At 54.9% G+C, this 44,474-nt stretch carries 45 protein-coding genes and 1 pseudogene; 33 read left to right on the top strand and 13 right to left on the bottom strand.

The genetic code is table 11. The annotated features are described in order from the left end of the window. A partial coding sequence (locus CMO10_RS09330; RefSeq protein WP_297021085.1) for an NYN domain-containing protein occupies positions 1-191 on the bottom strand: 191 nt, incomplete at its 3' end. Between the two features lie 186 nt (positions 192-377). Here CMO10_RS09330 and folK point away from each other — a divergent pair. From folK to CMO10_RS09255, 15 genes are all read left to right on the top strand, one after another. Continuing rightward, entirely contained in the window at positions 378-926 is a 549-nt protein-coding gene (gene folK / locus CMO10_RS09325; RefSeq protein WP_297021083.1) for a 2-amino-4-hydroxy-6-hydroxymethyldihydropteridine diphosphokinase, read from the top strand. A gap of 112 nt (positions 927-1,038) precedes the next feature. Then, complete coding sequence (rpoZ, locus tag CMO10_RS09320; protein WP_297021080.1) at positions 1,039-1,371, top strand: DNA-directed RNA polymerase subunit omega; 333 nt, start codon at positions 1,039-1,041, stop codon at positions 1,369-1,371. Between the two features lie 143 nt (positions 1,372-1,514). Continuing rightward, positions 1,515-3,659 (top strand): RelA/SpoT family protein, encoded by a 2,145-nt coding sequence (locus CMO10_RS09315; protein ID WP_297021076.1) that lies wholly within the window; start codon positions 1,515-1,517, stop codon positions 3,657-3,659. Positions 3,660-3,790: 131 nt separating this feature from the next. Next, a complete protein-coding gene (locus CMO10_RS09310) occupies positions 3,791-4,501 on the top strand; it encodes a DUF2062 domain-containing protein (RefSeq protein ID WP_297021073.1) in 711 nt (236 codons plus the stop codon). Next, positions 4,498-5,247 (top strand): pyridoxine 5'-phosphate synthase, encoded by a 750-nt coding sequence (locus tag CMO10_RS09305; RefSeq protein ID WP_297021070.1) that lies wholly within the window; start codon positions 4,498-4,500, stop codon positions 5,245-5,247. Before CMO10_RS09310 ends, CMO10_RS09305 begins: the two co-directional genes overlap by 4 nt. Continuing rightward, entirely contained in the window at positions 5,248-5,643 is a 396-nt protein-coding gene (gene acpS / locus CMO10_RS09300; RefSeq protein WP_044826722.1) for a holo-ACP synthase, read from the top strand. Between the two features lie 27 nt (positions 5,644-5,670). Further along, the gene (lepB, locus tag CMO10_RS09295) at positions 5,671-6,417 is read left to right on the top strand and encodes a signal peptidase I (RefSeq protein ID WP_044826721.1); all 747 of its coding nucleotides are present in this window, start codon (positions 5,671-5,673) and stop codon (positions 6,415-6,417) included. Continuing rightward, on the top strand, positions 6,417-7,100 hold the full coding sequence (gene rnc, locus CMO10_RS09290; RefSeq protein ID WP_044826720.1) for a ribonuclease III: 684 nt from the start codon (positions 6,417-6,419) through the stop codon (positions 7,098-7,100). The genes lepB and rnc overlap by 1 nt, the downstream gene beginning before the upstream one ends. Then, the gene (gene era / locus CMO10_RS09285; protein WP_297021063.1) at positions 7,093-8,031 is read left to right on the top strand and encodes a GTPase Era; all 939 of its coding nucleotides are present in this window, start codon (positions 7,093-7,095) and stop codon (positions 8,029-8,031) included. Before rnc ends, era begins: the two co-directional genes overlap by 8 nt. A 48-nt stretch (positions 8,032-8,079) precedes the next feature. Then, complete coding sequence (locus CMO10_RS09280) at positions 8,080-8,310, top strand: hypothetical protein (RefSeq protein WP_044826718.1); 231 nt, start codon at positions 8,080-8,082, stop codon at positions 8,308-8,310. Then, positions 8,310-8,477 carry a hypothetical protein gene (locus CMO10_RS09275; protein ID WP_161794587.1) on the top strand — a complete coding sequence of 56 codons (168 nt, stop codon included), beginning with the start codon at positions 8,310-8,312 and terminating at the stop codon, positions 8,475-8,477. Before CMO10_RS09280 ends, CMO10_RS09275 begins: the two co-directional genes overlap by 1 nt. Positions 8,478-8,486: 9 nt before the next feature. Further along, entirely contained in the window at positions 8,487-9,236 is a 750-nt protein-coding gene (gene recO, locus CMO10_RS09270) for a DNA repair protein RecO (RefSeq protein ID WP_297021058.1), read from the top strand. A gap of 136 nt (positions 9,237-9,372) precedes the next feature. Further along, positions 9,373-11,616, top strand: a complete 2,244-nt coding sequence (gene parC, locus CMO10_RS09265; RefSeq protein WP_297021056.1) for a DNA topoisomerase IV subunit A — start codon at positions 9,373-9,375, stop codon at positions 11,614-11,616. A 236-nt stretch (positions 11,617-11,852) separates the two neighbouring features. Beyond that, entirely contained in the window at positions 11,853-12,398 is a 546-nt protein-coding gene (locus CMO10_RS09260; protein WP_044826715.1) for a TRAP transporter small permease subunit, read from the top strand. Next, complete coding sequence (locus CMO10_RS09255) at positions 12,398-13,771, top strand: TRAP transporter large permease (protein ID WP_297021053.1); 1,374 nt, start codon at positions 12,398-12,400, stop codon at positions 13,769-13,771. Before CMO10_RS09260 ends, CMO10_RS09255 begins: the two co-directional genes overlap by 1 nt. Positions 13,772-13,915: 144 nt before the next feature. Here CMO10_RS09255 and CMO10_RS09250 read toward each other — a convergent pair whose 3' ends face one another. The 4 genes from CMO10_RS09250 to motA form a co-directional block, all read right to left on the bottom strand. Then, positions 13,916-15,010, bottom strand: a complete 1,095-nt coding sequence (locus CMO10_RS09250; RefSeq protein ID WP_297021050.1) for a TRAP transporter substrate-binding protein — start codon at positions 15,008-15,010, stop codon at positions 13,916-13,918. Between the two features lie 178 nt (positions 15,011-15,188). Beyond that, on the bottom strand, positions 15,189-15,935 hold the full coding sequence (locus CMO10_RS09245; RefSeq protein ID WP_297021047.1) for an arginyltransferase: 747 nt from the start codon (positions 15,933-15,935) through the stop codon (positions 15,189-15,191). Positions 15,936-16,054: 119 nt separating this feature from the next. Beyond that, positions 16,055-17,011 (bottom strand): flagellar motor protein MotB, encoded by a 957-nt coding sequence (locus tag CMO10_RS09240; RefSeq protein WP_297021045.1) that lies wholly within the window; start codon positions 17,009-17,011, stop codon positions 16,055-16,057. 39 nt (positions 17,012-17,050) lie between these two features. Further along, complete coding sequence (gene motA / locus CMO10_RS09235; protein ID WP_297021042.1) at positions 17,051-17,905, bottom strand: flagellar motor stator protein MotA; 855 nt, start codon at positions 17,903-17,905, stop codon at positions 17,051-17,053. A 257-nt stretch (positions 17,906-18,162) separates the two neighbouring features. Here motA and CMO10_RS09230 point away from each other — a divergent pair, with 257 nt between their 5' ends. After that, a complete protein-coding gene (locus CMO10_RS09230; RefSeq protein WP_297021039.1) occupies positions 18,163-18,645 on the top strand; it encodes a flavin reductase family protein in 483 nt (160 codons plus the stop codon). 76 nt (positions 18,646-18,721) lie between these two features. Here the strand turns inward: CMO10_RS09230 and CMO10_RS09225 are convergent, their stop codons facing one another. Continuing rightward, positions 18,722-19,942, bottom strand: a complete 1,221-nt coding sequence (locus CMO10_RS09225; RefSeq protein WP_297021037.1) for a threonine ammonia-lyase — start codon at positions 19,940-19,942, stop codon at positions 18,722-18,724. A 354-nt stretch (positions 19,943-20,296) separates the two neighbouring features. Next, positions 20,297-21,784: an aldehyde dehydrogenase family protein gene (locus CMO10_RS09220; protein WP_297021034.1), complete on the bottom strand. Its 1,488-nt coding sequence runs from the start codon at positions 21,782-21,784 to the stop codon at positions 20,297-20,299. 254 nt (positions 21,785-22,038) lie between these two features. Here CMO10_RS09220 and CMO10_RS09215 point away from each other — a divergent pair, with 254 nt between their 5' ends. Both CMO10_RS09215 and CMO10_RS09210 read left to right on the top strand, forming a co-directional pair. Beyond that, positions 22,039-23,211, top strand: coding sequence for a type III PLP-dependent enzyme (locus CMO10_RS09215; protein WP_044829221.1), 1,173 nt, complete (start codon positions 22,039-22,041; stop codon positions 23,209-23,211). A gap of 158 nt (positions 23,212-23,369) precedes the next feature. Continuing rightward, the gene (locus CMO10_RS09210; protein WP_297021030.1) at positions 23,370-24,887 is read left to right on the top strand and encodes a malonate--CoA ligase; all 1,518 of its coding nucleotides are present in this window, start codon (positions 23,370-23,372) and stop codon (positions 24,885-24,887) included. Between the two features lie 98 nt (positions 24,888-24,985). Here CMO10_RS09210 and CMO10_RS09205 read toward each other — a convergent pair whose 3' ends face one another. Next, positions 24,986-25,144: a DUF1127 domain-containing protein gene (locus tag CMO10_RS09205; protein WP_081579314.1), complete on the bottom strand. Its 159-nt coding sequence runs from the start codon at positions 25,142-25,144 to the stop codon at positions 24,986-24,988. A 479-nt stretch (positions 25,145-25,623) separates the two neighbouring features. On the opposite strand from CMO10_RS09205, the gene CMO10_RS09200 reads away from it, so the two are divergent. Then, positions 25,624-26,586: an HAD-IIA family hydrolase gene (locus CMO10_RS09200; protein WP_297021027.1), complete on the top strand. Its 963-nt coding sequence runs from the start codon at positions 25,624-25,626 to the stop codon at positions 26,584-26,586. 93 nt (positions 26,587-26,679) lie between these two features. Here the strand turns inward: CMO10_RS09200 and hemB are convergent, their stop codons facing one another. The 4 genes from hemB to CMO10_RS09180 all read right to left on the bottom strand — a co-directional run bounded on the left by hemB (position 26,680) and on the right by CMO10_RS09180 (position 31,153). Beyond that, complete coding sequence (gene hemB, locus CMO10_RS09195; RefSeq protein ID WP_044829188.1) at positions 26,680-27,687, bottom strand: porphobilinogen synthase; 1,008 nt, start codon at positions 27,685-27,687, stop codon at positions 26,680-26,682. A 56-nt stretch (positions 27,688-27,743) separates the two neighbouring features. Continuing rightward, a complete protein-coding gene (locus tag CMO10_RS09190; RefSeq protein ID WP_297021024.1) occupies positions 27,744-28,937 on the bottom strand; it encodes an MFS transporter in 1,194 nt (397 codons plus the stop codon). Positions 28,938-28,971: 34 nt separating this feature from the next. Further along, entirely contained in the window at positions 28,972-29,733 is a 762-nt protein-coding gene (locus CMO10_RS09185) for a DeoR/GlpR family DNA-binding transcription regulator (protein WP_297021021.1), read from the bottom strand. Between the two features lie 133 nt (positions 29,734-29,866). Then, positions 29,867-31,153, bottom strand: a complete 1,287-nt coding sequence (locus tag CMO10_RS09180) for an O-acetylhomoserine aminocarboxypropyltransferase/cysteine synthase family protein (RefSeq protein ID WP_297021019.1) — start codon at positions 31,151-31,153, stop codon at positions 29,867-29,869. 227 nt (positions 31,154-31,380) lie between these two features. Between CMO10_RS09180 and CMO10_RS09175 the strand changes: the two genes are divergently transcribed. The 10 genes from CMO10_RS09175 (at position 31,381) to CMO10_RS09135 (ending at position 40,982) form a co-directional block, all read left to right on the top strand. Further along, positions 31,381-32,520, top strand: a complete 1,140-nt coding sequence (locus tag CMO10_RS09175) for an isobutyryl-CoA dehydrogenase (RefSeq protein WP_297021016.1) — start codon at positions 31,381-31,383, stop codon at positions 32,518-32,520. A gap of 3 nt (positions 32,521-32,523) precedes the next feature. Next, a complete protein-coding gene (locus CMO10_RS09170) occupies positions 32,524-33,615 on the top strand; it encodes an enoyl-CoA hydratase/isomerase family protein (protein ID WP_297021013.1) in 1,092 nt (363 codons plus the stop codon). Positions 33,616-33,699: 84 nt separating this feature from the next. Then, positions 33,700-34,590, top strand: coding sequence for a 3-hydroxyisobutyrate dehydrogenase (gene mmsB, locus CMO10_RS09165; protein WP_297021011.1), 891 nt, complete (start codon positions 33,700-33,702; stop codon positions 34,588-34,590). A gap of 133 nt (positions 34,591-34,723) precedes the next feature. Further along, positions 34,724-34,915: a DUF6898 family protein gene (locus CMO10_RS19815; protein ID WP_044829182.1), complete on the top strand. Its 192-nt coding sequence runs from the start codon at positions 34,724-34,726 to the stop codon at positions 34,913-34,915. 351 nt (positions 34,916-35,266) lie between these two features. After that, a complete protein-coding gene (locus CMO10_RS09160) occupies positions 35,267-36,190 on the top strand; it encodes an ABC transporter permease subunit (RefSeq protein ID WP_044829181.1) in 924 nt (307 codons plus the stop codon). After that, positions 36,190-37,710 carry a high-affinity branched-chain amino acid ABC transporter permease LivM gene (livM, locus tag CMO10_RS09155; RefSeq protein WP_297021006.1) on the top strand — a complete coding sequence of 507 codons (1,521 nt, stop codon included), beginning with the start codon at positions 36,190-36,192 and terminating at the stop codon, positions 37,708-37,710. Before CMO10_RS09160 ends, livM begins: the two co-directional genes overlap by 1 nt. After that, complete coding sequence (locus CMO10_RS09150) at positions 37,707-38,561, top strand: ABC transporter ATP-binding protein (protein WP_044829179.1); 855 nt, start codon at positions 37,707-37,709, stop codon at positions 38,559-38,561. The genes livM and CMO10_RS09150 overlap by 4 nt, the downstream gene beginning before the upstream one ends. 20 nt (positions 38,562-38,581) lie before the next feature. Beyond that, positions 38,582-39,292 carry an ABC transporter ATP-binding protein gene (locus tag CMO10_RS09145; RefSeq protein ID WP_044829218.1) on the top strand — a complete coding sequence of 237 codons (711 nt, stop codon included), beginning with the start codon at positions 38,582-38,584 and terminating at the stop codon, positions 39,290-39,292. A gap of 11 nt (positions 39,293-39,303) precedes the next feature. Continuing rightward, complete coding sequence (locus CMO10_RS09140; RefSeq protein WP_044829178.1) at positions 39,304-39,660, top strand: DUF6867 family protein; 357 nt, start codon at positions 39,304-39,306, stop codon at positions 39,658-39,660. A 206-nt stretch (positions 39,661-39,866) separates the two neighbouring features. Then, entirely contained in the window at positions 39,867-40,982 is a 1,116-nt protein-coding gene (locus tag CMO10_RS09135) for a branched-chain amino acid ABC transporter substrate-binding protein (protein WP_044829177.1), read from the top strand. Between the two features lie 121 nt (positions 40,983-41,103). Here the strand turns inward: CMO10_RS09135 and CMO10_RS09130 are convergent, their stop codons facing one another. Continuing rightward, complete coding sequence (locus CMO10_RS09130) at positions 41,104-41,523, bottom strand: Ros/MucR family transcriptional regulator (RefSeq protein ID WP_044829176.1); 420 nt, start codon at positions 41,521-41,523, stop codon at positions 41,104-41,106. Positions 41,524-41,987: 464 nt separating this feature from the next. On the opposite strand from CMO10_RS09130, the gene rpiB reads away from it, so the two are divergent. From rpiB to CMO10_RS09110, 4 genes and pseudogenes are all read left to right on the top strand, one after another. Beyond that, positions 41,988-42,431 (top strand): ribose 5-phosphate isomerase B, encoded by a 444-nt coding sequence (gene rpiB, locus CMO10_RS09125; protein WP_297020998.1) that lies wholly within the window; start codon positions 41,988-41,990, stop codon positions 42,429-42,431. Positions 42,432-42,517: 86 nt separating this feature from the next. After that, positions 42,518-43,792 (top strand): serine hydroxymethyltransferase, encoded by a 1,275-nt coding sequence (glyA, locus tag CMO10_RS09120; RefSeq protein WP_044829216.1) that lies wholly within the window; start codon positions 42,518-42,520, stop codon positions 43,790-43,792. Positions 43,793-43,816: 24 nt separating this feature from the next. Then, positions 43,817-44,290 carry a transcriptional regulator NrdR gene (gene nrdR, locus CMO10_RS09115; RefSeq protein ID WP_008891109.1) on the top strand — a complete coding sequence of 158 codons (474 nt, stop codon included), beginning with the start codon at positions 43,817-43,819 and terminating at the stop codon, positions 44,288-44,290. Further along, positions 44,290-44,474, top strand: a pseudogene (locus tag CMO10_RS09110) (bifunctional diaminohydroxyphosphoribosylaminopyrimidine deaminase/5-amino-6-(5-phosphoribosylamino)uracil reductase RibD); the annotation flags it as partial. The gene nrdR and the pseudogene CMO10_RS09110, both read left to right, overlap by 1 nt.

Raw genomic sequence — 44,474 nt, 5'->3', positions numbered from 1 at the left:
GGGCGGATCGGGGAATATTCCTGATCCTCGATCAGGGCGGTATAGTAGAAGGCTCGGATAAGCTGACCTTTTTGGGAAAAAAGTTCTAAAAGGCGTTTGTAATCAATATCAAAGCCAAGAGCCCGGGCTGCGGCGTACAGGTTGGAGCCGTCAATAAACAACCCGATGCGTTCCTGCGGGTAAAAAATCATCGTAAAATTCCTCAAACATCAAATTTAATTATGCAGTTCCCAAAAAAACGGAACACTTAATATCTACCGTGGCACAGGATACAAAGAAAGGCGAAAATATCGTGGACAGAGTATGATGGCTCCCTTAGATATGCCGTCTTTCCGAACTTGTTTCGCCGTCCAGACATCGAACCGAAGGTCTTCTTTGTGCGCAATTCTTCACCGTCAGACACCAGCATGATCGCGGATGACGCTATCCTGATTGCTTTCGGTGCAAATTTGCCTACCGAAGAATATGGTGCGCCTGCGCAGACATTGAAAGCCGCCCTGCGTCGTTTGGCCGAGAATGGCGATATTTCGATTGATCTGGTGTCATCCTTTTATGAAACCGCACCGGTGCCGATTTCTGATCAGCCCTGGTACGTGAACGGCGTTGCACGGATTTCGACCGATCTTTCAGCACATGATCTTCTGGAGCGGTTGCATGAAGTCGAGGCCGAATTTGGCCGTGTGCGCCGTGAACGCAACGCAGCCCGCGTCATTGACCTTGATCTGATTGCCTATGGCAGGGAGCTGGTGCGTGAAGAGGGCGGCATTCAGGTGCCTCATCCGCGCATGGCCGAGCGTGCATTTGTGCTATTGCCGCTACGCGATGTGGTGGCCGACTGGGTGCATCCGGTGCTGGCGCGCGATGTGGAAGATCTGATTTCCGATCTGCCGGCGGATCAACAGATTCGCAAGCAGGCGGAAAGCTGAAGAATAAGCACAAGAAAACCTGATCGAAAGAGTGGTTTCGCTGTTGCAACACAAGTGATCCGGCGCTATAAAGCTCGGTCTGGACACCCCAAAAGTATTTCTGGAGACATTTATGGCGCGCGTTACCGTCGAAGATTGCGTTGACAAGATTCCGAACCGCTTTGAGCTTGTAATGCTTGCTGCTCAGCGTGCACGCAACATCTCGGCCGGTGCAGAACTGACCATTGATCGTGACAACGACAAGAACCCGGTTGTTGCGCTGCGCGAAATCGCCGAAGTAAAGGTTGATTTCGACGATCTGCGCAATGGCATGGTGCAGGGTCTGCAGCGGCATGTTGAAAGCGACGAGCCGGAAGAATCAGAAGACGATTTCGGTCCGAAACTGGTTGCCGAAGCCGTTGAAGACGCTTCTGCTGGTGTAGTTGCTCCGTCGGAAGAAGAATAAGGTCAGACCGGTTTTGATCTGAACCTTTTCAAAAGAAGAGCCACGGTGTTTATCTTCCGTGGCTTTTTTTTGTCCAGATCGTACTATCTTAAGAAATGGGAACCCAGACTGTTCCCATTGGATAATTGCGGAGACGCCCCTGAATGATGCGCCAATACGAACTTGTTGAACGGGTTAAGGCATATGACCCCGACGCGTGTGAAACCACGCTGAACCGGGCCTATGTCTATGCAACCCAGAAACATGGTTCGCAAAAGCGCGCATCCGGTGACCCGTATTTTTCCCATCCGATCGAAGTCGCAGGCATTCTGACGAATTACAAGCTTGATTGCGACACGATCATCACAGCCCTTTTGCACGACACCATCGAAGATACTGATGCAACCCCCGAAGAGATCACCAAGCTTTTCGGGTCGAACATCATGAAGCTGGTCGATGGTGTGACCAAGCTGACCCAGATCGAACTTAAATCAGCAGATTCCAAGCAGGCGGAAAACTTCCGCAAGCTGCTTTTGGCGATGTCCGAAGACATTCGCGTTCTGCTGGTCAAGCTGGCCGACCGTCTGCATAACATGCGCACCCTGCATTATATCTCCAAGCCCGAAAAGCGCGTGCGGATCGCGGCCGAAACGCTTGAGATTTATGCTCCGCTTGCCGAGCGCATCGGTATGCATGACATCAAGGAAGAGCTTGAAGACCTTGCCTTCCAGCATATCAATCCCGAAGCAAGGGATTCGATCCTGGCGCGTCTGGAGTTCCTGCGCCAGAAGGACGACAACGTTGTCAGCCGGATTGTTTCGGAACTGACCGATGTCGTGTCGCGACAGGGGCTCAAGGTCGATATTTACGGGCGTGAAAAGCGGCCTTATTCGATCTGGCAGAAGATGCAGCGCAAGAATATCACCTTTGGTGAGCTTTCGGACATCATGGCGTTTCGCGTTCTCGTCGAAGACATGCCGCAATGTTACGAGGTGCTGGGCTATCTGCACGCCAATTACAAAGTCGTGCCGGGCCGGTTCAAGGATTATATCTCGACGCCGAAACCGAACGGCTACCGGTCGATCCATACCACGGTGCTGGGCCCGGAAAACCACAGGATCGAGGTCCAGATCCGAACCCGGCAGATGCACGAGGTCAACGAAAACGGTGTGGCGGCCCACTGGGCCTATAAACAGGAAACACCGACCGGCGAGCAGAAAGAAGGCGTTCAGTATCGCTGGCTGCGCGACCTTTTGGATATTCTTGAACATGCATCCGAGCCGGAAGAATTCCTTGAACATACCAAGCTTGCGATGTTCCAGGATCAGGTGTTCTGCTTTAGCCCGAAAGGCGATGTGATCGCGCTTCCGGCGCGCGCGACCCCGGTCGATTTCGCCTATATGATCCATACCCACATTGGCGATACCTGTGTGGGCGCCAAGGTCAATGGTGCGATGGTGCCGCTTCGGACCGTTTTGAATAACGGTGATCAGGTCGAGATCGTTACATCGAAGGCGCAAACGCCGAATCCGACCTGGGAGCGGTTCGTTGTTAGCGGCAAAGCGCGTGCACGAATTCGCCGCTTCATCCGCCAGCAGCAGGAAGACCAGTACAAGGACCTTGGCAAGGCGATCTTGCAAAAGGCGTTCCGTCAGGAAGGCTATGACTATTCCGACAAGGCGCTTGAAGGGGTTCTCAAGATCTTCAAGCAGCCCTCGGTCGATGCCCTTTTGACCCTTGTGGGTGCTGGCCATCATACCGGGCGCGAAGTTGTTCACGCGGTCTTCCCGGGCACCAAGGACAAGGAAACCGCGCGGAAGGTCGTGCCGCTTGATAAAGTACGGGCGCGCAAGCACGAGCATGCCATTCCGATCAAGGGCCTTATTCCGGGGATGGCTGTGCATTATGCCGGCTGCTGTCACCCGCTGCCGGGGGACCGGATTGTCGGGATTGTTACAACCGGCAAGGGCGTGACAATCCATACGATTGACTGCGATACGCTGGAAACTTTCACCGAGCAGCCCGAACGCTGGCTTGATGTCGGGTGGGATAATGAGGGCGAACCGGAGCACTTCATTGGCCGACTTGGATTGACCGTGGGGCATGAGCAGGGGGCGCTTAGTTCGATCACCAGCGTGATTGCCAAGAACCATGGCAATATCACCAATCTGCGCTTTACCAATCGCACGACAGATTTCTTTGAAATGCTGATCGATATCGATGTGGTCGATGTCAAACATCTGACCAACATCATCGCCGCCTTGCGTGCGACGCCTGTGGTCAATGCGGTTGAACGTGCGCGCGGGTAAGCGCGGACTGTAAACGCCTTCACCTTTTAGGTTAATTTGGTGCAAAAGCCTTGCCAAGCGCGCAGTCAGCACTTACGCATATGCCTCTAGTTTTTATTGCGTTACCTGATTTGTTCCAGAACTGACCCCGCATGTTTCGGCGCCGTATCAAACCATCATCTTTCCAGCGTGTACGCAACGTGGTCTGGCCACGGGGTGGCTGGCGCCGTTCGTCGCAATATTTTGCCCATCGGGTCGCCCGTCTGCCCGGATCGCCCTATAGCATCGCATCGGGCTTTGCCATCGGGGCGGCGGTGTCGTTCTCGCCGTTTATCGGTTTCCATTTTGTCATTTCGGCCTTGCTGAGCCTTTTGACGCGCAGCAACGTAGTGGCATCGATCCTTGGAACCGTGGTTGGCAATCCTTGGACATTTCCGTTTATCTGGCTGTGGCTTTATACCTGCGGCAACTGGATCCTTGGCGCGCATTCAGCAAGCTCTGCGGTGCATTTCGATATGGCCGTGCTGTGGGAATTTGTCGTTCTTGGCCTGAATTATGTTGGCGGCGGGCTGATTTTCGGGAACTGGGATCCGGCTGATCATGAATCGCTTGCTGTTCTGTGGGCCAGTATTGTTGATATCATCTGGCCGATGGTGGTCGGGTGTATTCCGACAACCATTATCGTCTGGATGCTGTTTTACTTCCCGATCCGCCGCGCGGTTGTGATCTATCGCCATAACCGCATCTTGCGCCGTATGAAAAAGACCGATCGCCATGGCCTGGGCCCCATGCTTGAAAGTGCCAAGGAAAAGATCGGAACGGCTGCAAAACACGCCACCAAAAAGCAGGATGAAAGATCATGAGTGCGAAGCTCCGCCTCGGGGTCAATATTGACCATGTTGCGACCATTCGAAATGCCCGTGGCGGCGATTTGCCCGACCCGGTGCGTGCGGCTGCCCTTGCCAAGGCCGCGGGGGCAAATGGTATCACCGCACACCTGCGCGAAGATCGCCGCCATATCCGCGATGCGGACATGAAAAGACTGCGCGAAGAGGTTGATCTGCCATTGAATTTCGAGATGGCGGCAACTGATGAGATGCTTGCCATCGCGCTTGAAACCAAGCCGCATGCGGTGTGCCTTGTTCCGGAAAAGCGTGAAGAACGCACGACCGAGGGTGGGCTTGATGTTGCGGGTGGACACAATCACCTGAAACATTATGTCTCCGAGCTTGGCAATGCGGGCATTCGTGTCTCGCTGTTTATTGAGGCATCCGAAGCGCAGCTTGATGCGGCCAAAAGCCTTGGCGCGCCGGTGGTGGAAATCCATACCGGGGCTTATTGCGATGCTGAAACGCCGGAAGAACGCGCGCGCGAACTGGACCGTATCCGCCATGCTGTGCAATATGGGGCAGGGATCGGGCTTGAAGTTCATGCCGGACATGGTTTGAACTTTGAAACGGTCAAGCCGATTGCGGCCATGCCGGAGATTGCCGAGCTTAATATCGGCCACTTCCTGATTGGTGAGGCGGTGTTTGTCGGGCTTGAAGCGGCGATTGCCGAAATGCGCCGTTTAATGGATGAAGCACGCACGCAAGCAGGTTATGCGTAAATGATCATTGGGATTGGCACGGATTTATGCGATATCCGTCGGATAGAGGCTGCTCTTGAACGCCATGGTGAGCGTTTCATGAAGCGCGTCTATACCGATATCGAGATTGCGCGTGCCACACGCAAGCCACATCGGACGGCTTCTTCGCTGGCGATGGCGTTTGCCGCCAAGGAAGCCTGTTCAAAGGCGCTGGGCACGGGGTTCCGCCGCGGTGTTTATCACAACACCATGGGTGTGGTACATCAACCCAGCGGCAAGCCCGATATGGTTCTGATTGAAGGTGCGAAAGCACGCCTGGAAGAATTGACCCCGGATGGGAAAACTGCCTCTGTGTACGTGACCCTGACGGACGAATATCCGCTGGCCAATGCGGTCGTGGTGATTTCGGCAGATTGACAAAAAAATTGATTGGTTGAACACGGAATGGAAAAGCTTGTGCATAAGAAGAAAACGGGTGGTTTGCTCGACACCTTGAAGACCGTTTTCTGGGCCATTGTTATTGCACTTATGGTTCGGACCTTTGCTTTTGAGCCGTTCAATATTCCGTCTGGCTCCATGATCCCGACCTTGCTGGTGGGCGATTATCTGTTTGTTTCGAAATTCTCGTACGGATATTCGAAGCACAGCATGCCGTTCAGCCTGCCGATCATTCCGGGCCGCGTGTTCGAAAGCGAGCCGGAGCGTGGTGATGTCGTGGTGTTCAAACTGCCGTCTGATACCTCGCAGGATTACATCAAGCGCGTGATTGGCCTGCCGGGCGATACGGTTCAGGTCAAGGAAGGCCGCCTTTACATCAATAACAAGATGATCGAGCGCGAGCGCATCGAGGATTACATCCTGACCGATGGCGGCGGGCGTTCTGCTGCCGTGCCGCAATATATTGAAACGCTGCCCAATGGTCGGGTGCATCGCATCCTTGAGATGTTTGGTGATCAGGGGCCGAGCGACAACACCGAAGCCTTCACCGTTCCTGAAGGGCATTTCTTCATGATGGGTGATAACCGCGACAATTCGGCCGATAGCCGTGCCTTCCCGTCGCGCTTCCGGTTTGTGCCGATTGAGAATCTGGTCGGCCGTGCGGAATTCCTGTTCTATTCCAAGGACAGCTCCCAGCCGGTCTATGATCTTGGCAGCATCCGCTATGATCGCCTGTTTCAGGGGGTTAACTGATGAGCGACGGCTCGCCGGTGATCGCCGAGATTGATCACGGTTTTTCCGACCCGGACCTTCTGCGGATCGCACTGACCCATCGTAGTGCGGCCAAAGGCAAGGATATGCTGAGCGGCGGCAACGAGCGCCTGGAGTTCCTTGGCGACCGCGTGCTGGGCCTTGTTGTGGCGGAAATGCTTTATACCCGCTTTGGTCGCGAGCGCGAGGGCGCGATGGCCAAGCGGTTTGTCGCGCTTGTGCGCCGTGAAACCCTTGCCCGCGTGGCCGAGCAGATCAAACTGGGTGAACACATCCAGATGGCCAAGGGTGAACGGGCAGCCGGGGCTGATACAAACCCGGCGATTTTATCTGATTGCATGGAGGCGGTGATTGCCGCACTCTATCTTGATGGTGGTCTTGAACCGGCACGGCGTTTTATTGAAAAGCTGTGGACGCCGCTTCTGGATGAAGCCAACAAGCCGCCGCAGGATGCCAAGACGCAATTGCAGGAATGGCTGCAGGGGCGTGGCAAGCCGTTACCGAAATACGAGATGGTCGGGCGTGAAGGCCCGGCGCACGCGCCGTTATTTACCATCGAACTGACCACCGGCGACGGTGACAGCGTCAGTGCCGAGGGCAAATCGAAACGCGAGGCGGAACAGCTCGCCGCCAAATTGATGTTGGAAAAACTTAGTGATGAATGAGGTTCCCGAACCGGTGGCCGAAGACAGATTACCTTATCAGCAACGTTGTGGCTTTGTGGCCCTCGTTGGTGCACCGAATGCTGGCAAATCAACGCTTTTGAACCAGCTGGTTGGCACGAAAGTGTCCATCGTCTCGCCGAAGGTCCAAACGACGCGTACCCGTGTGCGCGGCATCGTCATGACCGAAGACGCGCAGATTGTTTTCATTGATACCCCGGGTATCTTCGCGCCCAAACGCCGTCTTGACCGCGCGATGGTCAAGGCCGCCTGGAATGGTGCGGATGATGCGGACCTTGTTGTTCTTGTGATTGATGCCGGCACTGGCATCACGGATGAGGACCTTGCGATTATCAATACGCTGAAGGATCAGAACCGCAAGGCGATCCTGGCGCTGAATAAGGTCGACAAGGTTTCCGACAAGGAAAAGCTTCTGCGTCTGTCACAGGACCTGTTTGCCCATGATGTCTTTACCGATGTCTTCATGATTTCGGCCAAGAAGGGGGCAGGTACGCAGGATCTGGTGAACTTCCTTGCGGCCAAAATGCCGGACGGGCCGTGGATGTTCCCGGAAGATGATGTTTCGGACATGCCGTTGCGACTGCTTGCGGCCGAAATCACCCGTGAAAAGCTTTATTACCAGCTTCAGCAGGAACTTCCCTATTCCGCAACGGTCGAGACCGAGCTTTGGGAAGAGCGCAAGGATGGGTCGGTCAAGCTTGAGCAGACGATCTATGTCGAACGTGAAGGCCAGAAGGCGATCATTCTTGGCAAGGGTGGCAAACGTATCAAGGCCTTGGGCAGCGATGCGCGCAAGGAACTTGAAGCCATTTTCGAGCGCCGTGTACACCTGTTCCTGTTTGTGAAGGTTCGCGAAAACTGGGGCGATGATCCCAATCGCTTTGCCATGTGGGGACTTGATCACAACGCCTGAGGGTGTTCTGGTTCGCAAATCGATCGATCACAAATTGCCGGGTAGTTAATGGAAATCGGATCAGTCTGGGGAATTGTCATGATTGTTGTCGGCGCTGCTGCCGCAATGATCGTTGCGCGTGTCGCCAGACGCCCGTTTCGGAACCGCAATTCAAATGTGTCGGTCGAACGTGAAAAGTCCTTTTTGCACAAACCGCTTAACCTGATTGCGCTTTTGATCGCAGTTGCCGTCTTTGTGCTGGGCCTGTTCTGGCGCATGACGGGTGGAGGCCCCGGCTGATGACGAATAATTCCAATGACCCACTGACCGATGCCATCGACGAAATCCCGAACCGTCCGATCCTGCGCAAGGTGGTTTTCGGGATTGCCTTGTTCAGTCTGGCGTCCTGCCTGCTCGGGTTTTTCTTCTTGGTAACCCGCCTGATCGTACCCAGCGGCTTTTTCTAAGGTACGCGGATGGATTGGCGGGATGACGGTATCGTTCTTTCGACACGCAAGCTGGGCGAAAACTCGGTCCGTCTTTCCGTTCTGACCCGTGATTATGGCCGCCATGCCGGTCTGGTGCGCGGCGCAACCAGCAAATCAATGCGTGGCACCCTTGAACCCGGAAACGAGGTCAGGGTGGGGTGGTCGGCCCGGTTGGCCGAACATCTGGGGCAATTTCGCTGTGAGCTGACCGGGGCACATGCCGCTGATTTGTTGCTCCATGCCGGGCCGCTGATGGCGATGAGTTCGGCCTGTGCGATGCTTGATGCAACCTTGCCAGAACGCGAAGCCCATCCCGACCTTTATCATGGCACTGTCGCACTGATGAGTGCGCTTAAGAGCGAGCAGTGGTTGCCTGCCTATATCCGGTGGGAAGTCGGGTTGCTGGAAGAGCTTGGCTATGGGCTTGCGCTGGATCGGTGTGCCGCGACCGATGAAACCGAAAACCTTGCCTATGTGTCCCCCAAAAGCGGGCGTGCCGTGGGCGAGGCATCCGGGAATGCCTATCGCGATCGGATGTTACCGTTGCCGGCCTTTCTGGCGTCTGGACGGGCGGCACCATCGCGTAAGGAAATGCCGTTAAGCGAGCAGTTTCGTGATGGGTTGAAGCTGACCGGGTTTTTCATTCATCGCGATATTTTCGAGGCCAAGGGGGTTAAACCCGTGGCCGCACGCGACCGGCTTGTCAGTCATGTCTGGCGGGCCGATATCGGCGAATAAAAATAAATTCGGCAATTTGTGCGCCATATGTTGACCAAGACCATGCCCGGCGTAGTATGTTGCCAATAACGTAAGGTGTTCGGTTCCGAACGCACTTGCACATGTCCATTTTGACAAGCAACAAGAAAAATCGTTCATGAGCACCAAGACTTCCGATCCGGCAGGTGCCGGACAAATCAGGGAAACCCGCCTTGCCGACGCGCTAAGCGAGCGATATCTCGCCTATGCGATGTCGACGATCATGTCGCGTTCCCTGCCTGATGTGCGTGATGGCCTCAAGCCTGTGCACCGTCGTCTTCTTTACGCCATGCGTCAGCTTAAACTGAACCCGGAGCAGGGGTTCAAGAAGTGCGCACGTGTGGTCGGTGACGTGATCGGTAAGTATCACCCGCATGGTGATCAGTCGGTTTACGATGCCCTTGTGCGTCTGGCACAGGACTTTGCGGTTCGTTATCCGCTGGTCGATGGTCAGGGCAACTTCGGCAACATTGACGGCGATAACGCGGCAGCGATGCGTTATACCGAGGCCCGCATGACGGCAATTGCCGCAGCGCTTATGGATGGCCTTGACGAGGATGCCGTTGATTTCCGCCCGACCTATGATGGCGAGGAAAAGGAACCGGTTGTCATGCCGGCGGCCTTCCCGAACCTTCTGGCCAATGGTGCGGCCGGTATTGCCGTGGGTATGGCGACCAACATTCCGCCGCATAACGCAGGCGAGTTGTGTGCTGGCCTGATCAAGCTGATTGATGATCCGGAAACCTCGATCGCGCAGCTTGTACGTTGCGTTCCGGGCCCGGATTTCCCGACCGGTGGTGTTCTGGTCGAGCCGCGCGAAAACATTCTTGAAGCCTATGCCACGGGGCGTGGTTCATTCCGCCTGCGCGCGAAATGGGAAGTCGAGAAGCTGAGCCATGGCCTTTATCAGGTCGTGATCACTGAAATTCCCTATCAGGTTCAGAAAGCCAAGCTGGTTGAGCGCATCGCCGATCTTATGGTGGCAAAGAAATTGCCGCTTCTGAATGATGTGCGCGATGAATCGACCGATATCATCCGTCTTGTGCTTGAGCCGCGTACCCGCGCGGTCGAGCCGGAACATCTGATGGAAATGCTGTTCAAGAATACCGAACTGGAAATCCGGTTCGGCTTGAACATGAACGTTCTGGATGCCGATAACACCCCGCGGGTGATGAACCTGCGCGAAGTGTTGCGCGCGTTCCTTGCGCACCGTCAGGACGTTCTGATCCGTCGTTCCAACCATCGACTGGCGAAGATCAATCATCGTCTTGAAGTGTTGGAAGGCTATCTTGTTGCCTATCTCAACCTTGATGAAGTGATCCGCATCATCCGCTTTGAGGATGAGCCAAAGAACGCGTTGATGAAGGCGTTCGACCTGACGGAAGTGCAGGCCGATGCGATCCTGAACATGCGTTTGCGGTCTTTGCGCAAGCTCGAAGAGATGGAAATCAAGAACGAGCACGCCAAACTGACCGAAGAAAAAGAAGGCCTTGAGGCGCTTCTGGCCAGCGAAAGCCTGCGTTGGGAAAAGATCCGCGACGAAATCGAGCAGATGCGCGAGAACTTTGGCAAGAAAACCGCCATTGGCAAGCGCCGCACCGAGATTGGCGATGCGCCGGAAGAAATCGAAGTGCCGCTTGAAGCGCTGATCGAACGTGAACCGATTACGGTGATCTGTTCGAAAATGGGCTGGGTCCGTGCGCTTAAGGGCCATGTTGCCGATGTCAGCGACCTTAAATTCAAGGACGGTGACGAGCATCGCTTTGCGATCAAGGGCTTCACGACCGACAAGCTTCTGATCCTGTCGACGGCGGGTCGTTGTTACACCATGTCGTGTGACAAGCTGCCGGGTGGCCGTGGCCATGGGGAGCCGATCCGTCTTTCCATTGATCTGCCACAGGAACATGACATCGTTTCGATGGTCATTCACAAGGATGGTCGCAACCTTCTGGTGGCAAGTTCCGGTGGGCGTGGCTTCCTGGTGGCCGAGAAAGAAGTGGTCGCGCAGACCAAGAACGGCAAGCAGGTACTTAACCTTGGCGCCGGCGAGGTCGCCAAGATCTTCGAGCCGGTCGAGCATGATCATGTCGCCGTTCTGGGCGATAACCGCAAGCTTCTGATTTATCCGGTCTCCGAGATTCCGGAAATGACGCGTGGCCGTGGTGTGATCTTGCAGAAATATCGTCAGGGCGGTCTTTCCGACCTGATGCTGTTTAACCTTGAAGACGGCCTTAGCTGGACCATGGGTGGCAGCGAAGGACGTACCCGCACCGTGACCGAGCTTGCCGAATGGATTGGCAAGCGTGCCGGGGCCGGGCGCCTGCCGCCGAACGGGTTCCCGCGATCGAACAAGTTCGAGTAACGGGCGTTAAAACATGTTTGTGAAAGCCGGATGGTGCCAAGCCATCCGGCTTTTTCTTTGCCCGGATGGCGAAAAATGATGCACGGGCTACCATTTGTTGCATTTCCCGGCAGAAATGGGCGGATTTCGGTGCAAAAGATATAGCGTTTTAGGTGGTTAATATGTAACTTCCCAACCTGTTAAGCAGGAAGCCCGCAATTTTCCTGTGAGATTCAAAAAGGGCTTGGGAGTGAAAAGTGAGATTTCTCGGAAATTTCGTCCGTGTGATCGACGGTCTGAATGACTGGATCGGACGCGGAATAGCCTGGCTGGTGATCCCCATGGTGGTGATCACGTTCTTGGTGGCCACATTGCGTTATGGCTTTGCGGTTGGCTGGGTATCGATGCAGGAAAGCTATATGTGGCTGTATGGCATCATGTTCATGGTTGGTGCCGGTTATACGCTGCTGCATGGTGGTCATGTGCGCGTTGACGTGTTTTATCGTCCGGCTTCGCCGCGCTACAAGGCATGGGTGGATCTGTTCGGGTCCGTCTTCCTGCTGGCGCCGGTGGTCATCATGATCCTGATGTACAGCTATCCCTACGTTGTCACCAGCTGGCACCGTCTGGAAGGGTCACACGAAACCGGCGGTCTTCCGGGACTGTTTCTTTATAAGTCCGTGATCCTGGTCTTTTGTGTCCTGATGCTGCTGCAGGGGCTGTCACTGGCAGCGCGCAGCATTCTGGTTCTTGCGGGTCACAAAGAATTTGAAATCAAAGAAGAAGAGCACGAGGGCGTCTGATGTCGGGGGAAATTCTTAGCCTGGTAATGTTCGCCGTTGCGTGCGGCGTACTTCTTCTTGGTTTTCCGGTTGCCTTCTCGCTTGCGGGCACCGGTCTTGCTTTTGCGCTTATTGGCAATGCCATGGGCACATTCGATATGCCGCTTCTGGGCTCCTTGCCGTCACGCTATTTCGGTGTGATGACCAACGAGCTTTATGTTGCGATCCCGCTGTTCGTGTTCATGGGCGTGATGCTTGAACGCGCGCGGATCGCCGAGAAGCTTCTGACCACCATGGGCATGCTGTTTGGCACCATGCGTGGCGGTCTTGGTATTTCGGTCGTGATTGTCGGCATGTTGCTGGCGGCCTCCACCGGTATTGTCGGTGCGACGGTTGTCACCATGGGTCTGCTGAGCCTGCCGGCGATGCAGAAGGCCGGATATGATCCCAAATTGTCGACCGGTGTGATTTGTGCATCGGGTACGCTTGGTCAGATCATTCCGCCGTCGATCGTTCTGGTCCTGCTGGGCGATATCCTGCAGGGGGCCTATGCCGAAGCGCAGCGTTCGCTGGGCAACTGGGCGCCGGAGCCGATTTCGGTGATGGACCTGTTTGCAGGTGCCTTCATTCCGGGGCTGATGCTGGTCGGGCTTTATATCGGCTGGGTCATCATCAAGTCGCTGATCGATCCGGAATCTGCACCGGCACTGGTTGAAGGCAAACGTCCGGAAGGCCTGTGGGGCGAAGTTCTGCGTGCGTTGCTGCCGCCGGCATTGCTGATTGTGGCTGTTCTGGGCTCGATCCTGACCGGGATTGCAACGCCGACGGAATCTGCGGCATTCGGTTCGGTCGGTGCGACCATCCTGGCAGCGTTCTATAAGCGCCTTGATATGGCCGTCATGCGCCATGTTGTGCGCCAGACGGTTCAGGTCAGCGCGATGGTGTTTGTCATCCTGCTGGGTGCGTCGGTGTTCTCGCTGGTGTTCCGTGGCCTTGGTGGTGATCATCTGGTGGAAGAGCTTCTGCACAACCTTCCGGGTGGTGTGTTCAGCGCGATGCTGGTCGTGATGTTGCTCATGTTCTTCATGGGCTTCTTCCTCGACTTTATCGAGATCGTCTTTGTGGTGATCCCGATTGTCGGCCCGATCCTGCTGAAACTTGATGTTGATCCGGTTTGGCTTGGTGTGATGATTGCCATCAACCTGCAGACCAGCTTCCTGACGCCGCCATTCGGCTTTGCGCTGTTCTATCTGCGCGGTGTGGCACCGGCTGCGATCAAGACGCTTGATATCTATCGCGGTATCATTCCGTTCGTGATCATTCAGATGCTGGGCCTGTGCCTTGTCGCGGCCTTCCCGTGGCTGGCAACCTGGCTTCCGAGCATCCTGTTCTAAGCGGAACGACATTGCTTTAAGTAAAAAGGCACCCGAACCGGGTGCCTTTTTTCGTATCGGTGTGCGTTCTTAGCAGTTGGGGCAGGGCACAAATAAAAAGGGCTGGCAGATGCCAGCCCTTGGTCGTTTCCGAAACCGGAGAACTTAGTATTTGAACGGCAGGACACGGGCTTGTGCGAATGCCGATTCCGAGAATTTCGACCAAGCGATCGACTGGGTACGGAACTGTACCAGGCTTTCGAAGACTTCCTGCGACAGCGGGTTCGACGCAACGAGGTCACGCAGAACTTCACCGGACAGTTTGCCAAGGTTGGTCAGAATGTCGTCGGAGAACGGACGGACATCAACACCATGTTTGTTGCGCAGGGTATCAAGGGCCTGAACGTTACGGGCGGTGAACTCGGACAGAACCATCTGGTTCACAGCGCGGTTGGCCTGCTCGACAATGGCTTTCAGATCATCCGGGAGTGCATTCCATGCATCGAGGTTGATGAAGTTGTCGAGAACGGTCGCCGGCTCGTGCCAGCCCGGGTAGTAGTAGTATTTCGCCGATTTATAGAGGCCAAATGCCAAATCGTTGTACGGACCAACCCACTCGGTCGCGTCAATCGCGCCCGACTGCAGTGCCGGCGGAATTTCGCCGCCGGGAAGGTTCACAACGTTAGCGCCAGCGGCTTTGACAACTTCGCCACCGAGGCCCGGAATACGCATTTTCAGACCTTTATAGTCGTCAATGGTGTTCATTTCCTTGTTGAACCAACCACCCATCTGGGTGCCGGTGTTGCCTGACGGGAAGAACTTACAGTTCAGTTCGGCATAGACCTTGTCTGCCAGTTCCTGACCGCCGCCCCACTGGAACCATGCGTTCTGTTCCTGCGCGTTCAGGCCGAACGGCATTGCCGCGATATACTGGGTCGCGTCAACCTTGCCTTTCCAGTAGTAAGGCGCGCCGTGGCCCATTTCGACGGTGCCGTTGCCAACAGCGTCAACAGCTTCGAATGCCGGAACAATTTCACCAGCGCCGAAAACGGTCACTTTCAGACGACCTTCGGATGCCTTGGTGATGTATTCAGCCAGAAGGTTCGCACCGGTGCCAAGGCCCGGGAAGTTTTTCGGCCAAGTGGTGACAAGGCGCCATTCACGGACGTCCTGTGCAATGGCCGGTTTGGCGAAAGTTGACGCGGCGGCAGCAGTCGCACCTGCTACGGCAGCGCCGGAAAGAAATTGGCGACGTTTCATTGGTTACAACCTCCCAAAGATGCAAGCTCATGATTTATCTGTAAAAGCCGGTTTTCCGGCTATGAACCGCAGCTTATATGCGTCTTTACAGGCAGGCAACCGAGGATCGAGTTGTTTTCTAGGACTTTAGTCTAATTGGGGAATGTAACTGTCGGATTTTGACGGCGTTTTGGCGCTGTCAGTCCGATCCACCGCCGTTTTCGGCGTCTTCCATACGGATCCACTGGCCATCGCGGAAACCCTCAAGCGGCTGGAAGCGCATCTTGTAAGACATCTTGCGGCAATCACCGATCCAGTAGCCCAGATAGATGTGCGGCAGCGACAGCATTTTGGCCTCGTCGATCAGATCAAGAACAATATAGGTGCCAAGACCGCGGCGGTCTTCGGCCGGATCAAAGAAGCTGTAAACAGCCGACAAGCCATCGGCGAGAATATCGACCAAGGCGACCGCAATCAGACTGTCATCCGCGCGGCGATATTCGAAGATCGAGGTTTCTACCGTGCTGTCTTCGATCATCGCGCGGTAATCGCGTGCATCCATACGCGCCATATCGCCATTGCCGTGGCGGGCATCCTGATAGGTGCTAAAGAGTTGATATTGTTCCTGTGTTGCCGTTGGCGGCATCACGGTGCGGACAAGATCACTGTTCTTGTTCTTGATGCGGCGGAAGGAGCGGCTTGGCGTGAATTCCGCGCAGCAGACCCGGACGGGCACGCACGCATTGCAATCGCTACATGCCGGAAGATAGGCGATGGAATGGCTGCGGCGGAAGCCGGCGCGTGACAGAAGATCATGGACGTTGTTGGCCTCAGGCCCGCGGAGTTCTGTGACCAGCTTGCGTTCGAACCGCCCGGGCAGATAGGGGCACGGCATCGGTGCGGTCATGAAATAGTGCTGGGTCAGGCGCCGCTGATTAACTGTCATTTGGTCCGATCAGTCCCGATCACATCAAGAAGAACTACTTTATGAGATTAGGTTCTATTTATGACAGTTTAAAGGCCTGAGGGGCAAAAGGGCACTGAATTCTCATTCAGTGCCCGAAATCACTGTTGCGATGGAACCGAGAAAGTCGGGCGGCGCTGGTTTTCACCCGGAGCTGGTTGTTGCGCTGCCGGGGCGGCGGGCGCAGCACCGTTTGGTGTAGCCGGACTATTTTCGCCGTCACCTGCAAGTTCGGAACGCTCGCCGGTACCACGCAGCAAGGTGATGCTGATACGGCGGTTGCTTTCATTTTCCGGTGCTTCGGGCAGGAGCGGATCGGTATCAGACAGGCCGGCCACCTTGGCAAAGCGGGCAGTTTCAAGGCCCATTTCTTCAAGCGCGCGGCGGGTGGCAAGTGCGCGATCAGCCGAGAGTTCCCAGTTCGAATAGCCATCCGTTCGGTTGAACGGCACCGCATCGGTATGGCCTTCGATCGAGACATCCTGCGGCATGTTTTCGATTACGGCCGCGACTTGCTGAAGCAGAAGGCGGGTATGTTCGGCCATGGTGGCACTGCCGCTTGGGAACATGGCAGTACCATCTTCATCAAGAATCTGGATGCGCAGGCCTTCGTCGGTATTCTCGATGCGGATGTTCTTTTCAAGGCCCTGAAGTTCCTCGTTGGCTTCAATCGCCTTAAGGAGTTCTTCCTGTGCCTCGTTGAATTCCTGTTCTTCCATCTGGGCGACACGGATGGCTTCGCGTTGCTCGGGCGTTTCGACCGGCGGGATATCCATGCTGATGGTAGGGGATCCGAATTCGGAACGCATGGAGCCTTCTTCGGCAAGGCTGGTGCCGCCCAGCAATCCGCCAGAACCGGATTCATTTTGCGAGATGGTTTCGGGCGTGAAGTACATGGACACGCCTTGCAGCTGTTCCTCGGTCGCACTTGAAAGCAACCAGAGCAGCAGGAAGAACGCCATCATCGCAGTCACAAAGTCGGCATAGGCCACTTTCCATGCACCACCATGATGCCCGTGGCCGCCTTTCTTGATCTTTTTGATTACGATATCTGGCATTTACTTCGGTGTCCTCTAAACCAGAGCGTGCTTGTGGAACTAAGCGGTCGGCGCATCCTGGAGCGCCTCGTCGAGTTCCTTGAAGCTCGGCCGAAGGTTATGCGGAAGGGTCTTGCGCGCAAATTCCACCGAGACCTGCGGGGCATAACCCTGCATATGGCCAATCAATGCAGCCTTGATGCAGCCGAAATACTTGCCATCGGCATCAACGGTGTTTTTGATGATCGATGCGGTCGGGCCGACAAAGCCATAGGCGCCGAGAATACCAAGGAAGGTACCAACAAGGGCCGCAGCAATCAGGCCACCGAGAATTTCCGGCGGTTCGGTCACCGAGCTCATGGTGACGATAACGCCGAGAACTGCAGCAACAATGCCAAGTGCGGGAAGACCGTCACCAGCTGTCTGGACAGCAGCAGCGACTGCGTGCTCTTCCTCGTGATGGGTTTCGAGTTCCTGATCCATCACCGCTTCGAGTTCATAGGAGTTGGTCGTGCCGAGCGTCAGCAGGCGGAGATAGTCGCACATGAATTCCATTGCATGATGATCTTTCATCAGCATCGGGAAGTTGGAAAACAGGCTTGAGCTTTCCGGGTTTTCAACGTGGCTTTCAAGAGCGAGATCACCCTTGGATTTGGCCAGACGGAAAATCGCGTAAAGGCAAATCAGAAGTTCCAGATAGGCGGCCTTCTTCTTCGGGCCCTTCATGGCGCGCAGGGTATATGTGAAAGACTTTTTCACAATGCCAAGCGGGTTTGCCGTGAGATAGGCGCCAAATGCGGCCCCGAAAATGATCAGGACTTCAAGGGGTTGGATGAGAATTCCGAAGTCGCCATGTGGCAAATAGCCACCCAGGACAGAGCCGATTACGACGATATAGCCAATGATCAAGAACATTCTTTTTCTTCTCCGCTACCCCAAGCCAGATACCTGAACGATCAACCCCGAGTTCATCGAAACATCTGTCTTCTGCGGCAGTGCAGAACGTGTTTCTGATATCTATATGCCCTTATTAAGTTTTAATCTTATTAACATCGCGTTTAAATTAGCAGCGAGTTAGGTTTGACAGCGCGGTGATTAGACGCCATTTTCCCCAAGCCCAACATTCGGGGCGCGTCATCCATCAGACTTTCTATACAAGAGCATCCTTTAATATGTCTTTCTCTCCGCGTGATTTCCGCGATTGCCTTGGTCAGTTCACAACCGGTGTTGCCGTTGTGACCACGCGCGCCGCAGACGGTGCAAAAGCGGGCATTACCATCAACAGCTTTGCCTCGGTATCGCTTGATCCGGCCCTGGTTTTGTTTTCGGTCGATCACCGGGCGGCGACTCACGCGCTGTTCACCGGCGAGGCGACCCGGTTCTGCATCAATATCCTGAGCCAGGATCAAAAGCAGATCTCCGAGCTGTTTTCAGCCCCGGGACAGGATGGCTGGGATCGTGTTGCCTATGAGGATGACAGCCTTGGTATGCCGCGCCTGACCGGAAGTGTCGCCGCATTCACCTGCGAGCGCCATGCGATGCATGAAGGTGGCGATCACAGCATCATTATCGGCCATGTGCGTGAACTGGTGATGGGGGAAACCGGCGCACCGTTGCTTTATTACGGTGGCCGTTATCGTGCCCTTGGCGACTAAGTCGGATATTCGCTTAAAAACAAAAAAAAGGGCCGCAGCGAAATGCCAGCGGCCCTTTTTGTTTGCAATGTGTTGATCAGTCGAGCGAGGTGTTGCCGAGCAGGCGGCCACCAAAGCCTTCCTTGATCAGGCGATCAATCACCTGCTGACCATGCAGGGTGTCGCGGACTTCAAGCACCATATCGACATCGGTCTGCTTGGCCGGAACGTCATAGAAATGGCGCTGGTGATAGACTTCGATGATGTTGGCATCTTCTTCGCCGATCAGGGCACTGATGGTCGAAAGTGCACCCGGCACATCCGGGATTTCGATACGCACACGGACAAGGCGACCTTCGCGCGCCATGCCGCGCATAAGGACCTGAGCGAGCAGGCGGGTATCGATATTGCCGCCACTGACAATCAGACAGACTTTCTTGCCCTTGAAACGTTCCGGGTGATCGAGAAGGGCGGCCAGCGGGGCCGCACCGGCACCTTCAACCACGCTTTTCTCGATCTCGATCAGCATCTGGATTGACCGTTCGATCGAGCTTTCCTCGACCAGAACGACGTCATCAAGCTTTTCCTTACAGATTTCAAGCGTGAGGCCACCGGGTTGCTTGACAGCAATGCCTTCGGCGATGGTTACGCCACCGCCAGTGAATTCCTTGTCGTGCATGCCTTCATACATGCAAGGGTACAGCTTGGTCTCGACACCAACGACTTCGATGTCCGGTCGGCGGGATTTGATCGCGGTGACAACACCCGATGCCAGACCACCACCGCCAATCGGAACAACGATGGTGTCAATGTCGGTGTTTTCATTAAGGATCTCGAGCCCGACTGTGCCCTGGCCTGCAATGATATGCGGATCATCAAACGGGTGGACGAAGGTCAAGCCGCGTTCCTGTTGGATGCGCGCGGCAGCTTCGAGGCTTTCGGCAAAGACATTACCGGTCAGAACGACTTCGGCACCGTGCGAACGGGTATGGTGGACCTTGGTGTAGGGGGTGTTTTTTGGCATCACAATGGTGGCGGGAATGCCAAGGCGCTTGGCGTTATAGGCGACACCCTGTGCGTGGTTGCCAGCCGAGACGGCGATCACGCCTTTTTCGCGTTCCTGGGGTGTCAGGCTTGCCAGTTTGACATAGGCGCCACGTTCCTTGAAGGAGGCGGTGTATTGCTGGTTTTCAAGTTTAAGATAAACTTCTGCCTGGCAAATATTTGACAGGGTTAGAGATTTTACCAGCGGCGTTTTCGCAACAATGCCTTCAAGCAAGCCGGATGCGCGAACGATATCGTGATAGGAAACAGTCATAATTTCCATGCTCCTGCAGCCACCATCTTTATGGTGAGGTGGCAATATTATCATGTGTTGGGTGAAAAACGGTAATCAACCGGACCTGTCATCCGCAGATGACAGGGATCACATTCGCAGGTCGGAAATCCCCATAATCATGGCGATCACACCGGCACGAAGCGTCGGGCGGGAGTGTGATGCGAGGATGTCAGTAGCTGCAGACATAGCCATGTACTTTCCGGGTTTGGATGTGTTTAAGAAGGGCACCTTTGCGGATTGCACGCGCAAGGTCAAGCGCAGGAAAAGAAAAACCGGGTTGCGTGATGTGCAACCCGGTTTGCGGAAGTCAGGCTTATCTGACGGAAGACGATGTTATTCCATGTTCAGAATAACGGTCTTCTTGTAGGTGAAGTGTTCGAGCATGCTTTCAAGTGATGCTTCCTTCCCAAGGCCGGAAAGCTTGATGCCGCCGTAAGACAGGTTCGGCTGAACAACAAGGTTCTGGTTGACCTGAACAAAGCCGGCTTCAAGGCGCTTGGTTGCGACAAGGGCGGTTTTAAGGTCCGTCGTCCAGACGGTTGCTGCCAGACCGAAGTCGCTGTCATTCGCAAGTTCAAGGGCCTCTTCAAAGGTTTTGAACTTGAAGACGCAGGCGACCGGGCCAAAGATTTCTTCACGTGCCACACGGGCATCCGGATCAACATCGGTGAAGATCACCGGACGGACAAACAGGCCATCGGAAAGGGTGCTGTCGGTGGGAAGGGCGCTCAGCTCGTTCTTGGTCGCACCTTCTTTCTCGCCGGTTTCGATATAGCCGCAAACCTTATCGAACTGTTTGCGGTTGATGATCGTGCCGATGTCGGTTTCTTCATCCAGCGGATCGCCCATCTTAAGGGTGTTGACCTTATCAATCAGGCGTTTGACGAATTCGTCATGCAGGCTTTCATGCACCAGCATGCGCGATGCTGCCGTGCAGCTCTGTCCCTGACGGGTGAAGCGCATGCCGCCAATCGCACCGGCGATGGCCTTATCAAGATCGGCATCGCCCATGACGATCATCGGTGACTTGCCACCGAGTTCGAGGGTGACCGGGATAAGTTTTTCAGCAGCGGCGCGATAGACCGTGCGACCGGTTTCAACCGACCCGGTGAAGGAAACCTTTTTGACATCCTTGTGTTCGACCAGCGGGCCGCCGCAAGACGGGCCAAAGCCCGACAGGATGTTGAATACGCCAGCCGGCAGAACTTCCTGCATGATCTGGCACACGCGCAGAACAGCAAGAGGGGTGTCTTCGGCGGATTTGACGACGACCGCGTTTCCGGCAACCAGTGCCGGGGCAACCTTGATCGCCATCAGCATCATTGGCACGTTCCACGGAATGATCGCACCAACAACGCCAACTGCTTCGCGGGTGGTCAGGGTCATCATGTTCGGGTTGAACGGAACCGTTTCGCCCTTGAGCTCGGATGCCAGCCCACCAAAGAAGACGAACATATCTGCCAGAACAGATGCCTCGACCCGGCTTTCGGTGCGAAGGGCCTTGCCGGATTCCAGTGCGACCAGACGACCGAGTTCCTCAGAATGCGACATCAGGACGCGGCCGCATTCAGACAAAAGCTTGCCACGTTCACGTGCCGGACGTTCTGCCCAATCCTTCTGGGCGGCCTTTGCTGCGGCGACGGCAAGTGCGACGTCGTCGGCGTCACCGTCGGCAGCCTGACCGATGACCTTGCCCGTGGCAGGGTTGAGAACATCAAAGGTCTTGCCGTTTTTCGGGGCGACAAGTTTTCCGTTGATCAGATGATAGCCGGACAGTTCCTTGGCCAGAACGGTTGGATCAAGGATCGGATCGATGGGCATTTCAGGCTCCCTGTAGGTTGACGTGCGGGACCGCTCAAACGCGTGGGGCGCACGATATTGGTTATTTGGTATTGGTTTACCAAATTATCGGCAGGGCGATGCAATATCAAGCGCAATTACTGCCTATTACCTGCAAGGCATGCGCAAGGAGCATGACAGGGGGAAAAAGGGCTGGTACGCTAATCGGGCTAAAAGGCCAGCCCGGCGGCGGTACGTGTCTGGGCGCCTGATATTCGTAAACGATGGAGTATATTGTGCCACGTCATTTCGATACGACGTTCGATGTTGTTAAGGAACTCAAACCTTCCTATCCGGTGTATTGCCTCAGACCCAATATTCTTCGAGAAACAGCGCAGCGCTTTGTCGAAATGTTCCCGGGTGACGTCCTGTATGCGGTGAAATGTAATCCGCATCCGGAAGTCATGCGATATCTTCACGAAGGTGGGGTGCGTCATTTCGACACCGCTTCGCCTGAGGAAATCTCTATCGTGCGTCGCCAGTTCCCGGGGATGAAGGCCTATTTCATGCATCCGGTCAAAAGCCGTGATGCCATCCGCAATGCCTATCGGGTGTTCGGGATTGATCACTATGTGATCGATACCATCGAAGAGCTTGAGAAAATCCGCGAAGAGACAGAGGGCGACAAGAACCTGGTCATCCATGTCCGTCTGGCGACCCCGCCGGCCGGTGCGACCTATAACCTGTCAGCCAAGTTTGGCGCGCGTCCGATGGTGGCGGCCGAACTTCTGAAAAAGGTTGATGAGTATGGTTATCATGCCGGGCTTTGCTTCCATGTCGGGTCGCAATGCACCACGCCGACCGGTTACCGGATCGCGGTCGAGATTATCCGTCAGGTCGTTGATTTTTCTGGTGTTAAGGTCAAGCATATTGATGTCGGGGGTGGTTTCCCCGGTCAGTATATGAACCAGCGCGGGGCGAGCCTTGACGAGTTCATGGATGAGATCAAGGATTGCATCCGCTGGCTTGATATGCCCGATACCACCTATATGTGCGAACCGGGCAGGGCGCTGGTTTCCAGCGGTATTTCCCTGATCACGCAGGTTCATCTGCGCAAGGAAGACACGCTGTTCATCAATGACGGTGTTTACGGCAGTCTTTCGGAAACCGTGACCGGACAACTCCGTTATCCGGTGCGCCCGATGCGCATTGATGGTGATTTCGATCCCGAGGAAACGCTGGACTTCACGATTTATGGGCCGACTTGCGACAATATGGATGTTTTGCCGGCAACCGTGACGTTGCCTGCCGATATTCGCGAAGGTGACTGGATCGAGTTTGGTCATATCGGGGCCTATAGCAACGCGCTTGCCACCCATTTCAACGGGTTCCATCCCGAGGTACAGGTAACTGTTGGTGAAGCGTTCCCGTATATCGATGGTGAATTCCCGTCGGTCGCGCTGGATTAATGCCAAACCCGCAAACCCGGTCTGTTTGACAGACAAAATCGATCATTGCGGTAAAAAGGTACTTGTTTACCTATAATGGTTGGTTGCACTATGCTGCCCGCACAAAAGACCGGCAGGGAAACCTGCCGGTCAAAACGAACTCTCGGGGAAGCAGTAAAGTGACCAACAGCCTATTCATGCGCATTCGTGACCGGTTTCCGGCAGACCTGTCTTCGGTTCTGATCGAGACGCCAGATGGCAAGACCTATAGCTATGGCGATGCCGATCATGCATCGGCTCGAATTGCAGGGCTTCTGACGTCGCTTGGTGCGAAAAAAGGCGACCGGGTTGCTGTTCAGGTCGATAAATCCCCCGAAGCATTGTTTCTTTATCTTGGCTGCATTCGTGCGGGCCTTGTTTACCTGCCGCTTAATACCGCCTACCAAGCGGGCGAGCTTGCCTATTTCATGGATAACGCATCGCCGGTGATTTTCGTCTGCCAGCCCCATCGTGAAGATGAGGTCAAGGCAATCGCGAGTGAGCAGGGCGTTTCCAATGTTCTGACATTGGGCATGCAGGCAGAGGGCAGCCTGATGGACGGGGCCGCATCGCAATCCACGGATTTTGCGCCGGTGGCGTGCGAAGATGATGAGCTGGCAGCCATTCTTTATACATCCGGCACAACGGGAAAGCCCAAGGGTGCCATGATGACCCAGATGAACCTGTGGTCCAATGCATCGACGCTGGAAAAGCTTTGGGGCTTCACGGGCGATGATACGCTTTTGCATGCCTTGCCGATCTTCCATACCCACGGGCTGTTCATTGCCTGTCACTGTGTGATGCTGTCGGGATCGAAGATGTTCTTCCTGCCGAAGTTTGATCGTGACCAGGTGATGGCGCTTCTGCCGCGCAGTACGGTGATGATGGGGGTTCCGACCTTCTATGTGCGTTTGTTGTCGGGTGATGATTTTACCGCCAATGTGACGTCAAGCATGCGGCTGTTCATTTCAGGCTCCGCACCGCTTCTGCCCGAGACCTTTACCGCGTTCAAGGAACGCACCGGCAAGGCGTTGCTTGAGCGTTACGGCATGACCGAAATGGGCATGGCGACGTCCAATCCGCTTGATGGCGAGCGCATTGTTCATACCGTCGGCCCGGCATTGCCCGATGTCGAGGTGCGCGTGTGCGATGAAGACGGCAATGCCTTGGGTGTCGATGAGATCGGCGTGCTTGAAGCGCGCGGACCGAACGTGTTTGCCGGTTACTGGCAGATGCCGGAAAAAACCGCCGAGGAATTCCGCGATGACGGGTTCTTTATTACCGGTGATATCGCCAAGATCGATGCCAAGGGATATGTCCATATCGTCGGGCGTGCCAAGGATCTGGTGATTTCGGGCGGGTTTAACGTGTATCCGAAGGAAATCGAAACCCTGATCGACAAGATGGATGGTGTTGTTGAAAGCGCCGTGATCGGCGTTCAGCACCCCGATTTTGGCGAAGCGGTTGTCGCCGTCATTGTTCCGGAAAAGAAAGGGGCTTTAAGCGAAGAGGGTGTGATAGCCGCGATCAAATCCGAGCTCGCCAATTTCAAGGTGCCCAAGCGCGTGTTCTTTGTTGATGAACTGCCGCGCAATGCCATGGGCAAGGTGCAGAAGAATGTCCTGCGTGAAGAACACAAGGCGCTGTTTGCCAACTAACGTAGCGAGCGGTTGTTTCGCGATGCTGAAATGCAGACAAAGAAAAAGCCCCGACAGAAACTCTGTCGGGGCTTTCTCATGGACGCTACGGTCGTGGCTTAGCGACCGAAAGCAACACGGTGTGCTACATCGTCGATCATGTCGCGGTTCAGACCGATGTCTGCCAGTTCGCGCGGATCGAGTTTACGCAGCGCAGTCTGGGTCTGGTACTGAACGCGCAGAGCGCGAAGGAAAGCAAAAATCTTGGTTACGATCATTTCATCACCTATTTCAAACCGGCCGATTATTCGGCGTCTATTCAGTTAACCGGCATGTTCTCACCGAGATATTCCGCATCGGAATAGTTAGCTGGTTTGACGTGTCGGTTTGCATGGGATGTATCGAATGATCAACTGCTTGGTGGCGCATTCATCAGTCGATACGTCCTATTCATTTCGTGAGGGCAATCTACGGGTGAATACGCAGTTAATCCAATGCGTTTTTTGCATGCCTGCGGCTTGAAAAGTGCAGAAACCGGTGAAATCTCTCGTTAACTGTTCTAAAAGGGCTGTTCGACGTGGGCTTTAGGCTCTTTGTCGGTATGCGCTGAGCGCATGGGTGGTCGGGCTGCGTGATGCGTTTTGGTTGATTATCCGCGTTTGTGGTGTTGCGAATAATTTTAGGTGTAATTAAAGCGCTAATCGGTTTGAATACGCCGGAATTTGAATGACGTGCTGTTTGTGTGGGAGAAACGACTATGAGTGCCAATCGGTTGCAACTGGATTTTGCGCAGGCCATGGATGCCTATTTGCGCTATGCACCGCGTCTGCCACAGGTTCAGCCCGATGCGGTTCCGGCCGCGACCGATTATGTCGATAACCTTCTGGCGATTGCCGATCAGTTTGACCTGATCGTGTTTGATGCCTTTGGCGTGCTCAATAGCGGCCAAAGCGCCATTCCCGGTGCGGTCAAGACCGTTGCCGCCCTTCAGGAGATGGGCAAGAAGATTGCCGTTGTGACCAATGACGCCTCAAGCTCGGGCGAGGCCATTCTGGCACGTCATCGCAATCGTGGTTTTGATTTTGACAATAACAGCCTGATCAGCAGTCAGCAGTTTGTCGCGCCGCTCATGAATGAATATGCCGATATCACCCATTGGGGTGCAATGGCGCCGACCGACTGGCCATTTGATATTCTGCCGGGCGATGTTGAGCCACTTGGCAGTGACCGCGCGCTTTATGATGCGGTGGGCGGGTTCCTGTTGATTGATTCCGATAGCTGGACCGATACGCAGCAAGCCCTTCTGGAAGCGAGCCTTAAGGACAATCCGCGTCCGATCCTTGTCGGGAACCCGGATATCTGTGCGCCGATGGGGGATTTCCTGTCGGTTGAGTCGGGGTATTTCGCGCATCTGGCGGCTGACGCATCGGGTGTGATGCCGCAATGTGTCGGCAAGCCGTACCATCATGTGTTTGAGGAAGTGCTGAAACGTCACCCCGGCGTTGATCGCAGTCGTGTGCTGATGGTCGGCGATACGGTGCATACCGATGTGCTTGGTGGGCTGGCATCGGGGATCAAGACCCTTCTGGTGCACCGGGGCGGGTTCCTTGACGGGCAGGATATCGAGGGCGCGTTTGCCCGATCCGGCCTGCGCCCGCATTTCTGCGCGCGCGCGATTGGTCATGGCATTGAAGATGACGCTGAGGCGGTTGCAGTTTAGGCCGCGTTATGTACTAGCGGCGTGAGCCAAAACAAAAGGGCCTCGATTGAGGCCCTTTTTTAATGCGGATTATGTGGCGATCTGGCGGGAAGCTTAGCCTTCCAGTGCCTCGGCGACTTCAATGGCGCTATAGGTCAGGACACCGGATGCGCCGGCACGTTTAAAGCAGGACAGCGTTTCAATCGCGCAGCCGATATAATCAAGCCAGCCATTTTGGCCAGCCGCACGCATCATCGCGTATTCGCCAGACACCTGATAGGCAAAGACCGGCACGCCGAATTCCTGTTTGACGCGATAGAGCACATCAAGATAGGGCAGGCCGGGTTTGACGATGACCGAGTCCGCACCTTCATCAAGGTCATAGGCCACTTCGCGCATGGCTTCATCGCTGTTGGCCGGGTCAAGCTGATAGGTTTTCTTGTCGGCCTTGCCAAGCGCACTGGCCGAGCCGATCGCATCACGGAACGGGCCATAGAAGGCGGATGCGTATTTCGCCGAATAGGACATGATCTGAACGTTCTTGAGGCTGGCTTCCTCAAGCGTTTTGCGGATCGCGCCAATGCGGCCATCCATCATGTCTGATGGTGCGACCACGTCACAGCCGGCCTGCGCCTGCACAAGGGCCTGACGGACAAGCGCCTCGGTGGTTTCGTCATTGAGGATCTGGCCATCGACCACGATGCCGTCCTGGCCATCGGCATTGAAGGGATCAAGGGCGACATCGGTGATGACACCCAGATTGGGGCAGGCATCCTTGATCGCCTTGACCGCACGACAAACGACGTTGTCGGGGTTATAGGCTTCGCGGGCGTCCTTGGTTTTCAGGCTGGCATCGATATAGGGAAACAGCGCCAGGGCCGGAATGCCAAGCTTTTCGGCATGTTTGGCGGTTTCAACCAGAATATCGACGGACTGGCGTTCAACACCGGGCATGGACGGGATCGGTGTGCGTTCGTTTTTGCCATCAATGACAAAGACCGGCAGGATCAGATCATGGGAGGTCAATCGGGTTTCCGCGACCATGCGGCGCGACCAGTCGGTCATGCGGTTGCGGCGCTGTCGAGTGCTGGGGAAGGTGCCATAGGCGAATTTATTGACCATGATCTAATCTCTGTAATGTGAGGCTGGGCAATTTATGGGACAGATTACGCCTTTGATCAACCATTGCCCGCAATTTGCAAGCGGCTACGCATGGTTAGCAGGTATACCGGAATGATCATGGCAAGGAACATCGCGGTCAGGGCAAAGGCCGTGACAAGGCCAGCGGCCTCGCCAATCGCGCCAATCACCGGCGGTCCGGCCATGATGGCGGAATAACCTGTTGCAGCAATGATCGAGACCACAGCACCGCCACCCTTGCCGGTTGCCTGAGATGCTGCGGATAACAACAGGGGCAGGATCACGGCAAGCCCCATCCCGGCAATCGCACAGCCCAGCCAGGCAATGGCGATATGTGGCGAGAAGGTCAGAACAAGCGTGCCAAGCGATGCCAGCACAGAACTTGTCAGCAACACCTGCACCCGGCCAAACCGCGTCACCAGCGCATCCCCCGACAGGCGGGTGGCGGCCATGGCGCAGGAATAGATGGCAAAGCCGACGGCAGCCAAGGTTGGACCGGATGACAGTTCGGAATTCATGAAAACGGTTGCCCAGTCGGTCAGGACACCTTCGCCGAACTGGCCGATAAAGGCGCAAACCCCGAATGGCAATAGCATCAGGAACAGGTTGCGGTCCTTTATGGTTGCAGCGGATTTTTCCGTACCATCCTGTTTGCGGGCGAGGTAATCATGCGCATCACGGTCGGTCAAAAGCCCGGCCTGCGCAATCATGTGGGCGATCAGAAACTGCGACAGCACGATGGGCAGGTGAAGCTCATTGCCAATCGGCAAGGCAAACCAGGCGGCGGCGATGCCCGCCCCGACAAACCCGCCGAGACTCCAGAAGCCATGCAGGCCCGACATGATGCTGCGTCCCTTGACCCGTTCGACCTGCAGGCCGTTGGCGTTCATGGCGACATCGAGAAAGGCACCGGAAAAGCCAAGGGAAAACATCGCGATTGATATGCTGAGGTAATCGGGCATGAAGGCCGGAATGCCGACCGCAATGAAATAGAACAGACCGGAAAAGCGCACCACGCGTTCGCTGCCAAACCGATCGGCAAGCCGGCCTGCAATCGGCATCACGGCAAGAACCCCGATGGCCGCAGCCAACAGAATGCCACCGAGATCATCATGCCCAAGACCAAGACGTCCCTGCACCAGCGGGATATGGGGCACCCAACTTGAAAAGGCGGCACCATGCAAAAAGAAAATGGCGCGCACCCGGTTATGGGCAATGGCGTGGCTTTGCATGTTTTAAACGGCTCCGCAGGGCGAGGGGTGATGATCAGGCCTGAATGACATTCAAGCCGCGCCGGGTGTAATTGGAAAGATAACCGGTCGAAAGCTTCCGGCCCGTCACCAGATGCGAGATCGCATCAATGTCACAGACCCGATGCGGTAAACTGGTTTCAAGCTTGTCAGCGGTGGTGATGGCTATGACCTCTGCTGATTGGGCGATCATTGCAGCCTTGGTTGCGCGTTCTTCGGGGCTGCTGGTTGAAAGGCCTGCTTCGGGATGAAGGGCGCAGGTGCCAAGCAATGCGAGATCGGCATTGAATTTCCGCAGCTCATCGATGGTTGTCGGGCCACATACCGCCATATCGGTCTTACGAAACGTGCCACCCAGCATAATGACTTCGGCATTGGGATGATTGGCAAGCTCGACCGCGATCATCGGGTTGACCGTGATGACCGTGCCACGAAAGGACGGTTTCAGGTTGCGCGCGACTTCACAGATGGTGGTGCCGCTATCAAAGAAAGCCACGCAACCATCAGGGATCAGATCACGCGCGGCCTTTTGGGCAATGGCGGTGCGTTCAGGTTGCAGTTCCTGTGCGCGTTCCGTGTAGCTTTCATGTGCGGTATTGGGCAGAACCGCACCGCCATGAATACGACGCAGATAGCCGTGTTCTTCCATCTGGCGCAGATCGCGCCGGATGGTATCAAGCGATGCGTGAAAAAGGGCGGCCAGATCGTGGATGTGAACCGTACCCTGATTGCGCAGAAGTTTCTGGATTTCGTCCTGACGGCTGGTGACGCTCGACATTGTATTGCCTGTTTTGCATGTTGTGCATGTATTGCCGATATTGGTTATAGCGGCCCTGCAAAAGCGTCAATAGAAAAACCGGCCAGACGAAGGTCTGACCGGTTCTTTGATCTCGTAGTGATGCGGGGATTGATCAGGCTTTATCAAGCGCCTGGGTCAAGTCCGCCAGAATGTCATCAATATGCTCGATACCGATGGAAAGGCGGACATAGCCGTCGGTCACACCTGATGACAGGCGATCTTGTTCGGACAGCTGGCTGTGAGTCGTTGTCGCCGGGTGAATGGCGAGCGAGCGCGTATCACCGATATTGGCCACGTGATAGAACAGCTCCAGCGAGTTGATGAATTTCTCGCCTGCGTCTTTGCCGCCTGCCAGTTCAAAGCCCATCAGGGAGCCAAGACCGCCCTTAAGGTACTTGTCGGCGCGACGGCGGCTTTCGCCATCCTGTTTGCTGGGGTGGATGACCTTGGTGACTTTCGGGTGGGCGGCCAGGAAGTCGGCAACCTTGATCGCGTTTTCGCAATGGCGCTCCATACGCAGCGGCAAGGTTTCCATGCCCTGAATGGTCTGGAACGAATTGAACGGCGAGGCAGCAGCACCAACATCGCGCAAAAGCGTGCAACGCAGCTTGATCGCATAGGCCACCGGACCAATCGGTTTGACGGCTTCGGTCCAGACGGCGCCGTGATAGCTTGGATCCGGTTCATTGAGAAGCGGGAAGCGCTTGGCGTGTTTTTCCCAATCGAACTTGCCGGAATCAACCACGATCCCGCCAACCGAGGTGCCATGACCGGCAATAAATTTGGTCGTCGAATACATGACAATGCTGGCGCCATGTTCGATCGGCTTGCAGATCACCGGTGCGGCGGTGTTATCGACAATCAACGGAATGCCAAGTTCATCACCGATATCGGCCACTTCACGGATCGGGAAGACCTGAAGTTTCGGGTTCGGCAGGGTTTCGGCGTAGAACGCACGCGTCTTGTCATCGGCAAGGCGACGGAAGTTTTCGGGATCTGCCGGATCGGCAAAGCGCACTTCGATGCCCATCTGTTTGAAGGTATTGGCAAACAGGTTCCAGGTGCCGCCATAAAGGTCGGTGGAGCTGACAATGTTGTCGCCTGCCTGCGCGATGTTGAGAACCGCAAAGGTGGACGCTGCCTGACCCGATGCCAGTGCGACCGCCGCAGCGCCGCCATCAAGGGCAGAGATGCGCTGTTCAAGCACATCATTGGTCGGGTTCATCAGGCGGGTATAGATGTTGCCCAGTTCCTTGAGCGCAAAAAGATCTGCGGCATGCTGGGTGTCGCGGAACTGATAGCTGGTGGTCTGATAGAGCGGCACGGCAACGGAACCGGTTGTCGGTTCGGCGCGATAGCCTGCATGTAGGACAATTGTTTCCGGCTTGGTCGAAGACATGATGAATGTTTCCCTGATTTATCGTTGTTCCTGACGCGAGGAGGGTATGCGCAGCCACCCGGTATCTGCAAGGAACATTTGGCGAAATAGCGCAAAGTCATGCACGTGCCACGCGTTCGGGAGCCCAATTATGATAATTCGGTACGATTATACCGAATGAATTGACAAAATGCCGATTTCACGTTTACGTAAAGGGAAAATAGAAAAGCAATAGAGGCGGCGATCCAATGGAATTCAACCTGTCTGACGATCAGCAGGCATTTGCCCAGGCTGCGCGTGATTTCGCGCAGAATGAAATGGCCCCGCATGCGGGCGACTGGGATGCAAATCATATCTTTCCGGAAGAAACCCTGCGCAAGGCAGCCGAACTTGGTTTTGCCGCGATCTATACCGGCGAGGAACATGGCGGTACGGGGCTTGGGCGCCTTGATGCGGCGGTCATCTTTGAAGAACTCGCAGCAGCCTGCCCATCAACGGCGGCCTATATTTCGATCCACAACATGGCCTGCTGGATGATTGATACGTTTGGCAATGATGCGCAGCGCGCGAAATATTTGCCCAAACTGGTCACGATGGAGCATTTCGCCAGTTACTGCCTGACCGAGCCGGGGGCGGGGTCTGATGCCGGGTCGCTTCGCACCCGTGCCGAACGCGATGGGGATCATTACATCCTGAATGGCGAGAAGGCCTTTATTTCCGGCGGATCGCGAAGCGATGTTTATGTCGTCATGGCGCGTACCGGCGATGACAGCCCGAAAGGCATTTCGACCTTTATCGTGCCCAAAGACGCCGAAGGCCTGTCATTTGGAAAACTTGAAGAAAAAATGGGCTGGAACAGTCAGCCGACCGCAGCCGTTATCTTTAGTAACTGCAAGGTGCCGGTCGAAAACCGTCTGGGCGAAGAGGGCGAAGGTTTCAAATTCGCCATGAAGGGCCTTGATGGTGGTCGCCTGAATATCGCGGCCTGTTCGATCGGCGGTGCACGTGCGGCTATGGAGCATGCACGCGAGCATATGAAAGTGCGCAAGCAGTTTGGCAAAAGCCTTGATCAGTTTCAGGCGCTGCAATTCAAGTTCGCCGATATGGTCACCGAACTCGAAGCGGCCCGTTTGATGCTTCACAACGGGGCATGGAAGCTTGATCACAAGACCGACGATGCCACACATTTCTGCGCCATGGCCAAGCGGTTTGCGACCGATACCGGATTTAATGTCTGTAACGAAGCGCTGCAGCTTCATGGCGGATATGGTTATATTCGGGAATATCCCATTGAGCGGCTTTTGCGCGATCTGCGGGTGCATCAGATCCTTGAAGGTACCAACGAAATCATGCGCCTGATTATCGCGCGCGCTGCCCTGAAAGACTAGGTTATGAGCACAGTTTCAAATTCATCGGAAAATACCGCCGAAGCACCTGTTCTGTTTTCACAGGATGGTCCGGTTGGCCGCATCCTGTTGAACCGCCCCAAGGCGCTGAACGCGCTTGATCTTGCGATGGTCGATATGATGATGGCGCAGCTGAAATCCTGGGAGCAGGACGCGTCGATCAAAGTCATCATCGTCGAGGGCGCTGGTGAAAAGGCGTTTTGTGCCGGGGGCGATATCCGTGGCCTTTATGATGCGCGGAAGATCGATGACGAAGAGATGCTCGATGCGTTCTATCGTCGGGAATATCACCTGAACCATTATATCGCGACCTATCCAAAGCCTTATATCGCGCTGATGGACGGGATCACCATGGGCGGTGGTGTCGGAGTTTCAATCCATGGCCGGTTCCGGGTTGTAACCGAACGGACCCTGTTTGCCATGCCCGAAACCGGGATCGGCTTCTTCCCGGATGTTGGCGGGGGATATTTCCTGCCACGCTGCCCGGGCAAGATCGGGATGTATCTTGGTCTGACCGGGGCTCGGATCAAGGCGGCCGATTGTCTATATGCCGGGCTTGCCACCCATGGGGCACAAAGTGCGGATCTGGATGCGATCAAGGGCGCACTTGCCAGTGCAGAATGGGCTGGCGATGGTTTTGCCATTGCCGAGGAGATCCTTAAAAAGCATGAAACGCCATTCGGTGTGGCACCGCTTTCGGAAATCCGTGACGAGATCAATCATTGCTTTGCGGGCGACAGCGTCGTTGCGATCTTTGAGGCCCTGCAAAATGCGGACAGTGCGTTTGGCACAGAAACGCTTGAGGTGTTGCGCGGTAAATCACCAACAGCGCTTTGCGTCAGTTTCGAGCAGATCCGTCAGGGTGGCGACATGTCACTGGCCGAGGTGCTTAACATGGAATTCCGCCTGTCGCAGCGCATGGTCTGCAAGCCGGACTTGTTTGAAGGTGTGCGGGCGGTGATTGTCGATAAGGATCATGCGCCGAAATGGCAGCATGGCGATATCGGACAGGTCGACCCGCGCGAGGTCGCGGAATATTTTGAAATGCTGCCTGAAGACAAAGAACTTAATCTTTAGAACGGATTGGGCGAGAGCCTTGTCCCGCCAGATCACCATAAATCAGAACAAAACACCCCGATCGGGTGACAGAGGAGACTTCAAATGGCGAATATCGGTTTTATCGGACTGGGCAATATGGGCGGGCCGATGGCGGCAAACCTGGTCAAGGCAGGCCATACGGTCAAGGTATTTGACCTGTCGGCAGATGCGGTGGCAAAGGCCGTTGATGGTGGTGCCAAGAAATCAGCCTCGGTCGGGGATGCTGCAACCGACGTTGAGTTTGTCGTGACCGTTCTGCCGGCCGGGAAGCATGTTCTGGCCGTCTATGATGGCGCAGATGGCGTGATTGCCCATGCCAAGCCGGGTACGGTTCTGATTGATAGTTCGACCATTGATGTGGACTCGGCCCGTAAGGCATCCGAGCTTGCCAAGGCGGCAGGGCTTGGCGTTGTGGATGCGCCGATTTCGGGCGGCACCGCCGGTGCGGCAGCCGGAACGCTGACCTTTATGGTTGGTGGTGCCGAAGCAGATTTCGCCAGTGCCGAGCCGATTTTGTCGGCTATGGGTGCGAACATTATTCATGCTGGCGATAGCGGTGCAGGGCAGGCGGGCAAGATTTGCAACAACATGGTGCTCGGTGTCAGCATGATCGCAGTTTCCGAGGCCTTCATGCTGGCTAAGCGCCTTGGTCTTGATGCGCAGAAGCTGTTTGAGGTGTCATCAAAGGCATCCGGTCAATGCTGGGCGCTGACAAGCTATTGCCCGGTCCCGGGGCCGGTTCCGACATCGCCAGCAAACCGCGATTATCAGCCGGGTTTTGCGGTCGATATGATGCTTAAGGATTTGAAACTGGCACAGCAGGCGTCTGCATCCGCAGGCGCGACAACCCCGATGGGCGCGTTGGCCGAAAGCCTTTATGCGCTGTATTCAAACGGCGGCAATGGCGGGATGGATTTCTCGGCCATTGTTAAGATGCTTGATGGCGAGAAATAAGCACTTTTCAGTCCATGTCTGAATGAAGCGGGTCCGGTTTTCCGGGCCCGTTTTGTTATATGTTGCGTTGTTTGAAAATGGGAGCACAATAGCCTAGTTCGCCTAGTACAGTTTTCGCAACAGCAGTGCACTAATGACCCGACGATATAACACCTCAAACGAGATTTACTTTGAGCTCCGCCAGGTCGGAACCTATTTGCGGTGTACGGCAATCGACGGAAAAACCGGCGTGGAAGTCACGGTAGCCGGACCTGTCAGCCGGAATCCGGAGCAATTGAAGCGCGTTGCTGCACAAAAACTTGAATACGTCCTCAAAAAGGGATAATGTATACAATATAAAGCGAGGGTGACTTTCAAAGTCAGTGTTTTATGCCAATTTCAAATCCTGTTTTGGTGGTTTTCACTAAAATGTCAAAGCGTCTTGCGGGGTTTGAAATCGTGTGTCTAATGTCCTCGCTCTAATCGCGCTCTTTATGTATGGCCACAAAAAGAATGGCTGGCATAAGGGGTTAAAACCGGGGGTTACCCGATAACAATAAGACGGAGGCTTTGCGGGTTTGCCAGGGGGCTATGGGGAGACATTGTCTCATCCAATCAGTACATCTGTGTGTGAATTGATACCTTCTGTTGATCTGGCGAAGTCCTTGTATGTCTGTGCCAAATCTAAGGTTGTGCAATGGATTGGGCTTATTTCCTACAACAATTGATCAATGGTCTGACGCTGGGGGCCATTTACGGTCTGATCGCCATCGGCTACACGATGGTTTATGGCATTATCGGCATGATCAACTTTGCGCACGGCGAGATCTATATGATCGGTGCGTTCCATTCCCTGATTACCTTCCTGATCTGTCAGGCTGCGGGTATTAGCGGAATCCTTCCTCTTACGCTTCTTTTGATGCTGTTCGTTTCAATGGTTCTGACCTCGATATACGGTTGGGGCGTGGAACGGGTCGCATATCGGCCGCTGCGCGGCTCATTCCGTCTGGCTGCACTGATTTCGGCCATCGGGATGTCCATCTTCCTGCAGAACTTCGTTCAGATTTCGCAGGGTGCGCGCGTGAAACCGATGCAGCCGCTTGTTGAGGGCGGCATTACCCTGATGGAAAGCGCGAATTTCGACGTCCAGCTGAGCTACATGCAGATCGTGATCATCGTTCTGACATTCGTTCTGATGGTTGTCTTCTCGCTGCTGATCGCCAAAACGTCGCTTGGTCGTGCACAGCGTGCCTGTGAGCAAGACCGCACGATGGCAGGTCTTCTTGGGGTTAACGTTGACCGCACCATTTCCACCACCTTTGTCATGGGTGCTGCCCTGGCATCGGTCGCGGGCATGATGGTGACGTTGTATTATGGCGTGATCGACTTCTATATCGGCTTCCTTGCCGGTGTTAAGGCCTTCACCGCAGCCGTTCTGGGCGGCATCGGATCGCTTCCGGGCGCAATGCTTGGTGGTCTTCTGATCGGTCTGATCGAAGCCTTCTGGTCGGGTTATCTGACGATTGAATATAAGGATGTTGCAACATTCGGCATTCTGGTTCTCGTGCTGATCTTCCGTCCGTGGGGTCTGCTCGGCAAGCCGGAGGTGGAGAAAGTCTGATGTCTGCTGCACTTGCTTCTTCTCGTACCAACGGCTCGGAAGTGGTCAAGGAACTCGCGTTCTTTGCTGTGATCGCGCTGTTGATGTCGGTCATGCTCCTCGGTGTCGAGACGGTTGACCGTCCGACCGGTCTGGAACTGGCGGTGCGTTGGGACCTTGTCCTGATTGCCATCGTCTCCACCGTGATCGGTCGTCTTGGCCTGATTTTCCGTCGCGAGAGCATTTCGCGTCTTTGGCAGGCCGTCCTGATTACGGTTACGGCTGTTGCGGTCTTTGAAATGTTCGTGCGTTTCCGCGAACTTGATGACCGTTGGGTTTCGCCGGTTGTTCTCGATATGGCGTTTGGCAGCGTGGTCAGCACGATCCTTGCCATTGCCTTTGTCGTCATCGTTTTTGCCACGGCATACTTCACCATGAAGGTGCAGGGGGCTGTTGAAGTCGACCAATCCAAAAAGCTGTCTGCAAAGATCCAGCTGACCTATCGTTCGAACACCAAGAAAATCGGTCTGATCGGGATTGTCTTCTTCTTCATCTTCCCGCTGCTGTTCGGCGATGATCGTTCTGCGATCGACCTTGCAACCCTTGTGATGATTTACATCATGCTCGGTTGGGGGCTTAACATCGTGGTGGGTCTGGCCGGTCTTCTTGATCTTGGATATGTCGCGTTCTACGCGGTCGGTGCATATTCCTATGCATTGCTGTCGCAGAACTTCGATCTGAGCTTCTGGCTTTGCCTGCCGCTGGCCGGTATTTTTGCCGCAAGCTTCGGGATTATCCTTGGTTTCCCGGTTCTGCGTCTGCGCGGTGACTATCTGGCGATTGTCACACTTGGCTTTGGCGAGATCATCCGTGTGGTCCTGATCAACTGGTATGACTTTACCGGCGGTCCGGACGGGATTTCCTCGATCGAACGTCCGAGCTTCTTCGGTCTTGCCGATTTCTCCCGGCGGGTTCCGGAAGGGGCGATATCGTTCGGCGATCTGTTCGGTCTTGATTACTCGTCAATGCATCGTCTGATCTTCCTGTACTACCTGATCCTTGTGCTGGCACTGGTGACGAACTTCGTGACCCTTCGTTTGCGCAAACTGCCGATCGGGCGTGCGTGGGAAGCGCTTCGCGAAGATGAGATCGCCTGCCGTTCGCTTGGCATCAACCCGACCAACACCAAGCTGTCGGCATTTGCCATCGGCGCGATGTTTGGTGGTTTTGCCGGTGCGTTCTTTGCTACCCGTCAGGGCTTTATCAGCCCGGAAAGCTTCACGTTCCTTGAATCTGCTGTGATTCTGGCGATTGTGGTTCTGGGCGGCATGGGCAGCCAGATCGGTGTCGTGTTGGCAGCAATTGTCATGATCGGGTTCCCGGAAATGTTCCGTGAACTGGCGGAGTATCGCATGCTGATCTTCGGGGCAGGCATTGTTGCCATCATGCTCTGGCGTCCGCGCGGTCTGTTGTCCTTCCGTGATCCGACCATTCTGCTCAATATGAGTCAGAAAGAAAAAGTTGCCGGAGAAATCAAATGACCGACAACAAACTGCTTGAAGTCGAACACCTGACCATGCGTTTCGGCGGCTTGGTCGCGATTGATAATCTGTCGTTCAACGCCAACAAGCGTGAAATCACGGCGATTATCGGCCCGAACGGGGCAGGGAAAACCACCGTGTTTAACTGCCTGACCGGGTTCTATGTTCCGACCGAGGGGCGTCTGACCCTTCATGCCGAAGATGGCCCGCGTTTGCTGGAACGGACCGAAGGGTTCCGCATTCCGCGCAACAACGGCGTTGCACGTACGTTCCAGAACATTCGCCTGTTTACCGGGATGACTGTTCTGGAAAACCTGATCGTTGCCCAGCATAACCGTCTGATGGAGGCTTCTGCCTTCTCTATTGCCGGTTTGTTCAACCTTGGCTCCTATGCCAAGGCGGAAAAAGAAGCGGTCGAAAAAGCGAAATTCTGGCTTGAGAAGGTTGGTCTGTATGAACAGGCCGACTGGAATGCCGGTAACCTGCCTTATGGTTCCCAGCGTCGTCTGGAAATCGCACGTGCGATGTGCACTGATCCGTCACTTCTGTGCCTCGATGAGCCGGCAGCGGGTCTTAACCCGCGTGAGTCGGCGGAACTGAACATCCTGTTGCAGAGCATCCGTGATGATCAGGGCGTTGGCTGCCTTCTGATCGAGCATGACATGAGTGTCGTCATGCAGATTTCCGACCATGTGGTCGTTCTTGATTACGGGAAGAAGATCGCCGATGGCGATCCTGAGGCCGTCAAGAATGATCCGGCCGTTATCCGCGCCTATCTTGGCGAGGAAGAGGATGACGAACTGCCGCCGGAAGTCGCTGCCGACCTTCATCTTGATCCGAAAGCGCATTGAGGGAGTCCATCGATATGTCCATGTTAAAAATCGAAGGTGTACATACCTTCTATGGCAATATCGAAGCCCTCAAGGGCATTGATATGGAAGTCAATGAAGGTGAAATCGTAACCCTGATCGGTGCCAACGGTGCCGGCAAGACCACCTTGCTGATGACGTGCTGTGGTTCGCCGCAGGCCAGCAAGGGGCGCATTCTGTTCGAAGGTCAGGATATCAGTCGCATGCCGATGCATGAGATCTGCCAGCTTGGCATTCAGCAGTCGCCGGAAGGGCGTCGTATTTTCCCGCGTATGTCGGTTTATGAAAACCTTCAGATGGGCGCGATCACCCAGGATCCGAAACACTTCAATTCGGATATCGAAATGGTTTTTGATCTGTTCCCGCGTCTGAAGGAGCGCATCAACCAGCGTGCCGGGACGATGTCGGGTGGTGAACAGCAGATGTTGGCAATTGGCCGTGCTCTTATGGGCCGTCCGCGTCTTCTTCTGCTTGATGAGCCATCCCTTGGCCTTGCGCCGCTGATCGTGAAGCAGATTTTCGAAACGATCGAGAAGATCAACCGCGAGAAAAAGATGACGGTCTTCCTCGTTGAGCAGAACGCGTTCCACGCGCTCAAACTGGCTCATCGCGGATATGTGATGGTCAATGGCAACATTACGCTCTCGGGGACGGGTGCGGAACTTCTGGCAAACCCGGAAGTCCGTGCAGCCTACCTCGAAGGTGGCCACTAGGGAGTTCTGAGATGGAAGCGATTACGGGTACCAGCATTGGTGTCACAATCGGAATGACCATCATCCTGATGGGGTTCTGCGGCTTTATGACCGGACAGGCCATCGCAAACACCTGGCGGCCGTCCTGGCAGCTTGTGCCGTATGCCTTGCTGCTTGGCTGTGTCGACCGCTTCATGGTTTTTGCCTTGTTCGAAGGTGAGCTGCTGTCACTTTCCGGCTACATTTTTGATACGGTCATCTTGTTTGCCATCACGTTTACGGCGTTCCGCCTGACGCAGGTGAACAAGATGCTGTCGCAATATCCGTGGCTGTATGAACGGGTTGGTCCGTTTGCATATCGCGCCCGCGAAGGTGCTGATGTTCGGTGATATTTGCGGGGACGCCCGGCGTCCCCGCACGGTTGCCCGATAACGGGCAATCACAGGGTTTGTACTCATGCACACCAATTCTGGCGTGCCGCAGTACGTGGGACCTGAAACCGGTAATCGGCGAAAAATACGGGCCGGTTTCAGATCCAAAAAGATGATTCTGTCATGGTGATGGGATCAACCTTTGGAACAGGGAGACTTCTCTAATGTCGAAAACCAAGCTCGGCCTTCTTGCCACTGCTTCCGCGCTTGTTCTTTCAATGGGTGTAGCAAAAGCTGACATCGTTGTTGCGACCGTCGGTCCGATGACCGGTCCGTACGCTGCATTCGGTGAACAGATGACCCAGGGTGCAGAGAAAGCAGTTGCCGACATCAACGCAGCTGGTGGCGTGAACGGCGAAATGCTCGTTCTCGAAATCGGCGATGACGCTTGCGATCCGAAACAGGCTGTTGCTGTTGCAAACCAGCTGGTAAGCAAAGACGTCGCACTTGTTGCTGGTCACTTCTGCTCGGGTTCCTCGATCCCGGCTTCTGAAGTGTACTTCGAAGAAGGCATCATCCAGATTTCCCCGGCTTCGACCAACCCGCAGCTGACTGAACGTGACATGGACAACGTATTCCGTGTTTGCGGCCGTGACGATCAGCAGGGCGAAGTTGCTGGTAAATATCTTGCTGCCAACTATGGCGACAAGAAAATCGCCATCGTTCACGACAAACAGGCTTATTCCAAAGGTCTGGCTGACGAAACCAAGAAAAACCTTAATGCAAGCGGCAAAGAAGAAGCCCTTTACGAAGCAATCACCCCGGCTGAGAAAGACTACTCGGCTCTGGTGACCAAGCTTAAGGCTGAAGGCATCGAAGTTCTGTATTATGGTGGTTACCACACCGAACTCGGTCTGATCGTTCGTCAGATGCGCGCACAGGGCATGGACACCATGGTAATGTCCGGTGACGCGATCAACACCCTTGAGTACTGGGCGATCACTGGTGATTCCGGCGAAGGCACCATCTTCACCGCTTCCCCGGCGATTGAAACCGATCCGCGCAACGCTGACCTCGTCAAATACTTCGACGAAATCGGCTACAAGCCGGAAGGTTACACCCTGTTCACCTATGGTGCGATCCAGGCTTGGGCACAGGCTGCCAACAAAGCTGGCTCCACCGATTTCGAACCGGTTGTAGATGCCCTGCATTCCGAGACGTTCAACACCGTTCTCGGCGACATCTCCTTTGACGCCAAAGGCGACGTTGATGCACCGGGTTACTGGATCTACACCTGGAAAGACGGTCAGTACACTGACGGTGCGATCCAGAATCCGTGATCATCTGCAAATGGTCAGTCCGGTGTAAAGCCGGGCTGACCTGACCTTGCAGTCAGATACGAAAAACGCCGCCCTGAAACGGGGCGGCGTTTTTTGTTTTCAGCAGTCGTGGGGAAGGGCGTTATTTCGCCTTGCGACCCAGACCGATTTTCTTGGCGAACTGCGAACGCTGCTTGGCGTAGTTCGGAGCAACCATCGGGTAATCCGCTGGCAGGCCCCATTTCGCACGGTATTCTTCCGGGGTGAGGTTATAGGTCGTGCGCAGGTGACGCTTGAGCATTTTCAGCTTTTTGCCGTCTTCAAGGCAGACAATATAGTCATCGCCAATGGATTTCTTGATCGGAACAGCCGGTTTCAACGGTTCGGCTTCCGGTTCTTTTTCAACTTCGTGTATTTCATCAAGAGAAGCAAAAACGGTCGAAATCAGTTCCGGAATCTGTGCCGCTGCAAGCGCATTGTTGCTGACATAGGCAGATACAATGTCGACAGTCATCTGTAAAAGTTCGTCGCGGTCAAGCACGCTGTTCTCAGTTTCAGCCATAATTGAAGTAATCCTTCATTTGATAATTCAGATTAAACTTAATGCACTATTCTTTCGATATAATCAAACCACAGAAAAACACAAGGTAATTTATTAAATCCGCACTGTATCAGGTTATATTGGGCCTATATTAAAGTTTATGTTCTGGCGGTATTCATTTAAATCCGCATGCTTTCAGATGGCGCAAGAAATACAACCACACCGATTGCGCAATACTACTGTTTAAATGGCCGGATCATCCTGTACGGCGATATCGTCCTTCTGTTACCTCGTTTGACCTTGTTGACGGCGTGAAAACCGACATATGTGTTCAGTATGTGGAGCGTCTGAACCGTAGCGGTTTTGCAGCGTCTGTTCTGTTTGGAAAACTTGCCGTTTTGGGTGAGCTGCGCGTTGGCAGGTCCGACGCTATATGCTACAAGGCGCTCAAATTTTATCTTCTGCTTTTGGATGAAGGCACGCCTATGACCGTCAAGACCCTTGCCATTGCTTCCGATCACGGTGGTGTGGACCTGAAATCAACCATTGCCGAGACCCTGAAAAAGCGCGGAATTGAAGTGCTTGATCTGGGCACGGATGGTTCGTCTTCTGTCGACTATCCGGACTATGCGCAGGCGGTAGCCAAGGCGATTATCGATGGCAAGGCCGAGGCGGGTATTCTCGTCTGCGGGTCAGGCATCGGTATGAGCATTGCAGCCAACCGTTATCCGCAAATTCGCGCAGCACTGGTTCATGACCGTCTTTCCGCAGAACTTTGCCGTCAGCATAACAACGCAAATGTTCTCTGCCTTGGTGCACGCCTTCTGGGTGAAGCCACGGCACTGGATTGCGTGGATGCATTCATGTCGACCGAATTTGAAGGCGGTCGTCACGAAGGTCGCGTCGCAAAAATGTCCTGCTCCGTCTGATTTTATCGCCATCTGGCATCAACCGGAACGGGCAGGCGGTCCAGATGGATCGTACCCCGTCACATCGCATCGAAAGAGGCCCCCGCATGTCGTTCAAAGGCTTTTTCACCACCAGCTTGGCCGAAGCTGATCCGGCACTGTACAAATCTGTCACCGACGAACTTGATCGTCAGCAGAACCAGATCGAGATGATTGCTTCGGAAAACATCGTTTCCAAAGCGGTTATCGACGCACAGGGCACCGTCCTGACCAACAAATACGCCGAAGGTTATCCTTCGCGCCGTTATTACGGTGGTTGCGAGTATGTGGACGTTGCCGAACAGCTGGCAATCGACCGCGCCAAGGAAATCTTCGGCTGCGAGTTCGTCAACGTTCAGCCGCATTCCGGTGCACAGGCAAACGGTGCGGTGATGCTTGCCCTTTGCAAGCCGGGCGACACCATTCTGGGCATGTCGCTTGATGCGGGTGGTCACCTGACGCATGGCGCACGTCCGGCTCTGTCGGGCAAGTGGTTCAATGCGGTTCAGTACGGTGTTCGTGAAGACGACCTGACCCTTGATTATGATCAGGTTGAAGCGCTTGCGGTTGAGCATAAACCGGCCCTGATCATTGCCGGTGGTTCGGCCATTCCGCGTCAGATCGATTTCAAGCGTTTCCGTGAAATCGCCGACAAGGTTGGCGCGCTTTTGATGGTTGATATGGCGCACTTTGCCGGCCTCGTTGCCGGTGGCGTTCATCCGAGCCCGCTTCCTTATGCTGACGTTGTTACCACCACCACGCATAAAACCCTTCGTGGTCCGCGTGGCGGCATGATCCTGTCGAACAACCTCGAGATCGGCAAAAAGATCAACTCTGCCGTCTTCCCGGGTCTGCAGGGTGGTCCGCTGATGCATGTGATTGCTGCCAAGGCCGTTGCTTTTGGCGAAGCACTGCGTCCGGAATTCAAGGAATACGCCCAGCAGGTCGTTGACAACGCCAAGGCGCTTGCCGAAGTCCTCGTAAAACGTGGCTTTGACATCGTCACCGGCGGCACCGACACCCACCTGATGCTGGTTGACCTGCGCCCGAAAGGCCTGAAAGGCAACGCGGCAGAAGTCGCACTTGAGCGTGCGGGTATCACCTGCAACAAAAACGGCATTCCGTTTGATACCGAAAAGCCGACCATCACCTCTGGTGTGCGTCTTGGCACGCCGGCTGGCACCACGCGTGGCTTCGGTGTTGCTGAATTCCAGCAGATCGGTGAATTGATTGGTGACGTTCTTGACGCCATGGTCGACAGCCCGGAAGGCAATGCCGAAGTTGAGGCAGCCGTCCGTGCAAAGGTTGAAGACCTCTGCAAGCGTTTCCCGATCTATTCCTGATCGATTTGAGGCTTAGATAAACATATGCGTTGCCCGTTTTGCGGACATACCGATACCCAGGTTAAGGACTCCCGTCCGACCGAAGAGCATCATGCCATTCGCCGTCGCCGGTTCTGTCCTGCCTGTGGTTCACGCTTCACGACATTCGAACGTGTCCAGCTGCGTGAGTTGATGGTTGTGAAAACAGACGGGCAACGCGAATTGTTCGACCGCGACAAACTGGCGCGGTCGATCTTTCTTGCCTGTCGCAAACGCCCGATCGAAGACGAACGTGTTGAAAAGGCCCTTAATGGCATTCAGCGCCGTCTTGAAAGCAGTGGCGAAAGCGATATTTCCACCGATACCATTGGCGAAATGGTGATGGAGGCGCTCAATGCCCTCGATCAGGTGGCCTATGTACGCTACGCTTCGGTGTACAAGAATTTCCGTGAAGCGCGTGATTTCGAACAATTCGTCGAAAAAATGCATGATGGGGAAGAAGAGGCGGACGCAGAGTAATGACAGCCCCCGCGTTTAGCGAAGACGACCGGCATTTCATGCGGGTCGCATTGAGCCTGTCAAAACGCGGTTTGGGAAATGTCTGGCCGAACCCGTCAGTCGGTTGCGTCCTTGTTTCAGCAGACGGCGTGATTGTCGGCCGTGGCCATACCAAGCCCGGTGGTCGACCCCATGCAGAACGCGT

Source organism: Thalassospira sp., from assembly GCF_002709775.1.
Lineage (GTDB): Bacteria > Pseudomonadota > Alphaproteobacteria > Rhodospirillales > Thalassospiraceae > Thalassospira.
This window is presented reverse-complemented; position numbering and strand designations above follow the sequence as displayed.

Excerpts from the sequence above, each read along its gene's own strand:
- rpoZ (WP_297021080.1), top strand. The coding sequence starts at position 1,039 with ATGGCGCGCGTTACCGTCGAAGATTGCGTTGACAAGATTCCGAACCGC.
- CMO10_RS09315 (WP_297021076.1), top strand. The coding sequence starts at position 1,515 with ATGATGCGCCAATACGAACTTGTTGAACGGGTTAAGGCATATGACCCC.
- CMO10_RS09310 (WP_297021073.1), top strand. The coding sequence starts at position 3,791 with ATGTTTCGGCGCCGTATCAAACCATCATCTTTCCAGCGTGTACGCAAC.
- CMO10_RS09305 (WP_297021070.1), top strand. The coding sequence starts at position 4,498 with ATGAGTGCGAAGCTCCGCCTCGGGGTCAATATTGACCATGTTGCGACC.
- acpS (WP_044826722.1), top strand. The coding sequence starts at position 5,248 with ATGATCATTGGGATTGGCACGGATTTATGCGATATCCGTCGGATAGAG.
- lepB (WP_044826721.1), top strand. The coding sequence starts at position 5,671 with ATGGAAAAGCTTGTGCATAAGAAGAAAACGGGTGGTTTGCTCGACACC.
- rnc (WP_044826720.1), top strand. The coding sequence starts at position 6,417 with ATGAGCGACGGCTCGCCGGTGATCGCCGAGATTGATCACGGTTTTTCC.
- era (WP_297021063.1), top strand. The coding sequence starts at position 7,093 with ATGAATGAGGTTCCCGAACCGGTGGCCGAAGACAGATTACCTTATCAG.
- CMO10_RS09280 (WP_044826718.1), top strand. The coding sequence starts at position 8,080 with ATGGAAATCGGATCAGTCTGGGGAATTGTCATGATTGTTGTCGGCGCT.
- CMO10_RS09275 (WP_161794587.1), top strand. The coding sequence starts at position 8,310 with ATGACGAATAATTCCAATGACCCACTGACCGATGCCATCGACGAAATC.
- recO (WP_297021058.1), top strand. The coding sequence starts at position 8,487 with ATGGATTGGCGGGATGACGGTATCGTTCTTTCGACACGCAAGCTGGGC.
- parC (WP_297021056.1), top strand. The coding sequence starts at position 9,373 with ATGAGCACCAAGACTTCCGATCCGGCAGGTGCCGGACAAATCAGGGAA.
- CMO10_RS09255 (WP_297021053.1), top strand. The coding sequence starts at position 12,398 with ATGTCGGGGGAAATTCTTAGCCTGGTAATGTTCGCCGTTGCGTGCGGC.
- CMO10_RS09250 (WP_297021050.1), bottom strand. The coding sequence starts at position 15,010 with ATGAAACGTCGCCAATTTCTTTCCGGCGCTGCCGTAGCAGGTGCGACT.
- CMO10_RS09245 (WP_297021047.1), bottom strand. The coding sequence starts at position 15,935 with ATGACAGTTAATCAGCGGCGCCTGACCCAGCACTATTTCATGACCGCA.
- CMO10_RS09240 (WP_297021045.1), bottom strand. The coding sequence starts at position 17,011 with ATGCCAGATATCGTAATCAAAAAGATCAAGAAAGGCGGCCACGGGCAT.
- motA (WP_297021042.1), bottom strand. The coding sequence starts at position 17,905 with ATGTTCTTGATCATTGGCTATATCGTCGTAATCGGCTCTGTCCTGGGT.
- CMO10_RS09230 (WP_297021039.1), top strand. The coding sequence starts at position 18,163 with ATGTCTTTCTCTCCGCGTGATTTCCGCGATTGCCTTGGTCAGTTCACA.
- CMO10_RS09225 (WP_297021037.1), bottom strand. The coding sequence starts at position 19,942 with ATGACTGTTTCCTATCACGATATCGTTCGCGCATCCGGCTTGCTTGAA.
- CMO10_RS09220 (WP_297021034.1), bottom strand. The coding sequence starts at position 21,784 with ATGCCCATCGATCCGATCCTTGATCCAACCGTTCTGGCCAAGGAACTG.
- CMO10_RS09205 (WP_081579314.1), bottom strand. The coding sequence starts at position 25,144 with ATGATCGTAACCAAGATTTTTGCTTTCCTTCGCGCTCTGCGCGTTCAG.
- CMO10_RS09200 (WP_297021027.1), top strand. The coding sequence starts at position 25,624 with ATGAGTGCCAATCGGTTGCAACTGGATTTTGCGCAGGCCATGGATGCC.
- hemB (WP_044829188.1), bottom strand. The coding sequence starts at position 27,687 with ATGGTCAATAAATTCGCCTATGGCACCTTCCCCAGCACTCGACAGCGC.
- CMO10_RS09190 (WP_297021024.1), bottom strand. The coding sequence starts at position 28,937 with ATGCAAAGCCACGCCATTGCCCATAACCGGGTGCGCGCCATTTTCTTT.
- CMO10_RS09185 (WP_297021021.1), bottom strand. The coding sequence starts at position 29,733 with ATGTCGAGCGTCACCAGCCGTCAGGACGAAATCCAGAAACTTCTGCGC.
- CMO10_RS09180 (WP_297021019.1), bottom strand. The coding sequence starts at position 31,153 with ATGTCTTCGACCAAGCCGGAAACAATTGTCCTACATGCAGGCTATCGC.
- CMO10_RS09175 (WP_297021016.1), top strand. The coding sequence starts at position 31,381 with ATGGAATTCAACCTGTCTGACGATCAGCAGGCATTTGCCCAGGCTGCG.
- CMO10_RS09170 (WP_297021013.1), top strand. The coding sequence starts at position 32,524 with ATGAGCACAGTTTCAAATTCATCGGAAAATACCGCCGAAGCACCTGTT.
- mmsB (WP_297021011.1), top strand. The coding sequence starts at position 33,700 with ATGGCGAATATCGGTTTTATCGGACTGGGCAATATGGGCGGGCCGATG.
- CMO10_RS19815 (WP_044829182.1), top strand. The coding sequence starts at position 34,724 with ATGACCCGACGATATAACACCTCAAACGAGATTTACTTTGAGCTCCGC.
- CMO10_RS09160 (WP_044829181.1), top strand. The coding sequence starts at position 35,267 with ATGGATTGGGCTTATTTCCTACAACAATTGATCAATGGTCTGACGCTG.
- livM (WP_297021006.1), top strand. The coding sequence starts at position 36,190 with ATGTCTGCTGCACTTGCTTCTTCTCGTACCAACGGCTCGGAAGTGGTC.
- CMO10_RS09150 (WP_044829179.1), top strand. The coding sequence starts at position 37,707 with ATGACCGACAACAAACTGCTTGAAGTCGAACACCTGACCATGCGTTTC.
- CMO10_RS09145 (WP_044829218.1), top strand. The coding sequence starts at position 38,582 with ATGTTAAAAATCGAAGGTGTACATACCTTCTATGGCAATATCGAAGCC.
- CMO10_RS09140 (WP_044829178.1), top strand. The coding sequence starts at position 39,304 with ATGGAAGCGATTACGGGTACCAGCATTGGTGTCACAATCGGAATGACC.
- CMO10_RS09135 (WP_044829177.1), top strand. The coding sequence starts at position 39,867 with ATGTCGAAAACCAAGCTCGGCCTTCTTGCCACTGCTTCCGCGCTTGTT.
- CMO10_RS09130 (WP_044829176.1), bottom strand. The coding sequence starts at position 41,523 with ATGGCTGAAACTGAGAACAGCGTGCTTGACCGCGACGAACTTTTACAG.
- rpiB (WP_297020998.1), top strand. The coding sequence starts at position 41,988 with ATGACCGTCAAGACCCTTGCCATTGCTTCCGATCACGGTGGTGTGGAC.
- glyA (WP_044829216.1), top strand. The coding sequence starts at position 42,518 with ATGTCGTTCAAAGGCTTTTTCACCACCAGCTTGGCCGAAGCTGATCCG.
- nrdR (WP_008891109.1), top strand. The coding sequence starts at position 43,817 with ATGCGTTGCCCGTTTTGCGGACATACCGATACCCAGGTTAAGGACTCC.